This window comes from Pseudomonas mendocina (genome assembly GCF_900636545.1).
GTDB classification, from domain to species: Bacteria; Pseudomonadota; Gammaproteobacteria; order Pseudomonadales; family Pseudomonadaceae; genus Aquipseudomonas; species Aquipseudomonas mendocina.
The window spans coordinates 2,801,639-2,858,202 of record NZ_LR134290.1 but is presented as its reverse complement, the minus strand read 5'-3'; the positions used below and the strand labels follow the sequence as shown (position 1 = coordinate 2,858,202).

Genomic DNA, 56,564 nt, shown 5'->3' with positions numbered 1-56,564 from the left:
TCATCGGCCGATACCGCTGCGGTGAACAGCAGGGCAACGAGCAGGCAAAAGAACTTGGGCACGACGAACATCCTGTTGTTCCGGTCGAATCAGTATAGGGAGCGGCAATCCCGACGTATGCGTGGCAATCGTCATCCGCTCATTTCTGCAGCTCCGGCAAATCGCGATAGAGCTCCAGTGCCCGCGGGTTGGCCAGGGCGTCGGTGTTCTTCACTGGGCGACCGTGGACGACGTTGCGCACGGCCAGTTCGACGATCTTGCCGCTGATGGTGCGCGGGATGTCGGCGACTTGAATGATCCGCGCCGGCACATGACGCGGCGTGGTATTGGCGCGAATGATCCGGCAGATTTCCTCGCGCAAGGCATCATCCAGCGTCACGCCCTCGCGTAGACGCACGAACAGCACCACGCGTACGTCGCCTTGCCAGTCCTGACCGATGGCGATGGACTCCAGTACTTGCGGCACCTTTTCCACCTGGCGATAGATTTCTGCGGTGCCGATGCGCACGCCACCAGGGTTGAGCACGGCGTCGGAGCGACCGTGAATGACCAGACCGCCGTGCTCTGTTTGCTCGGCATAGTCGCCATGGGCCCAGACGCCGGGGAAGGTGGCGAAATAGGCGGCGCGGAATTTTTCGCCGTCAGCGTCCTTCCAGAATCCCACCGGCATCGAGGGGAAGTGCCGAGCACAGACCAGTTCGCCCTTGCCGCTGCTTAGCGAACGCCCGTCTTCGTCCCACACCTGCACATCCATGCCCAAGCCCTTGCACTGCAGCTCGCCCGGCCATACCGGCAGGATCGGGTTGCCGAGGGCGAAGCAGGACACGATATCGGTGCCCCCGGAGATCGATGACAGGCATAGATCGCGTTTCACGTCGCGGTAGATGTACTCGAAGCTTTCGTGGGCCAGTGGTGAGCCCGTGGAGAGGATGGCCTTAAGGCTATTCAACTTGTGGCTTTCGTGAGGTTTGACGCCGGCTTTCTCCAGCGCGGCGATAAACTTGGCGCTGGTGCCGAAGACGGAGATGTCCTCGGCGTCGATCAGGTCGATCAAGCGAGTGGGTTCGGGATGGAAGGGCGAGCCGTCGTAGAGCACCAGGGTAGCGCCCAGGGCCAGACCGGATGCCAGCCAGTTCCACATCATCCAGCCGCAGGTGGTGTAGTAGAACAGGGTGTCGGTGGCGCCCAGGTCGGTGTGCAGACCATGCTCCTTGGCATGCTGCAGCAGGGTGCCGCCAACACCATGGACGATGCACTTGGGCACGCCGGTGGTGCCGCTGGAGTAGAGGATATACAGCGGCTGGTCGAACGGTACCGGCGTGAACTGCGGGGCGCCGCCGGGTTGGTAGAAGTCCTGCCAGAGGGTGACGGCTGCGACGGATTGGCAATCCGTTGTGCGAGCGTCGAGGTTGGCATACGGCACCAGCACCAACTGTTGCAGAGAAGGCAGTTGCCTGAGGATTTCGTTCAGCTTGTCGGTTAGATCAATCTGCTTGCCCGCGTAGCGATAGCCGGCGGCGGCGATAAGCACCTTGGGCTCGATCTGGCCGAAACGGTCGATCACGCCTTGGGTGCCGAAGTCCGGCGAACAGCTCGACCAGGTGGCGCCGAGGCTGGCGCTGGCGAGCATGCCCACCACCGTTTGCCAGGTGTTGGGCATGAACGCGGCGACGCGGTCGCCGATGCCTACGCCAGCTTTAAGCAGGGCTCGTTGCAGACCTGCGACATGCGCGGCCAGCTGTGCGTAGCTGAGCTGCTCACGGCTGCCATCCTCGCCAATGGCTACCAGTGCCGGATGACCATCGCGCCGGCGCAGCAGGTGCTCGGCGAAATTCAGCGTGGCGCCGGGGAACCACTGCGCATCCGGCATGGCCGGGCCTTCGCGCAGCACGCATTCGGCGGGGCTATGGAAACGGATCTCGAAGAAATCGACGATGGTCTGCCAGAAAGCTTCACGCTGCTCGACGCTCCAGGCATGCAGGGCAGGGTAATCGGCCAGTTGCAGACCATGGCGCTGGTTGACGAAACGACGGAAAGCCTCCATTCGGCTGGCAGCGATACGTTCGGCGGAAGGTGTCCATAGCGGTAGCGGCATGGTCAGTCCTCGTCGTTCTTGTTCGTATGCTTCAGCTTAGTGGGCGCTGGGGGTCAGGCCTATAGCCCTGGCGACCTTTGTTGCTATCGCACCGACCTTTTCATGGTTCCGAATCTCTGGAAAAACGACAGGTCGGTACGTTGCAACTCCTTGGAGCGGCTTTAGCCGCGAGAATCGCGGATGAATCCGCTCCTACAGCCCGTAGTCCGATGCAATCCGGGGTGCGTAGGGTGGGTCACGCTTCAGCGATCCACCACAACGGTGGATGAAACCGGCGTCATCCACCCTACGGCGCCTTATTGACTCAGGCGGGCACGCGCCACCCGCGAGCCGTTGGCCTTGCCCAGCACCTCGCAGATGCGTTGGCCGGCAGCGATCAGCTTGTCCATGTCCACGCCGGTTTCGATGCCCAGGCCTTGCAGCAGGTAGAGCACGTCCTCGGTGGCGATATTGCCGGTAGCGCCCTTGGCGTAAGGGCAGCCGCCCAGGCCTGCGACCGAGCTGTCGAACACGCTGATGCCTTCGAGCAGACTGGCGTAGATGTTGGGCAGGGCCTGGCCATAGGTGTCGTGGAAATGCCCGGCCAGCCTGTCGCGCGGGATGTCGCGAGCGACGACCTCAAGCATCGCGCGGGTCTTGCCGGCGGTACCGGTGCCGATGGTGTCGCCTAGCGACACCTCATAGCAGCCCATGGCGAACAGTTCGCAGGCGACGCTGGCGACCTGGGCCGGCGCGATGTCGCCGTCATAGGGGCAGCCGAGCACGCAGGACACATAGCCACGCACGCGTACCTTCGCCGCCTTGGCCGCTTCCATCAGCGGCACGAAGCGCAGCAAGCTCTCGGCAATGGAGCAGTTGATGTTCTTTTGTGAGAAGGCCTCGCTGGCGGCGGCGAACACCGCCACTTCCTCGACCTTGGCTTCGAGAGCGGCCTCGAAGCCTTTCAGGTTGGGCGTCAGGGCGGCGTAGGTGACGCCTGGTTTACGCTCTATGCCGGCGAACACCTCGGCGGAGCCGGCCATCTGCGGTACCCATTTGGGCGAGACGAAACTGCCCACTTCCACATAGCTCAGGCCGGCGGCGGTGAGGTCGTCGACCAGGCGCACCTTGTTGGCGACGCTGATCGGTTGCTTCTCGTTCTGCAGGCCATCGCGCGGGCCGACCTCGACCAGGCGCACGGATTTGGGCAGGTTCATCGGTTGTCCTCGTATTCATCGCAAGGTGCGCCGTGCGCAGCGTCTGCAGCACGGCGTCGTAGGGCGGGTGCAACCCGCCAACACGATCTGGCGGGTTGCACCCGCCCTACGGTTCTAGCTCCACCAGCACCGTGCCTTCGCTGACCATTTCCCCTTCACGGCAATACAGCGCCTTGACCGTGCCGGCTTCGGGGGCGCGGATGCTGTGCTCCATCTTCATCGCTTCGAGCACCACCAGGGCGGCGCCAGCCTCGACCGCCTGGCCGGGCTCGACCAGTACACGGACGATGCTGCCGTTCATCGGTGCACTGAGGCCGCCTTGCTGGGTGTGGCTGGCTTCGGCGGCGGCGATGGGGTCGAAGCGGGTGATGGCGTGCAGTTCGCCGTGCCATTGCAGGTAGAGGGTTTCACCTTGGCGAATGGCGCGCAGGCGCTGGCGTGTACCGTCGATGTCCACAAGCAGTTCTTCGCCGTGCAAGCAGGCTGTGTTAGTCGCGCGCACCTTGCGGTTTTCACCTTGGCAGCTCAGATGCAATTCGATTTCTGCGGCACTGCCGGAGCGCCAGCCGCTGTGGGCGGCCCAGGGTGAATGCGGGTCGTCGTCGCGCTCTAGCGGCGTCTCGCTCTGCGCCCAGGCATCGGCCGCCAGTTGCCAGAAGGTTTCCGGCAACTCGCTGGGTGCAGGCAGCAACTGCTGCTGATGACGCGGGATAAAGCCCGTGTCCAGCTCGCAGGCGGCGAACGCCGGGTGGGCGAGGATGCGGCGCAGAAACGCCAGGTTGGTCTTCACGCCACCCACCAGGGTGTCGTCGAGCATCGCCAGCAGGCGCAGGCGCGCCTGCTCGCGGTTCTCGCCCCAGGCGATCAGCTTGCCCAGCATCGGGTCGTAGAAGGGCGAAACGCTGTCGCCCTCGGCCACGCCGCTGTCGATACGCCGGCCATTGTCGCTGGCGGCCTCGCGGTACAGCGCCAGGCTGCCGGTAGCTGGCAGGAAGTCGTGATCCGGGTCTTCGGCATACAGCCGTACCTCGATGGCGTGGCCGTTCAGAGGAACCTGTTGTTGGGTGATCGGCAGTGGCTCGCCCTGGGCGACGCGAATCTGCCAGGCGACCAGGTCGAGGCCGGTGATGGCTTCGGTGACCGGGTGCTCGACCTGCAGGCGGGTATTCATCTCCATAAAGAAGAAGTCGCCACGCTCATCGAGCAAGAACTCCACGGTGCCGGCGCCGACATAGCCGATGGCTTGCGCGGCCTTGACCGCCGCCTCGCCCATGGCGCGACGCAGCTCGGGGCTCAGCCCCGGAGCTGGCGCTTCTTCCACCACCTTCTGGTGGCGGCGCTGGATCGAGCAGTCGCGCTCGTTGAGGTACAGGCAGTTGCCGTGCTGGTCGGCGAACACCTGAATCTCCACGTGGCGAGGCTTGAGCACGTATTTTTCCACCAGCATGCGCGAGTCGCCGAAGGCCGACTGTGCTTCGCGCTGAGCGGATTCCAGGGTCTCGGCGAGCTGGGCTTCGGATTCGGCCACCTTCATGCCCTTGCCACCGCCACCCGCGGCGGCTTTGAGCAGCACCGGGTAGCCGATACGTGCAGCTGCCTCGCGGAAGGTTTCGTAATCCTGCGCTTCGCCATGGTAACCGGGTACCAGCGGCACGCCGGCAGCCTCCATTAACGCCTTGGCCGCCGACTTGCTGCCCATGGCATCGATGGACGAGGCGGGCGGGCCGAGAAAGATCAGCCCGGCCTGCTCGATGGCGCGGGCGAAACCGGCGTTCTCCGAGAGAAAACCGTAGCCCGGGTGGATGGCCTGCGCGCCGCTGGCCTTGGCGGCGGCGATGATCTTGTCGATCAGCAGGTAGCTTTCGCCAGGCTTGGCGCCGCCGAGGTTTACCGCCACGTCTGCTTCACGCACATGCCGTGCATGGGCGTCGATGGCGCTGTGCACGGCGACAGTGCGAATGCCCATGGCCTTGGCCGTACGCATCACGCGGCAAGCGATTTCGCCGCGGTTGGCGACCAGCAGGGTGTCGATCATGGTCATTGCTCCTGCCAGAACGGTTGGCGTTTTTCCAGGAATGCGCGCAGGCCTTCCTGGCCCTCGGCGCTGACGCGCAGGCGGGCGATGGCGTTCTCGGTGTAACGACGCAGGGCCGGGGTCAACTCGCCGCTGCCGACTTCGCGCAGCAGATCCTTGCTGGCGCGCATGGCTTGCGGGCTGTTGTGCAGCAGATTGGTGACCCAGGCGTCGACCTGCGCTTCCAGTTCAGCGGCCGGATAGCACTCGGCAAGCAGGCCCAGTTCGCGGGCGCGCTTGCCATCGAAGCGCTCGGCGGTGAGCGCGTAGCGCTTGGCGGCGCGCTCGCCGATGGCCTGCACGACGAAGGGGCTGATCACCGCCGGGGCCAGGCCGATACGCACTTCCGACAGCGAGAACAGCGCGTCTTCGCTGCCGATGGCCATATCGCAGCAACTGGCCAGGCCTACCGCGCCACCGAAGGCCGCGCCTTGGACGACGGCCAGGGTGGGGATCTTCAGACCGTGCAGGTTGTACATCAGCTCGGCCAGCTCGCGGGCGTCATTCAAATTGGCGTTGTAGTCGAGGGTGGCGGCGTGCTGCATCCAGGCCAGGTCGGCGCCGGCGGAAAAGTGCTTGCCACGGCCGCGCAGCAGGAGGAAACGCAGGCTCTTGTCTTCACCGACGGCGTCGAGGGCGAGGATCAGCTCGCGGATCATCTCGGCGTTGAAGGCGTTGTTCTTTTCCGGGCGGTTCAGCCACAGGGTGGCAAAGCCGCGCGGGTCTTTCTCAAGCTGTACGGTGGTGAAGTCGGTCATGGTCAATTCCGGAATCTGCTTTTTGCTCCCTCTCCCGCAAGCGGGAGAGGGGAGTTGTCATCACATGCGGAACACCCCGAAACGGGTCGGCTCGATGGGCGCGTTGAGGCTGGCCGACAACGCCAGGGCCAGCACCTCGCGGGTCTGCGCCGGGTCGATCACGCCGTCGTCCCACAACCGGGCGCTGGAGTAGAAGGCATGCGCCTGCTGTTCGTACTGTTCGACGATGGGTTGTTTGAGGCGCTGTTCGTCCTCGTCGGAGTACGGCTGGCCGGCACGCTGCGCCTGCTCGCGCTTGACCTGCACCAGCACGCCCGCAGCCTGCTGCGCGCCCATCACGCCGATGCGTGCGTTGGGCCACATCCACAAAAAACGTGGGTCGTAGGCGCGGCCGCACATCCCGTAGTTGCCGGCGCCGAAGCTGCCGCCAATGATCAGGGTGAATTTCGGTACCTGGGCGCAAGCCACGGCGGTGACCAGCTTGGCGCCATGTTTCGCAATTCCCCCGGCTTCATATTTCTGCCCGACCATAAAGCCGGTGATGTTCTGCAGGAACAGCAGCGGAATGCCGCGCTGGCAGGCCAGCTCGACGAAGTGCGCACCTTTCTGCGCGGCTTCGGCGAAGAGGATGCCGTTGTTGGCCAGGATCGCCACCGGGTAGCCGTTGATGCGGGCGAAGCCGCACACCAGGGTGGTGCCGAACAGCGCCTTGAATTCATCCAGTTGCGAGTCGTCGACGATACGGGCGATCACCTCGCGCACATCGAACGGCTGTTTGGCGTCTGCCGGGATCACCCCGTACAGCTCCTCGGCTGGATAACGCGGGGCGATGGGGACGCGGCTGTCGAGCTGGCCGAGCTTGCGCCAGTTCAAATTGCTGATGCAGCGGCGAGCCAGGGCCAGGGCGTGTTCGTCGTCCTCGGCATAGTGGTCGGCCACGCCGCTGGTCTTGCAGTGCACGTCGGCGCCGCCCAGTTCTTCGGCTGTCACCACTTCGCCGGTGGCGGCCTTCACCAGTGGCGGGCCGGCAAGGAAGATGGTGGCCTGCTCGCGCACCATGATGGTTTCGTCGCTCATGGCCGGCACGTAGGCGCCGCCGGCGGTGCAGGAGCCCATCACCACGGCGATCTGCGGAATGCCCATGGCGCTCATGTTGGCCTGGTTGAAGAAGATCCGGCCGAAGTGCTCGCGATCCGGGAACACCTCGTCCTGGCGCGGCAGGTTGGCGCCGCCGGAGTCCACCAGGTAGATGCACGGCAAGCGGTTCTCGCGAGCGATGACCTGGGCGCGTAGGTGCTTCTTCACCGTCAGCGGGTAGTAGGAGCCGCCTTTTACCGTGGCATCGTTGGCCACGATCATGCACTCGACGCCTTCGACACGGCCGATGCCGGCGATCACTCCAGCGGCGGGCACGTCCTCGCCGTAGACCTCATGTGCGGCGAGCTGGCCGATCTCGAGGAAGGGCGAGCCGGCATCCAGCAGGCGATTGATGCGTTCACGCGGTAGCAACTTGCCGCGTGAGGTGTGGCGCTCCTGCGCCTTGGCACCGCCACCTTCGTGGATTCGGGCGAGCAGGGCGCGCAGCTCGTCCACCTGGGCGAGCATGGCCGCCTGGTTGGCGGCGAACTCCGGCGAGCGGGTGTTGATCTGGGTATGCAGGATGGCCATCGGTGGCGCTCCGATTTTGATTTATCCCCCCTCTGCCCGCTTGCGGGAGAGGGGCCGGGGGAGAGGGCGGTGCAGACGACTCAGAGCCCCTCTCCCTAACCCTCTCCCACAAGTGGGAGAGGGGATAGACCGTGCTTCACTTGGTCTCGTTGAACAGCTCGCGACCGATCAGCATGCGGCGGATTTCGCTGGTGCCGGCGCCGATCTCGTAGAGCTTGGCGTCACGCAGCAGGCGCCCGGCCGGGTACTCGTTGGTGTAGCCGTTGCCGCCCAGTAGCTGGATGGTGTCCAGGGCCATCTTGGTGGCCATCTCGGCGGTGTAGAGGATCACTGCAGCGGCGTCCTTGCGCGATTCCTCGCCGCGGTCGCAGGCGCGGGCGACGTTGTACAGGTAGGACTTGGAGGCGTTCATGCCGGCGTACATATCGGCCAGCTTGCCCTGCACCAACTGGAATTCGCCGATGGACTGCTTGAACTGCTGGCGCTCGTGCACGTAGGGCAGCACTACATCCATGCAGGCGCTCATGATCCCGGTCGGGCCGCCTGAGAGCACGGTGCGCTCGTAGTCCAGGCCGCTCATCAGAACGCGTACGCCACCGCCCTCGACGCCGAGAATGTTCTCTTCCGGCACCTCACAATCCTCGAACACCAGCTCGCAGGTGTTGGAGCCGCGCATGCCCAGCTTGTCCAGCTTCTGGTGGCGGGAGAAGCCCTTGAAGTCGCGCTCGACGATGAAGGCAGTCATGCCACGCGAGCCGGCGTTGATATCGGTCTTGGCGTAGATCACGTAGGTGTGGGCGTCCGGGCCGTTGGTGATCCACATCTTGTTGCCGTTGAGCACGTAGTGGTCGCCGCGCTTCTCCGCGCGCAGCTTCATCGACACCACGTCGGAGCCGGCATTGGGCTCGCTCATGGCCAGGGCGCCGATGTGTTCGCCGGAGCACAGCTTGGGCAGGTACTTCTGCTTCTGTGCCTCGCTGCCGTTCTTGTGGATCTGGTTGACGCACAGGTTCGAATGCGCGCCGTAGGACAGACCCACCGAGGCCGAGGCACGGCTGATTTCTTCCATGGCCAGCACATGCGCCAGGTAGCCCATGTCGGTGCCACCGTACTCTTCCTTGACCGTCATGCCGAGCAGGCCCATGTCACCGAACTTGCGCCACATGTCCATGGGGAATTCGTTGTCGCGGTCGATCTGCGCGGCGCGCGGCGCCAGCTCGTTCTGGGCGAACTGGTGCACCGAGTCGCGCAGCATGTCGAGGGTTTCGCCGAGGCCGAAGTTGAGGGTGGGATAGCTCATGGGGTCACCTGCGATTGTTCTTGTAGTGGGGCGATTAGGCGGTGGTTTCGGCGAGGGCCGCGAGGCAGCGTTCCTCGGCGGTATCCAGTTCCAGTTGCATCTGCTGGATGTCCAGCAACTGTTGTTCAAGTTGCAGGCGGCGTTCGGCGATCTTGGCGAGGAAGGTATTGAGCTGCTTGTGATTGCCGCTGCTGGGGTCGTAGAGGTCGATCAGCTCCTTGCATTCGGCCAGGGAGAAACCGATGCGTTTGCCACGCAGGATGAGCTTCAGGGTCACCAGATCCTTGGGCTGATAGATGCGTTCCTGGCCGCGTCGCTCGGGGGCGAGCATGCCCTGTTCCTCGTAGAAGCGGATGGCGCGTGGGGTCACGTCCAGTTCGCGGGCCAGGTCGGAGATGCTGTAGGTGGTGGGCATGGCGATGTTCTTGTTGTTTACCTTTACGTAAACGTTAAGTTGGCTTTGACCGACTGTCAACGTCGCCGTCGCAGGTTCGCGCCACAGGCTGGACAGCCGCTACGGCAAAGCCTCTAGAATGCCGCTCTTGTCGGCAGCCACGAACAAGGAAACTCATGGCAGTTGCGTCCGTTGAAAAAGGCACGATTTCCGTCCGCCTGGTGCTCGAAGCACTGTGCGAGCTGCGCCTGCAAGGCGTCGACGAGACGGCGTTGCTGGCCGAGGCCGGGATCGACGGCGAGCTGCTGGCGCAGCCCGAAGGGCGGGTGTCGTCCGAGGCCTACGCCCAGTTCTGGTTGGCCATAGCCCGGCAGATGGACGATGAGTTCTTCGGCATGAACCGGCGCCGGATGAAGGTGGGTAGTTTCGCCTTCATGGCCCGTGCTGCGGCGAAGGAGCCGACCCTGGGCGCCGCCTTGCAAGGCGCGCTGCGCTTCCTGCACCTGGTCTTCGATGACTTCAGCCCGAGGCTGGAGGTGCGCGATGGCCTGGCCGCCATCGTCATCGACGAGGCGCCTGGGCAGGCCTGCCGCGCCTTCGGCTATTTCACCCTGTGGCTGATCATCCACGGCCTGAGCTGCTGGCTGGCCGGGCGGCGCATCGATGTGCTGGGCATCCAGCTGCGTTGCCCGCCGCCGGATTACATCGAGGACTACCAGGTGATGTTCACCCGCAACCTGCAGTTCGCGCGCGGGCAGAGCCGTCTGTTGTTCAATGCCGAAAGTCTGCAGGTGCCGATCCGACGCAGCCCGCATGACCTCAAGCGTTTTCTCTCCGGGGCGCCGGGCAATATCCTGGTGCGCTATCGCGACCCGCAAAGCCTGGGCGCACGGATCAAGGCCCATCTGCGCAGCCTGGCGCCCGAGCACTGGCCGGATGTGGAGGCGCTGGCCGGGTCTTTCCATATGGCGCCTTCGACCCTGCGCCGCAAGCTGTCGCTGCAAGGGCAGTCCTACCAGGGGCTCAAGGATCAGGTGCGGCGTGATCTGGCCATTGCCAGCCTGAACCATGAAGAGAGCAATTTCAGTGAGTTGGCCAGCGAACTGGGTTTCGCCGATACCAGCGCTTTCTACAAGGCTTTCAAGAAGTGGACGGGCTCGACGCCGGGGCAGTACCGCGCGTTGTTCCACTCCGAAAACGCCTGAACGACGACGCTTTGTCATTTCTGCTCAGGCAGGTTGAGACCTTTCGACATTGCCGGCCGGCCAGCCTGGGGTAACTATCGGCGCATCCAATAAGAACAATCCGGGAGATCACCCCGATGCGCGATTACTTCACCGCTGCCCGTGAGTTCGATTTCGAGACGACCGTTGCCGATACGCTGGCCGGCCGTCTCGATGCCCTCAACGCTTGTGTCGAATGCTGCGACCGCCATGTCGGTGCTGACCGCACGGCGCTGGTCTGGGAGGGACGCAATGGCGAGCGCGCCACCTGGACGTTCGAGCAGTTGCAGGCCGCTTCGGCGCGCTTCGCCAACCTGCTGGCCAGCCGAGGTATCGGCGCTGGCGATTGTGTGTCGGGCATCCTGCCGCGCACCCCGGAGCTGCTGATCACCATTCTTGGCACCTGGCGCGCCGGGGCCATCTACCAGCCACTGTTCACCGCCTTCGGCCCCAAGGCCATCGAGCATCGGGTGCATACGGCCGGCTCGAAGCTGGTGGTCACCGACGTGCTCAACCGGGTCAAGCTCGACGAGGTGGAGAAGGCGCCGCCGACACTGGTTGTTGGGGATGATTTTTGGGTCGAGCTGGAACGCCAGCCGGATCGCTTCGAGCCGGTGATGCGCCAGGCTGACGACCCCTTCCTGCTGATGTTCACCTCGGGCACCACCGGGCTGGCCAAGCCGCTGCAAGTGCCGCTCAAGGCCATCGTTGCCTTCGTCGGTTACATGCGTGAGGCCGTGGGACTGCGCCGGGAAGATCGCTTCTGGAACCTGGCCGACCCCGGTTGGGCCTATGGCTTGTATTACGCCGTGACCGGCCCGCTGGCGTTGGGGCATGCCACTACCTTCTACGAGGGTGCTTTCAGTGTGGAGAGCACCTGCCGGGTGATCCGCGAGTATGGCATCACCAATCTGGCAGGCTCACCCACGGCCTTCCGTCTGCTGCTGGCCGCGCGTGACGAGGTGGAGGCTGCTCTCAAGGGGCGCCTGCGCGCCGTGAGTAGCGCTGGCGAGCCGCTGACCCCAGAAGTGATCCGCTGGTTTGCCGAGGCCCTGGGTTGCACCATTCATGATCATTACGGGCAGACCGAACTGGGCATGGTGCTGTGCAACCACCACGATCTGGCACATCCAGTGCGCCTCGGCGCGGCCGGTTTCGCCATGCCCGGTCACCGTGTGGTGGTGCTGGACGAGCAGCATCGCGAGTTGCCTGCTGGGCAACCCGGTATCCTGGCGTTGGATCGGGTGCGTTCGCCGCTGTTCTGGTTTCCCGGCTATCGCGCAATGGCGACCAAATCCTTCGTCGGCGACTACTACCTGAGTGGCGATACGGTGGAGCTCAACGAGGACGGCAGCATCAGCTTCGTCGGCCGCGCCGATGATGTGATCACCACCTCCGGTTACCGCGTTGGCCCCTTCGATGTGGAGAGCGCGCTGATCGAGCACCCGGCGGTGATCGAGGCGGCGGTGATCGGCAAGCCTGACCCGGAGCGAACTGAGCGGGTCAAGGCCTTCATCGTGCTGCACGCCGGGCATGCAGCGGACGATGCCTTGGCCGAGGCGCTGCAGCAGTACGTGCGCAAGCGCCTGTCGGCCCATGCCTATCCGCGCGAGATCGAGTTCGTCAGCGAGCTGCCCAAGACCCCGAGTGGCAAGATCCAGCGCTTCCTCCTGCGCAATCAGGAAGTCGCCAAGGCCCAGGCGGCCGCCAGTCACTGATTCAAGGAACCCTCATCATGCAGATCGAACAGTCCGTATTTCTGATCAGCGGCGGCGCTTCCGGCCTGGGGCTGGCCACCGCTCGTAAGTTGGTCGGGCAGGGCGGCAAGGTGGTGCTGCTGGATATCAACGCCGAAGCTGGCCAGCAGGCCGTCGACGAGTTTGGCGACAATGCGCGTTTCGTACGCGCCGATATCACACGTGAAGAGGACGGCCAGGCTGCCGTGGCGCAGGCGCTGGAGGCATTCGGCGCCCTGCACGGGCTGGTCAACTGCGCCGGTGTCGCTCCGGCCGAGAAGGTGCTGGGGCGCAACGGCGCGCATGGTTTGGACAGCTTCCGGCGCACCGTCGAGATCAACCTGATCGGCAGCTTCAACCTGCTGCGCCTGGCCGCCGAGGCCATGGCACAGAACACGCCGAACGCAGAAGGTGAGCGCGGGGTCATCATCAATACCGCCTCGGTGGCGGCGTTCGACGGGCAGATGGGCCAGGCCGCCTATGCCGCCTCCAAGGGCGGTGTCGCGGCACTGACACTGCCGGCGGCGCGTGATCTGGCGCGCTCGGGTATCCGTGTGATGTGCATTGCGCCGGGCGTGTTCGAGACCCCGATGATGGCCGGCATGCCGCAGGAGGTGCGTGACTCGCTGGCAGCCAACGTGCCGTTCCCACCGCGCTTGGGCCGACCCGACGAATACGCCGTGCTGGTGCGGCATATCGTCGAGAACGCGATGCTCAACGGCGAGGTGATCCGCCTCGATGGCGCGCTGCGTATGGCGGCGAAATAGCGCGATTTAGCTTATGTAGGAGCGGCTTCAGCCGCGAATCGCCTCGTCATGATCGCGGCTGAAGCCGCTCCTACGCTCATATACACCGGTACACGCAGAGCAATCTTCCCGGATTGCATCCGGGCTACGAAATTGAAGGTGAAACTCATGAACCAGCAACTCGACCCCATCGTTATCGTCAGTGCCGCGCGCACGCCCATGGGCGGCTTTCTTGGCGACCTAGCCGGCCTTACGGCGGCTGAGCTGGGCGCCGCAGCGATCCGCTCGACGCTGGAGCGTGCTGGCCTCGCCGCCGAGGCGGTGGATACGGTGCTGATGGGCTGTGTGCTGCAGGCTGGCCAGGGGCAGGCGCCGGCGCGCCAGGCTGCGCTGGGCGCAGGCTTGAGCCAGGCGGTGCAGTGCTCCACGCTGAACAAGATGTGCGGCTCGGGTATGCAGGCGCTGATGCTCGGCCATGACCAGTTACTCGCCGGCAGCGCCGATGTGCTGGTGGCTGGCGGCATGGAGAGCATGTCCAACGCGCCGTACCTGCTGGCGCGTGCCCGCGGTGGTTATCGCATGGGCCATGGTCAGGTGTTCGACCATATGTTTCTCGACGGCCTGGAGGACGCCTACGAGCGTGGCCGGCTGATGGGAACTTTCGCCGAGGATTGCGCCGAGCAGTATCGCTTCAGCCGCGAGGAGCAGGACGCCTACGCGCTGGAGTCGCTGCGCCGCGCCCAGCAGGCTATCGAGCAAGGCCATTTCGCCAGTGAGATCGTCGCGGTAGAGGCGCCGCAGGGGCGTGAACGGCGCCTGGTCGATACCGACGAGCAGCCGCCCAAGGCGCGACCGGACAAGATTCCTGGCCTGAAGCCAGCGTTTCGCGAGGGCGGCACGGTCACGGCGGCCAATGCCAGTTCCATTTCCGATGGCGCCGCCGCGCTGCTGCTGATGCGCCTGTCTCAGGCTCAACAGCGCGGGCTGACACCGCTGGCGCGCATCGTTGGGCATGCCGGCCACGCGCAGGCGCCGAACCTGTTCATCACCGCGCCGGTGGCGGCGATCCAGCGTTTGCTGGCGCGCATCGAGTGGGCCCTGGAAACGGTCGATCTGTTCGAAATCAACGAGGCGTTCGCCGTGGTACCGATGGTGGCCATGCGCGAACTGGGCATCGCTCACGAGAAGCTCAACGTACACGGTGGTGCCTGCGCCCTGGGGCATCCCATCGGCGCGTCCGGTGCGCGCATTCTGGTGACCCTGCTGGCGGCACTTCAGCAGCGCGGGCTCAAGCGTGGGGTGGCCTCCGTGTGCATTGGCGGCGGCGAGGCTACTGCCGTGGCCATCGAGTTGTACTGACTATCTACGCACCTGTGGGAGGGGCTTGAGCCGCGATGGTCGCCGCTGAAGCGCCTCCCACGGTGATTAAACCGTTACCGGAGCCAGCCATGCTGCCTACTGAAGAAGACATCCTCATCCGCGACATGGCTCGCCAGTTCGCTCAGGAGCGGTTGAAACCCTTCGCCGCTGATTGGGATCGCGAGCATCGTTTCCCGGCCGAGGCCATCGCCGAGATGGGCTCGCTTGGTTTTATGGGCATGCTGGTACCGCAGCAGTGGGGCGGTGCCGAGACCAGTAACCTGGCCTATGCCATGGCCCTGGAGGAAATCGCCGCGGGCGATGGTGCCTGTTCTACCATCATGAGCGTGCACAACTCGGTGGGCTGCATGCCGATCCTCAAGTACGGCAGCGAAGAGCAGAAACAACGCTTTCTCCATCCATTGGCCGGTGGCGAGATGCTCGGTGCCTTCGCCCTGACCGAGCCGCAGGCCGGCTCCGACGCCAGCGACCTACGCACCCGTGCGCGGCGAGAAAGCGAGCATTACGTGCTCGATGGTGCCAAGCAGTTCATCACTTCCGGCAGCCACGCCGGTATGGTCATCGTCTTCGCCGTCACCGACCCGCAAGCTGGCAAGAAGGGCATCAGCGCCTTTATCGTGCCGACGGATACGCCGGGGTTCTCAGTGGTGCGGGTCGAGGACAAGCTCGGCCAGCACGCCTCCGACACCTGCCAGATCCAGTTCGACGCGGTGCGCATCCCGGACAGCCTGCGCCTGGGTGAGGAGGGCGAAGGCTATCGCATTGCCCTGGCTAACCTAGAAGGCGGGCGCATTGGTATCGCCGCGCAAGCGGTGGGCATGGCCCGCGCGGCGTTCGAGGCGGCGCGTGATTACGCCCATGAGCGGGTGACCTTCGGCAAACCGATCATCGAGCACCAAGCGGTGGCTTTCCGTCTGGCCGACATGGCCACGCAGATCGCTGTGGCGCGGCAGATGGTGCATCACGCCGCCAGCCTGCGCGAGGCCGGCCAGCCATGCCTGACCGAGGCGTCGATGGCCAAGCTGTTCGCCTCGGAAATGGCCGAGAAGGTTTGCTCCGCAGCGATCCAGACGTTGGGTGGCTACGGTTACCTCAAGGACTTCCCGGTCGAACGCATCTACCGTGACGTGCGTGTGTGCCAGATCTACGAAGGCACCAGCGATGTGCAGCGTATGGTGATCGCGCGCAGTCTGTAGAGCGGCGCATTTTTGTGGGAGCGGACTTGTCCGCGAGCTTTTCCTGGCAAGGCTTCGTGGACAAGTCCGCTCCCACAAGTCAGTACACCTTCGCTGCTCAATCGAACTGGTACTGCACGCCCGCGCCGACGTACCAGGTGCGTTCAGGGCCGGGTTCGTAATAGCGACCGTTGCCATCGCCCACGATCACCGAACCGATGTATTCACGATCCATCAGGTTGTCGATACGCAGCACCTGGTTGAAGGTCAGCGCGCCGACCTTCTGCTCGAAGCGCGCCTGCCAGTTGAACAGCGCATAGCTGGGCGCCGCCTTGGCTGTATTGCTGTCCTCGACGTAAAGTTGGCTCCGATACAGGCCTTCGACGACGGTGCTGAACCAGCCCAGCGGTTGCCAGGCCAGCTCGCCATACAGCGTACGCGCGGGAATGCCCGGCAGCTTGTTGCCCGATTCGATCAGTCGATTGTTGCTGGTGAAGTCCTTGCTGTAGACCGCATCGATCTGGGTGTAGGCGAGACTGGCTCGCAGGGTGTCGCTCAGGCGGCTTTCCAGCGCCAGTTCGACGCCGCGACGGCGGGTCTGGGCAGCGTTTCGAAAGCGTGAGCGGCCACCGCTCGCAGATTCGACCACCAGCTCGTCGTCGGTATCGATCTGGAAAAGCGCCAGTTGCAGACTGGTCGCATCAGCCAGGCGCGCCTTGAGGCCGACTTCGATCTGTTCGCTGCTGGCCGGTTTCAGGTCGAAGCCGAAACCGCCACCGTTGCCAGAGTAGGACAGCTCGTTCAGCGTCGGCGTCTCCACGCCCTTGCCCCAGCTGGCGTAGATATTCAGATCCGGCAGCAGGGCGTAGCTAGCGCCCAGGGTCGGCATCAGCTCGCGGTACGTGACCGAGCCGCTGTCGTCGCCGTTGCTCAGGAAGCGGTCGTCCACGTCGAATTCCACTTGGCTGTGGCGCAGACCGGCCTGCAGATCGAGCTTGCCCAGTTGCCAGGCTGCCTGGACATAGGGCGACAGGCTGGTGACCTCGTTGCGCTCGTCGCGGCGCAGGTTGCCTTTCACGCCCAAGGTGGTGCCAACGAAATTCTCGTAGCCTTGGCGATCATCGCGCGAATAGTCGTAATCCAACCCTGTCGTAACCGTCAGCAGGCTGCTGCCCAGATCGAACGATTGAATCCAGCGGTTGCCGATGCCGTGGAACTGACGCTCGAAGTCGATCACACCACCCGAGTGTGATGGATTGCTCTGCACCCCGACAGGAATCGACTGGTACTGAATCACCCGCCGTGTGCCGCTATACAGCGTGCTCTGCCAGGTGCCGGCGGCGAAGCTACGTTCGTAGTTGAGCGCGAGCTGACGATGGTCGACGGTCTTACGGGTGTTGAATTCCAGGGCGCTAGGGGCAGCAGCACGGCGGTCGCTCTGTACCTGTTGCCAGGTCAAACCCTGTGGGTCTTGTGTGTTGTTCTGATCCAGCTCGCTGAAGCTCAGGCTGAGCTTGCTGACATCGTCCGGGTACAGGGTCAGCTTGGCGAAGGTCTTGTCGAGGATGGCGCCGCTGTGGTCGCGATAACCGTCGGTCTCGAAGTGCGAACGGTTGATTATGAATCCGGCCTTGTCGTTACCACCTTCGGCAGCGACGCGGGTACGATTGGTGCCGTAGGCGGCCTTGGATGTGTCGACAGATACCTTGGGCGCGCCTTCACCATCACGTGAGAACAACTGGATGACCCCACCGGAGTTGCTGCCGTAAACGCTGGCGAATGGCCCGCGCAGCACTTCGATGCGATCCAGGGTGTCGAGATCGAAGGTCGCCGCCTGGCCCTGGCCATCGGGGTTGGACAACGGTACGCCATCGGCCAGCAGCTTGATGCCGCGAATGCCGAAGGCTGAACGGGCGCCGAAGCCGCGAGAGGAGATCTGCAGATCCTGCGCATAGTTCTGCCGGTTCTGCACCACCAGCCCCGGCACGCTACCAAGTGCTTCGGACAGGTTGACGCCCGGTTTGCCCAGCGTTGCCTGTTCGGCATCGATACGGTTGACGGAGAAGGGCAGTCGCCAGCCGCTGGCTTCGTATCGGCTGCCGGTGATCACCAGTTCGTCGATCTGATAAGGCGCCTGTTCGGCCAGTGTCAGGCCTGGCAGCAGGGCGATGCAGGTCAACTTGAAACGCATGGAATCAATCCTTTTCAGCTTCTTCTTGTTGGTTGCGGCCTCAAGAATGGCCGCTTGCTGGCGCGCGAACACTCGCCAGGCTCACTCATATCCATAGGTCGTGCCAGGTTTGCTTGAGATTTGCGGGGTAATAAGCGCAGTACCGAAAGTTGTGCGGTAAGTATTGCCAGACGGCCATGGTTATAAGGTTTCCTGCTCCTTCCACTTTGCTGCGGTTCTTGGGTCGCCGGCCTTAACCCGTACCCTCCTGAGGGTTTCGAGCCCTCTGTCTTGCGGCTCGCAGGTTAGCAGGCGAGCGCTGAGCGGCTATTGCGCAAACGGATGAATTTATTTGCAGACTGTTGCGCAAAGTGTGCGGTGTAGTTGTAGCGCCAGTGCAACATTTGTTTCGGAAAACGCTACAGGTGTTGCATTGCATCCATGCGTTGAACTAACCGGAGAATAACGGCAAGGCCCGTAAGTTCGGAGCTCTGGCTGTTCTTGTTATGGCTGGCACAGGCGTTGCTCCAGCAGTTGCAAGCCGCGATATCACGTTTGCGGTCACAACAAGAACTGGAGAAAAACCATGAGATCGATTGGCCTGAACATGCCTATCGCCCGCTCGACTCTCGACAGGCAACCCGCCTTGCGTCTTCCCCGTACTGCTCTGCTCGCAGCCTTGTTGCTGGTAGGTGCGGTGCAGGCCGCCGATGTCGACGGCAAACGCATCATCGCTGCCGACCAGGAACCTGGAAACTGGATGACCCACGGCCGCACCTACGACGAACAGCGCTACAGCCCGCTGGAACAGATCAACCAGCAGAACGTCGACAAACTCGGTCTGGCCTGGAGCTACAAGCTGGACATCGACCGCGGCGTGGAAGCCACGCCCATCGTCGTCGACGGCGTGATGTACACCACCGGGCCGTTCTCGGTGGTGTATGCGCTGGATGCGCGCAACGGCAAGCTGCTGTGGAAGTACGACCCGAAATCCGACCGCAATCGTGCCGGCGAGGCCTGCTGCGACGCGGTCAACCGAGGCGTGGCTGTGTGGAAGGGCAAGGTCTACGTCGGCGTGCTCGACGGCCGCCTCGAAGCCATTGACGCCAAGACCGGGCAGCGCGTGTGGTCGGTCGATACCCGCGCCGATCACAACCGCAGCTACACCATCACCGGCGCGCCGCGCGTGGTCAATGGCAAGGTCGTCATCGGCAACGGCGGCGCCGAGTTCGGCGTACGCGGCTATGTCACCGCCTACGATGCCGAGAGTGGCAAGCAGGCCTGGCGCTACTACACCGTGCCGGGCGACCCCAAGCTGCCGCCGGAAGACAAGGCCATGGAGATCGCCGCCAAGACCTGGCATGGCGATGCCTTCGCCGAGCAGGGTGGCGGTGGTACCGCGTGGGACTCCTTCGCCTTCGACCCGGAGCTGAACCTGCTCTACATCGGCGTCGGCAACGGCTCGCTGTGGGACCCGAAATGGCGCAGCGAGGCCAAGGGCGACAACCTGTTTCTGTCGTCCATCGTCGCCATCGATGCCGACACCGGCGAGTACGCCTGGCACTACCAGACCACGCCGGGCGATGCCTGGGACTTCACCGCCACCCAGCACATGATCCTTGCCGAGCTGGAAATCGGCGGCAAGGAGCGCAAGGTGCTGATGCAGGCACCGAAGAACGGCTTCTTCTACGTCATCGACCGCGCCACCGGCGAGCTGCTGTCGGCCGAGAACATCGTGCCGGTGAACTGGGCCAAGGGCATCGACATGAAGACCGGCCGGCCCATCGTCGACGACGAGGCCGCCGCCTACTGGAAGGATGGCAAGCGCAAGCTGGTCACCCCGGCGTTCTGGGGCGCGCATGACTGGCACCCGATGTCCTATAACCCCAAGACCGGCCTGGTCTACATCCCGGCGCACATCATGTCCGCCTATTACGAGCACATCCCCGAAGCGCCGACGCGCAACCCGTTCAAGAGCATGTACCAGCTAGGTCTGCGCACCGGCATGATGCCGGAAGGCCCGGACGGCTTGCTGGAAATGGCCAAGACCTGGTCCGGTAAGCTGATCGCCTGGGACCCGGTGAAGCAGAAGGCCGCCTGGGAAGTGCCTTACATCACCATCTTCAACGGCGGCACGCTGAGCACCGCCGGCAACCTGGTGTTCGAAGGCAGCGCCGACGGCAGGGTGATCGCGTACGCCGCCGAGGATGGCAAGAAACTCTGGGAGCAACCGGCCGCCAGCGGCGTGATGGCCGCGCCGATCACCTATTCGGTGGACGGCGAGCAATACGTGACCTTCATGGCCGGTTGGGGCGGGGCGTTCTCCACCTTCGCCGGCGCCCTGTCGCTGCGTGCCGGCGTGCAGCCTTACGCCCAGGTACTGACCTACAAACTCGGCGGTACCGCCAAGCTGCAGGAGCCGACACCGCCTGCCGATGCGCCGAAGCCGCCAGCGCTGACCGGTGATGCGGCCACCGTTGAGGCGGGCGGCAAGCTGTACGACAGCTACTGCTCGCAGTGCCATGGCATCCATGCCGTCAGCGGTGGCGTGCTGCCTGACCTGCGCAAGATGGCGCCGGAGAAGCACCAGATGTTCCTCGGCATCCTCTATGGCGGTCGCGTGCCGGACGGCATGCCGTCGTTCGCCGAGGCCTTCGATGCCAAGCAGGTCGATCAGATTCACCAGTACCTGATCAAGCGTGCCCACGACCTTCAGGAAGAAGGCGACGCCTGGAAGAAGTTCAGCGCCAACTGATCCCTGTGGGCGCACGCCAGGCGTGCGCCCGTCCGTCCACTCCGCATAGCGAGAGCGACCATGAGCGAAACCACTTACCAGAACTACATCGACAACGCCTTCGTCGGCAGTGACACGCTGATCGAAGTGCGCAACCCGGCTACCGCCGAACTGCTGGCACGCATCCCCGAGGCCAGCAACGAGCAGGTTGATCGCGCCATCGCCGCCGCGCGCAAGGCGCAGAAAGCCTGGGCAGCCAAACCGGCCATCGAGCGCGCCGGCTACCTGCGCCGTATCGCCGAGAAGGTGCGGGCCAACGCGCCGCGCCTGGCCCAGATCATCACCCGCGAAGGCGGCAAGGTACCGGCGCTGGCTGAGGTGGAAGTCAACTTCACCGCTGATTACCTCGACTACATGGCCGAGTGGGCGCGTCGCCTGGAAGGTGAAGTGCTGACCAGCGACCGCGCCGGCGAACACATCTTCCTGCTGCGCAAGCCGCTGGGCGTGGTGGCCGGCATCCTGCCGTGGAACTTCCCGTTCTTCCTCATCGCACGCAAGATGGCGCCGGCGCTGCTGACCGGCAACACCATCGTCATCAAGCCCAGCGAAGAAACCCCGATCAACTGTTTCGAGTTCGCCAAGCTGGTGGCTGAAGTCAATCTGCCGACTGGCGTTTTCAACGTTGTTGGCGGCACCGGTGCGGGTGCTGGCAGCGCGCTGACCAGCCATGCCGGCGTCGATCTGATCAGCTTCACCGGTAGCGTCGGTACCGGCTCGCGGATCATGGCCGCCGCCGCGCCGCACATCACCAAGCTCAACCTGGAGCTGGGCGGCAAGGCGCCAGCCATCGTCCTGGCCGATGCCGATCTGGATCTGGCGGTCAACGCCATCAAGGCTTCGCGGGTGATCAACACCGGACAGGTGTGCAACTGCGCGGAGCGCGTCTATGTCGAGCGCAAGGTGGCTGACCAGTTCATCGACAAGATCGCCTCGGCGATGGCAGCGACCCGGTATGGCGACCCGTCCGCTCAGACCGATCTGGACATGGGGCCGCTGATCAACCAGGCCGGCTTGGACAAGGTTGCACAGATGGTGCGCACGGCGGTCGGGCAGGGCGCTCAGGTGATCACTGGTGGCAATGTCGCCGACCTGGGCCAGGGCTTCCACTACCAGCCCACCGTGCTGGCCGGTTGCACCGCTGACATGGAGATCATGCGTAAGGAAATCTTCGGCCCGGTACTGCCGATCCAGATCGTCGATGACCTCGACGAAGCCATCTTGCGTGCCAACGACAGCGAGTACGGCCTGACCTCGTCGATCTACACCCGCAACCTCAGCGCCGCGCTCAAGGCCAGCCGCGAGCTGGACTTTGGCGAAACCTACATCAACCGCGAGAACTTCGAGGCGATGCAGGGCTTCCACGCCGGCACGCGCAAATCCGGCATCGGTGGTGCGGATGGCAAGCATGGGCTGTATGAGTACACCCATACCCATGTGATCTACGCGCAGGAGTAAGGAGTGACCTTTCGCGGACAAGTCCGCTCCCACAAGTGAAGCCCTGGTAGCTCGGTGTCCCCGTGGGAGCGGACTTGTCCGCGAAGCTGTTTGCTTGACCTTGGTGCACCGGTGACGGCAAGGCGCCAGGTTAATCCCAGCCCCGCGGCTGGACATCCGTGGGAGGCGCTTTAGCGGCGACAATCGCGGCTGAAGCCGCTCCTACGGTACTCCATGCAAGCTCGTGCACTTGTGCCGTACGTTTGCTCAGAACAGCTCGTTCGGCTGCACGATCCCGTATTTCTTCATTTTGCGGTACAGGGTCGAGCGCGCCACGCCGAAAGCATCGGCCACCGCGCTGATGTTCCAGCGATGCTCGCGCAGCGCTGCGTGCAGATGGCGGGCTTCGTCGTTTTCCACACGGTTGGCCAGTTGGTTGGCGGGCAGCGGCGCGGGCGCGACGTTGCGGCTGACCTGCTGCAGTTCGACCGGCAGGCAGTTCGCATCGATACAACCGTCCTCGGCCAGCGCCGCCGCATAGCGCAGGCAACTGGAGAGCTGACGGATATTGCCGGGCCAGGGGTGGGCGAGCAGACATTGACGTGCGGCCTCGCTAAGGCGAAACCGACCATGGTTGGCCAGCAGTTGATCGATCAACTCCATACGGTCGGTGCGCTCGCGTAGTGCCGGCAGCGCCAGCGGCATGCCATTCAGGCGATAGAACAGGTCCTCGCGAAACGCCTTGCTGGCGATCATCTGCGTCAGATCCTGGTGTGTGGCGGAGATCACCTGCACATCCAGCGGCACCGGCGTTTCGGCGCCCAACGGGAATATCTCGCGCTCGGCCAGAACACGCAGCAGGCGGGTCTGCAGATGCGCCGGCATGTCACCGATCTCGTCGAGAAACAGCGTGCCCCCATTGGCCAGTTCCAGCTTGCCCTTCATGCCCTTCTTGTTGGCGCCGGTGAAGCTGCCGCCGCGATAGCCGAACAGTTCGCTCTCGATCAGGCTTTCCGGAATCGCCGCACAATTCAACGCCACGAAGGGGCCGCGAGTGCGCGCGCTGGCGCGGTGGATGGCGCGGGCGAAGGCTTCCTTGCCGGTACCGGTTTCACCAGTGATGAGGATCGGAATGTCCTTGTCGAGCACCTTGCGCAGACGGCGCACGCCTTCGAGCAGGCGCGGGTCGCTGCCCCCGAGGCGCTGCAGGTCCGGGTGTTCGCTGTTGTTGGCAACTGCCGGGCGAGCGCGCTTCTGCGGTTGCGCGGCGGGCACACGCAGGCTGACGCCCACCGGCGCATCGCCCTGCAGGGTGCGCAGGTTGACGCCGCGTGCGCCGCCATTGCTCAGGCTGAGCAGCTCGTCGACGCTGGCCGGCAGCAGTTGGTCGATGCGGCTGCCGAGCAGCTCGGTCTGACACTCCTGCTGGTAGCTGACGAAGGCCGCATGGTTGGCACCGATGACGCGGCCCTGTTCGTCCAGCGCCAGCAGCTGCTCGTTGGCCAGATCGCTGATGTCGTCATGGGACTTCACCGATAGGGTCATGCGGTCACGGTAGCGCTGGCGGAAGCTGGCATTCTCGATCATCCGCGCATACATGATCACCAGTTGCAGGGTGAGATACTGCGCTTCCTTCGGCCCTGCGCTGTTCAGACAGGTGGCATTGAGGCAGCCACGCAGGATGTTCTGCGCGTCATAAATCGGTGCCACCGAGCAGCTGAGGCGGAAATTGGAAACCAGGAAGTGTTCCTGGTGGTGAATGGTCATCGCCTGGCGCGAGGCCAGCGAAGTGCCGATGCCGTTGGTGCCGACCGTGGACTCATCCCAGCAGGCGCCGACGATCAGGCCGGCCTGGGTGTATACGTCGTATTGCAGAGGCAGGCGGGTATCGAGAGTGACACCATGCTCGTCGCTGAGCAGCACGGCGAAGCCCGCTGGTACCACGCGCTTGGCCAGCCCGGTGACGCCTTGGCTGGCGATGCTCAGGTAATCCTGATGCAGACGCTGATGTTCGCGCAGTTCCTCCGCCGTCAGCACATGCTTTTCGCCGATCCCGTGCGGGTCGAGGCGGTGTTGCATCACGCTGCGGTACCAGGATCGGGCGATCTGTTCGTCCGGATGGACGCTGCGCTCCGGAAAATGATCCGCCACGAAGGCAGTGAGGTCGCTGGGGCAGGCCCCCGGCATGTGAATGCTCATGAGCACTCCTTGCAATGGTGCGTTGGCTCGCAGCCTTTTGTTGTTCTGCCGTTCCCCGTGCACCAGGCAATCGGGCGAATCCGGACAACCGTCACTCTAGCGGCAATCAGGCGGGATGGGAACCGACAGGTCTGATCGCGACTCAGGCGCCTGCGCGCCACTGCAGTCCCGGCAAGGGTAGGGCAGGCAAGGTGCTGAAAATGCGCCAAAGCGAATGGTGAAAAGGAGGCTTGTCGAACGATTTGGATAGCGCTAACATTCTGCTCAAACAATGAGCGGCCCACTCGATGGTGCCCATGGAGTTCCCATGCAACAGCAGCCTTCCGCATTGCCTGCCCGTACCACGCTCGTGGTCATGGGAGTCAGTGGTTCCGGCAAAAGCGAGATCAGCCAGGCGGTCGCCGCTGCACTGGGCTGGCGCCATATCGAAGCCGATCATTTCCATCCTGCCGAAAACGTCGAACGTATGCGTGCCGGCATTGCACTCAGTGACGAAGACCGTCGTCACTGGCTGGATGCGCTATGCGAGCAGATGCTCAGTGCACAGGCCGCCGGCGAGTGCTTCGTGCTGGCCTGCTCGGCGCTCAAACGTGCCTACCGTGAGCGCCTGCGTCAGGCCATTCCCGGCCTGCAGTTCGTTCACCTGAATATCGATCACGCCACTGCGGTGCAGCGTGTCGGGGCTCGGCCCGAGCATTTCATGCCGATTTCCCTGGTCGACAGCCAGTTCGCCACTCTCGAAAGCCCGACGGGCGAGCCTTATGTACGTGTCGTCGATGCACAGCAGCCAGTGCAAAGCCTGGTGATTGATATCCAGGCCTGGGTTCGCCGCGATGCCGCGGAGGTGCTTTCCAGCGACGCTCAGAATACTCTCGGTAGCGAAATTGATAGCGCTAACCAAGCGGCCCAGTTGGGCGCCGAACCGATTTATGACGGGCGCATTGCGCGTCTGTTCGATCGGCTGACCGACGGCCTGATGGCTGTTTTGATGGCGTTCATGGTGGTCGCCGTGTTCACCAACGTGGTGCTGCGCTATGCGTTCGGCACCGGCTGGCCGGGCGCCGAGGAGTTATCGCGCCTGGCCTTCGTCTGGCTGGTGTTCGTCGGCGTGGCCTCCAGCATGCGCCGTGGCGAGCTGATGACCTTCCGCATGATTCGGGACCGCTTCCCGCTGCTGGCGCAACGGCTGGTGGATTCGCTGAGCTGGATGCTGGTTGCCGGAGCCAGCCTGCTCTCGGCCTGGGGCGCCTGGAATCAGGTGCAGTTCGGCTGGGGCAATGTCAGCACGGTGGTCGGTTACCCCGTGGTGCTGGCGATGCTGCCTGTATTGGCGAGCATGCTGGTGCTGGCAATTCTCGCAGTGGTGCAACTGGTCAATCTCTGGCGGCACACGCCGCAGCGGGCCTTGGCCCAGGCGCACGTCGAATGATGCCGACTCCATTCCAACAAGACGGGCACTGCCCACCGAGGACCTGTCGATGACTGTCGCGGTATTTCTTTCCTCCCTGCTGGGGTTCATGGCATTCGGCATGCCCATTGCGTTTGCCCTGATCCTCACGGCGGCCGTGCTCATGTGGTACCTGGATTTCTGGGACGTGCAGCTGTTGGCGCAGAACCTGCTCGCCGGTGCCGACAGTTTCCCGCTACTGGCGGTGCCTTTCTTCATCCTGGCTGGTGAGCTGATGAACGCCGGCGGCATCTCCCGGCGCATCATCGCCATGGCCCAGGCGTACTTCGGCCACCTGCGTGGCGGCCTGGGCTATGTTGCCATCGCTGCCGCCGTGCTGCTGGCCAGCATGTCCGGCTCGGCCCTGGCCGATACCGCGGCGCTCGCCACCTTATTGTTGCCGATGATGCGTCAGCGTGGCTATCCGGTGCATTCCTCGGCGGGGCTGGTGGCCGCTGGCGGCATCATCGCGCCGATCATCCCGCCGTCGATGCCCTTCGTGATCTACGGCGTGGTTACCAACACCTCCATCAGCCAGCTGTTCATGGCCGGTCTGGTGCCGGGACTGATCATGGGCGTAGGCCTGATCATCGCCTGGACCCTGATCGCTCGCGGCTTCACCGAGCCGACGCCGGCCAAGGCCAGCGCAGCCGAGCGGCGTCGGGTGCTGATCGATGGTGCGGCGGCGCTGATGCTGCCGGTGATCATCGTCGGCGGCCTGCGTTTCGGCATTTTTACCCCCACCGAGGCGGCTGTGGTCGCAGCGGTCTATGCCCTGGCCGTTTCCACCTTGCTCTATCGCGAGCTGAGCTGGAACGACCTGATGGAAACCCTGACCCGCGCCAGTCGCACCACGGCGTCGGTGATGTTTCTCTGTGCGGCCGCTACCGTATCGGCCTACATGATCACCCTGGCGCAGTTGCCGGACGAGATCGGCGCCATGCTCGGGCCGCTGGCCGAGCACCCAAGATTGCTGGTACTGGCGATCATGTTGCTGATGATCGCGGTAGGCATGGTGCTCGACCTGACCCCGACCATCCTGATTCTGGCACCGGTACTGGCGCCCATCACGATCAAGGCCGGCGTCGATCCGGTGTACTTCGGCGTGATGTTCGTACTGATCGGCTCCATCGGCCTGATCACCCCGCCAGTCGGCACGGTACTCAACGTCGTCGGCGGCATCGGCAAGTTGCGCATGGAGGTGCTGGTGCGCGGTGTCATGCCGTTCTTCCTGATCTATATGGCCATCGTCGTGCTGCTGGTGGCGTTCCCGGCCATCGTCACCGTGCCGCTGGCCTGGTTGCGCTGAGTTGACCCACCGGCGCCTGCGCGCCGGCAACATTCACAACAATAAGAGGTAGACCCAATGAAACGTCCGCTGCTCGCCATCCTCACCGCTGCCATGCTGTGCAGCCCGCTCGCAAGCTTCACTGCCCATGCCGATGAGGTGCGTTCGCGTATGATCCGCTTCGGTTACGGCCTCAACGAAAACAGCAACCAGGGTCGCGCGGCCAAACTGTTCGCCGAGGAAGTGGCCAAGGCCTCCGACGGCAAGCTCAAGGTGCGCACCTTCGGCGCCGCCAGCCTGGGCTCCGATGACCAGATGCAGAGCGCGCTGATCGGTGGCGCGCAGGAAATGATGGTCGGCTCCACCGCGACGCTGGTGGGCATCACCAAGGAAATGGCGGTATGGGACACACCGTTCCTGTTCAGCAGCGCCGAGCAGGCCGATGCCGTGCTGGACGGCCCGGTGGGGCGCCAGGTCATGGACAAACTGGAGGAGAAGGGCCTGGTCGGGTTGGTGTACTGGGAGAACGGCTTCCGTAACCTGACCAACAACAGCCGACCGATCAACAAGCTGGAGGACTTCTCCGGGGTCAAGTTGCGCGTGATGCCCAACCCGGTGTTTCTCGAGACCTTCAAGTTGATGGGGGCCAACGCGGTGCCGCTGCCGTTCTCCGAGCTGTTCACCGCGCTGGAGACCAAGGCCGTCGACGGTCAGGAAAATCCGTTCAACACCATCCTCTCCTCGAAGTTCTACGAAGTGCAGAAGTACCTGACCGTGACCAATCACGTGTACAGCCCGTGGATCGTCACCGTGTCCAAGCGCTGGTGGGATGGCCTGTCGCAAACCGAGCAGAACATCCTGCTGGAGGCGGCCAAGAAGGCGCGCGATTTCGAGCGCAAGGATACCCGCGAGGAAGCAGCTCGCGCCCTGGCTGAACTGAAGGACAAGGGCATGCAGATCAACGAAGTGGAGCCGGCCGAAGTGCAGCGCATGCGCGAGCAGGCCGCGCCGGCGATCCAGAAGGTCGTCGATACGGTCGGCCAGCAACTGTTCGATCAGGTCCAGGCTGAAGCCGAGAAGGCCGCTTTGTAAGAGCTTGCCCAGGCTCAGGCTGAGTAGCGTACAGCCGAACCTGGGCAGGTTCGCAGTTTCGCGGGGCACGCAGGTGGTAACGCTCCTTGCATGGTGGCGTTACCCCGGGCGGCGTGTCCCGCGCTTTATTCGCTGGCGGGGCTGGTAGAATCGCCCGCTGGTAAACAATGGAGGCGCTATGACTCAACGCCGTCGCCGGTCCGCTGAACGCGTCACCCTATCCGATGTGGCCAAGGCTGCGGGTTGCTCGCTGATGTCTGCTTCGCGCGCGTTGTCGCAGCCGGGGCGGGTGTCCGATGCGCTGCGTGAACAGGTGATGCGGGCTGCGCAGGCGCTGGGCTACGTGCCCAATCCGGCTGCGCGGGCGCTGGCCAGTTCGCGCTCGAACCTGGTGGCGGTGGTGATCCCGTCGCTGTCGAACTCGGTGTTCGTCGATACCGTCGAGGCGATCCAGCGCGTGCTGATGCCAGCCGGTTTCGAGATGATGATCGGCGTCAGCCACTACCGGGTCGAGGAGGACGAGCGCCTGCTGCGCTCCTACCTGGCGCATCAACCCGCCGGCCTGCTGGTGACCGGTTTCGAACGCAGCGATGCTGCGCGCGAAATACTCGGTGCCAGCAGCTGCCCGCTGGTGACGCTGATGGAACTGAGCGAAGAGCCTGAAGACTATTGCGTCGGCTTCTCACAGATCGAGGCCGGTGCTGCCATGACCCGCGCCCTGGTGCAGCGCGGCTACCGCCACATCGCCTTCGCCGCGGCGCAGCTCGACCCGCGTACCTTGCAACGCGCCGAGGGTTATCGCCAGGTGATGCACTACCTCAATCGCCATGATCCGGCGCTGGAACTGCTGACGCCGCAGCTGTCGTCCATAGGCCTGGGGGCCGAGTTGCTCGATCGTCTGTTGGCTCAGCAGCCGCAGATCGATGCGGTGTTCTTCAACAACGACGACTTGGCCATGGGGGCGTTGTTTCGCGCGCGGCAACTGGGGCTGGAGGTGCCGGGGCGACTGGCCATTGCCGGCTTCAACGACCTGCCTGCGGCGGCCTGGATGCATCCTGCTCTAAGTACGGTGCGCACCACGCGTGGTCGTATCGGCGAGCTGGCGGCGAACATGCTGCTGGCGCTGATGCGTGGTGAAACACCGGAGCAGCATTGCATTGATGTCGGTTTCGAACTGGTGATGCGCGACAGCGCCTGACGCTACGGCTTCTTGCTTGCCGCCAACTGTTCGGCGGCATCCAGGCGCAGGCGTTCACGCTCATCGAAACGTTCGGCAGCCAGCGCCTCGATTGCTGCACGCTTGTCCCCACTACTGAGGCCTTCGCTGGCCTCGATTCGCGCTTTCGCGGCGATATAGTCACCCAGTCGCTTCTGCCAGTTCTCGCGCTGGCTATCCAGCGCCTCCAGGCGTGTGGTGGCTTCTGCACCGACCAGTTGCTGGCGCATCTGGCGTATTTGCACCGCGCTGGCGCCCTCGGCCTGCAGACGCGCTGTGTTCTGTCGCAATTCCTGTTGCAGTTGCGGCAGTACGGCGTCCTGCAAGTCCTCAGGCAAGGAGGCTCGCAGACGGTCGACTGCAAGGCCTTTTTCCTCTGCACTCATTCTGCCGTCGTGCTGGATAGCCAGGCGCTCCAGGGTGAAGCGGTTGTAGCCTTCCTCTCGGGCGAAGAAGGCCTGGTGCGTTTCGCTGTCGAACAGGCGCGCGCGCAAAGCCTGTACGGCACTTTCACGCTGGCGCATGGCATCCAGACTGGCCATTTGCGGCAGGTCGCGCTCCAGCAGTACCAGCTCACGCTTGTAGCTCAGGTATTGTTCCAGCAGCGCCTGTGCGCGGGCTCGCGCCGGCTCCTGGAGCTGGCTGTCGATGTAGTTGCGCAGGCGTGAAACACTGGCATCCAGGCTTTCTTCACCGATGCTGGCGAGAAAGTAATCGAAGATGCGCCGGATATCTTCGCTGATGATCAGGTTGCCGGTGGCATCGACTCGAAAGCTGCCGTCGACTTCGGTGCCGACGAAAGAGCTGGGCAGGGCGAGCTTGGCAGTCTTCTTCGGCCTGCCTTCGCTGGTCGGCGGTGCGGTCTCTGCGGTTCGCTGCGCTGCGGATGGCGTCGCCGTAACCGCGGCGGGAGAGGGAAGTTGAGCGGGCTGGTGCCCGGGTTGCAGGTAAAGCATCAATGCCAGGCTGGCGGCGATCAGTAACGGCAGGGCGAACAAAACTTTCTTCACGGCAGGTTCCAGTGAGACATCGGCTCGCGAGCCGAACTATTACTCAACACTAGTAGCTCGTAGGGTGCGCCGTGACGTTCCCGGTATCCGGTGCGCGGCGCACCCTACGTGGCGTGGCGGTTAGAGCCCGGCGTTCTTCAGGCGGTTGGCGTGTTGGCGGTAGACCGTCACCGGGTCGGTCTCGAACAGGCTGGTCAGGCCCAGCGTCTGGTTGACCTCGTCGAGGTGGTTCATCCGGTAGTTGTCACGAATCACCTGGCCCATGCGCGAGCTGCAGCGACCGACCAGACCGTCGTTGGCCTCGTTGCCGAAGGTCAGCGAGGAGGCACCCATCAGCAGGTCGCTCGGGTCGAGCAGGTTGGTCAATGGGCTGGTGCCGCTCCAGGAGTAGTAACGCACGCCATTGACGCTGTACGCGCCTTCGCCGCAGGCACTGGTGGGCAGGCCCTGCGGGAATTTGGCGTTGAATCGCGCTGCACCTTCGCTGTTGAGCGACTCCAGCGAACCCAGCGCGTTCTGCGGCGTGGTGCTGGAACTGCCGGAGAGGAAGTTGATCAGCGTGCCCAGGCCATTGACGATCCCCACCAGCAATGGTGTGGCGACCGGGCCGGCCGGGCCCTCGCTGACGCCCTTGAGGAAGTCGGCAGCCGCCGAGCCCTTGTGCGGTGCACCGACGCTGGTGACCGAGGCGACCAGGTCCGGGCGCACGGCGGCGACGTAGCGCGTGGTGGGGCCGCCATGGCTATGACCGATCAGGTTGACCTTGCCCTTGCCGCTGATGGCGACGATGTCCTCGACCTGCTGCAGCAACTGCTCGCCGCGAGCCTCGGAGGTATCCAGCTGGCTGACTTCGGTGACATAGACACTGGCGCCATCGCGGCGCAGGGCTGCAGGGATGCCATACCAGTAGTCGACCCCGAGGATGCTGTCGAAGCCGAGCATGCCGTGGCCAAGGACGATGGGATATTTGGTCTGGGTATAGCCTGAGGAGCCGAACCAGGCAGCCTGGGTCTGGCCGCTGGCGAGCAAGCCGGCACCAAGGCAGAGGGCGAGCAGGGTTTTATTGTTCTTCATGGGCGCTCTCGATGGGTTTTTAGAACGCTTCCTGCGAGAAAATCGCGCCCATCCAGTGGCACGTACCGCGCAAGGACGATGGCAGGAAACATGCCATTGCTGCTCATCCGCGAGCGAGCCCTCTATCACGGCACTTTTGCCAATATTGGTGCGATCTGGCGCCGATATCGCCAACTATGCTCTGTTACGTGTCGACACGTCACGTCCTGCGCGGGGCCGCAGACTGGTCTGCACGAAACGCCTCTTCATGGCCTATAAAGGCGAACGCAGGGTCAGGGGGGGCGCAGTTCATGCGCCAGCCAATCGAAGGTTGGGGTGGCGCTTTGGCGTGCCTTGACAGTGTGCCCTAGGCTTCTCTAGGATGCGCGCTGCGCCGATTTAAACAGCTACTTGCGGGGCGCCACAGGGTGTTGTCATCAGCGCCTGAAATTCCGCTAAAGCGCTGGTTCGGTGTCGCCTCTCACCGCTGCCCAGCGGGATTCTCGAGGCGGAGACGCGACCATGATCTGTCCCCAACCCCTTATTCGCCTGGCGCCCATTACCTCGGGCCTGCTGCTGCGCAATCCGCGCGTGCTGCTGGGCGGTAGCCATCAACCCACCTTGCTGCGTTATCTCGAAGGGTGGCCCAAGCGCTGGGCCGGCTCGCGGGCCTTTCGCATCCAGTTCGTGCAGAACGGCGAGTCGCTGAGCCGTTTCGCGCGGGATAGTTTCGATCTGGCCGTGATCCAGGCACCTGGCGCCGATGAGCTTGAGCAAACGGTTATCGACCTGGTGCGCGTGGCGCGCCAGGGCCTGATCACTCGCTGTTGAGCAGTCGATGCAAGAGACGGACTTTCCTCCGGGCACCTGCTTCTATATCAAGGAGTTCGATGTGCCTCTGGCTCAGGTGCCGGGGCAAGGCTGGTGGAACTGGTACGGCGGGCGGGCGCGCCGTTATGATCCTGCCGGTCTAAAGCCGGGCAACCATTGGCTGGCAGAGTCCTTCGCCGAGTGGCTGGCCTTGGTCGAGGCATCGCTCAATCAGGGATAACCGATCTCGACGATGTAGCAGGTCTTCTCGCCACTGGGGCTGTGCACGCGAACCTCTGCGTCCAGTTCCTTGCCGACCAGGGCGCGTGCCAGTGGCGAGTCGATGCTGATCAGGCCCTGCTTCAAATCCAGCTCGTCGGGACCAACGATGCGGTAGCGCGACTGCTCGCCATCCTCATCCTCGATAGTGACCCAGGCACCGAAATACACCTTGTTCGGATCGGATGGTTTTTCGCTGACCACCTTGAGCTTTTCCAGGCGCTTGGTGAGAAAGCGCACGCGGCTGTCGATTTCGCGCAGCATCTTCTTGCCGTAGGTGTACTCGGCGTTTTCCGAGCGGTCGCCCTGGGCTGCCGCTTCGCTCACCGACTGTGTCACCTGGGGCCGGCGCACATGCCACAGCTCGTGCAGCTCGGCGCGCAAGCGCGCTTCGCCTTCAGGCGTGATCAGGGGAGTACCGGCGGGACGAGGGGGACGATAGCGGCTCATGGTGTCTCAGAAAGATGAAAGGGGCGCCAGTCTAGCAAACCCCTTCCTTCAAGCTCAGCCTTCGCGCAACACGCTTAACGGGCTGGCATTTAGTGCACGGCGGGTGCCGAGAACGCCGGCCAGGCCGATCAGCAGCGCGCCAATCAGCGGCAGCAGCAGGAGCCAGGGATGAGGCTGCCAGCTCATGTCGAAGGCATAGCGATAGAGCAGAAAACTCACCAGCTCACAGCCCAATGCAGCGAGCAGGCCGGCGGCCGCGCCGAGCAGGCCGAACTCGGCACGGCGAGCGCTGATCAGCAGCTTGCGCTCGGCACCCAAGGCGCGCAGCAGCGCACCCTGGCGAATGCGCTCGTCCAGCGTGGCCTGCAACCCGGCCAGCAGCACGGTGATGCCGGCGGCGAGCACGAACAGCAGCACGTACTCGATGGCCAGGGTGACCTGGGCGAGGATACTGCGCAGCTGTGCCAGCAGCGCGTCGACCTGCAGCAGGGTGACGCTGGGGAACGCTCGGCTGAGCTTGATCAGCTCGGCATCCTGGCCGGGCGGCAGGTAGAAGCTGGTCAGATAGGTAGCGGGTAGATCCTGCAGGGTCTGCGGTTCGAAGATCATGTAGAAGTTGGGCTGGAAGCTGTCCCAGTCAACCTGGCGCAAACTGGTGACCTGTGCTTCGCGTTCGATGCCGCCGACGTTGAAGCGAAGGCGATCACCGAGCTTCAGTTGCAGGCTTTCGGCCAGTTCAGCCTCGACGGAAACGCCGGGCAGATCGCTGGCGTGCTCGGCTCCCCACCAACTGCCGGCGGTGATCAGGTTGTCCGATGGCAATTGCTCGGCCCAGGTCAGGCTCAGATCGCGTTGGATAGCGCGTTCGCCACGACTTTCCTTGGTCACCAATTGGCGTACCGGCTCGTCGTTGATCATGATTAGCCGGCCAGGCACCACCGGATACAGCGGCGCGGGATGCGGCGACAACTCTGCCAGGCGCGCGGCGAAGGCATCGCGCTCGGCTGGCAGCACATTGAGCGCGAAGTGGTTGGGCGCATCCTCCGGCAACTGGTCTTGCCAGGTGTCGAGCAGCTCGCCACGCAGCAGGGCGATCAGCGCCATGGCCAGCAGGATCAGACCGAACGCCAGCGATTGTCCGGCGGCCGCCAGCGGGTGGCGCAGCAGTTGCCCGAGCCCAAGGCGCCAGGGCAGGGCGGCGCGTTGCAGCATACGGCGCAGGCTTTGCAGGCCGAGCAGCAGCAGGCCGCCGAGCAGTAACGCCGCGAGTAGCCCGCCCCCCAGCAGCGCCAGCGTCAGTTTCAAATCCAGGCTCAGGCGCCACATGATCAGGCCCAGTGCAACCAGCGCAGCGCCATACACAAGCCAGGAGCTGGCCGGTACCGGCAGCATGTCGCGGCGCAGCACGCGCAGCGGCGGCACTCGGCCGAGAGCAGCTAATGGTGGCAGGGCGAAACCGGCCAGCGCCACCAGGCCGGTGGCCATGCCGGCCAATGCAGGCCACAGATCGGCAGGTGGTAGGTCATCGGGGATCAAGCCGCGCAGCAGATAGAACAGCACGTGCTGGCCGGCCCAGCCGAGCAGCGCGCCGAGCATGCTGGCGATCAACCCGAGCAGTGCCAGTTGCAGGCCGAACAGTGCCAGTGCCTCATGGCGTGAAAGCCCGAGGCAACGCAGCAGGGCACTTGCGTCGAAGCGGCGTGCAGCGAAGCGTGCCGCTGAAAGTGCCACCGCAACGCCAGCGAGCAGCACCGCCGCCAGGCTGGCCAGGTTCAGGTAACGCTCGGCACGGCCAAGTGCGCCACCGACCTGGCGATTACCGTCGCGGGCATCCTCCAGCCGCTGATTGGGTTCCAGGTCGGCTTCGACGGCTTGGCGGTAAGCAGCCAGTGTCTCGGTATCGCCACGCCAGAGTTCGCGAAAGCGCACACGGCTGCCGGGTTGCACGACCTCGGTGGCGGCAAGGTCGTCCAGATGCATTAGCACCCTGGGCGTCAGGCTGTAGAAGTCGCCAGCGGTGTCCGGGTCATAGGTCAGTACGCGGCTCAGACGCAACGTCTTGGCGCCGATCTCCAGCTCGTCGCCGATCTTCAGGTTCAGCGCGACCATCAGGCGTGCTTCGGCCCAGACCTCACCGGGACGCGGGCCAGAGCCCACTTCTTCTGCTGCGTAAGGTTCGGCCGCGCTTCTCAGTTCGCCGCGCAGCGGATATAGGCTGTTGGCGGCCTTGACGCTGGCCAGCTGAATACCATCAGCTGCGGCTACGACGCTGGAGAACTCCACTGCCTGGGCGTGATCCAGACCCAGCTTGAGCCCCGCATCGATCTGCTCCTGGCTGGCCTGCGAGCTGCCACTCAGGCGCAGGTCGGCGGCGAGAAATTCGCTGGCGCGCAGCAGCATGGCGTCGTTGAGGCGCGCGCTGAAGTAGCCGATGGCGCTGCTGGCCGCGACTGCCACCAGCAAGGCGAAGAACAGCACCCGCAACTCTCCGGCGCGGGCATCACGCAACAGTTGGCGGGCGGCGAGCGAAAACAGGCGAGCGAAGGGCACGCGTTTCATCAGGGCTCCACGCGGTCGATCAGGTGCCCGGCTTCCAGGCGGATCAGACGCTGACAGCGGTGCGCCAGGCGCTCGTCATGGGTGACCAGCACCAAGGTGGTGCCACGCTCCTGGTTGAGCTGAAACAGCAGGTCACTGATGCGCTCGCCGGTATGGCTGTCGAGGTTGCCGGTGGGTTCGTCGGCGAACAGCACGTCCGGCTCGGCGGCGAAGGCGCGGGCGATGGCCACGCGCTGTTGCTCGCCGCCGGAGAGTTGGCGTGGGTAGTGCGTCAGGCGCTGGCCGAGGCCGACGCGTTCGAGCAATGCGCGCGCACGCTGACGGGCATCGGCATGACCTTCCAGCTCCAGCGGCAACATCACGTTCTCCAGCGCATTGAGGCTGTCGAGCAACTGGAACGACTGGAAGACGAAGCCGACATGTTCTGCACGCAGACGCGCACGCTGGTCTTCATCGAGTTCGCTGAGGTTGTTGCCGGCCAGCAGCACGGCACCGGCGCTGGGCAGGTCGAGGCCGGCGAGCAAACCGAGCAGGGTGGATTTGCCGGAGCCGGAGCTGCCGACGATGGCCAGACTGTCACCCTTGGTCAGTTCGAGGTCGAGATCATGGAGGATAGTCAGCTCGCCTTCCGCGCTGCTGACCACTTTGCTAAGGTTCCGCGCAGCGAGAATGCTCGAAGTCATGGAGATTCCAAATGCGTGCATGGTGGCTCAGTGGTGCCTTGACCCTGATGTTCTGGGCTCAGGGAGCGGTTGCAGGCACCCTGCTTGTGGTCGGCGATAGTATCAGCGCCGCTTTTGGCCTGGATAGCCGCCAGGGATGGGTCGCGTTGCTGGAAAATCGCCTCAAGGAAGAGGGTTTCGAGCACTCGGTGGTCAATGCCTCGATCAGCGGCGATACCAGCGCAGGCGGCGCCGCGCGGCTGTCTGCGCTACTTGCCGAGCACAAACCGGAGCTGGTCATCATCGAGCTGGGCGGCAATGATGGCCTGCGTGGCCAACCCCCTGCACAATTGCAACAGAATCTTGCGTCGATGATCGACGCATCGCAGGCGTCCGGTGCCGAGGTACTGCTCCTGGGGATGCGCTTGCCGCCCAACTATGGCGCGCGTTACACCTCCGCTTTCGCCCAGGTGTTCGCCGACCTGGCCGAGCGGAAGCAGGTTCCACTGGTGCCGTTCTTCCTCGAGGGTGTCGGGGGCGTGCCGGGGATGATGCAGGCCGACGGCATTCATCCGACTCAGGACGCACAGGCTGTGCTGCTTGATAACGTCTGGCCGACGCTCGAACCCATGCTGTGAACACCGCTGCGCTGCGGGAAAACTGAACTGGGAGAGGCTTTTCCGCCTCAAGCCTTTCGGCTAATGTGGCCGACCTGTCACGGAGTCCCAGATGCCGCGTCTCGCCTGGTCCCTTTATGCCTATCAACTGATCGAGCCGGATGAGCAGCTGGACCTGTTCGCCTGTCGCGAGGTGCGCGTGCACCTGGTCGCTCGCCAGTTGCGCCTGGGAGGGCACGCTGATCGCACATTGTGTGGCGGCTTGTTACCGGCGCAGCCGCGTTGGCGGGCGCTGGAAAAGGTCTGGCTGCGCGACCGCCGGCTCTGTCCTGCGTGTCTGGCCACCTTCGAGGCGCAGCGCCAAGGTTTGTGCTCGAACTGGGCGGATGGCTGACGCCTGCCAGGCTTTCCAACGGCGGTGTACAATCGCCGCAATATCACTCAACTCTTCAAGGGACTCCCGGATGTTGTCGCGCTTTTCTGCGGTCAACCGCTGCCTGACGCTGCTCGCGCTGTGCTCCAGTGCTGCGGTGCAGGCTCTCGAACTTCCACTGCCGCCGCCAGGCGAAGATGTGGTGGGCCAGGTACAAGTGATCAAGGCCAAGTACGAGGACACTTTCGCCGATCTGGGAACGGCCAACGATCTCGGTTATCTGGAAATGGTCGCCGCCAACCCAGGCGTCGACCCCTGGCTGCCTGGCGAGGGCACCGAAGTCATCCTGCCGACACGGTACGTGCTGCCACCGGGCCCGCGTGAAGGCATCGTGATCAACCTGGCCGAGTATCGTCTGTACTACTTCCCGAAAGGGCAGAACGTCGTGCATACCTTCCCACTGGGCATCGGTCGTGAAGGCTGGGGTTCGCCGCTGGGTGTCGGTCGGGTAACGGTGAAGACGCCGAATCCGGCCTGGTATCCGCCCAAGTCGATCCGCGAAGAACATGCCGCTGACGGCGATATCCTGCCCACTGTAGTGCCGCCTGGCCCTGATAACCCGCTGGGCCCGTACAAGATGACGCTGTCGTTTCCGGGTTACCTGATCCATGGTTCTAACAAGAAGTTCGGTATTGGCATGCGCGTCAGTCACGGTTGCTTCCGTATGCTCAACCACAACGTGCTGGAACTGGCGGACATGGTGCCGGTCGGCACTCCGGTACGCATTCTGAACGAGCCGTACAAATTCGGCGTCAGTGGTGGCAAGGTCTATCTGGAAGCGCATGCGCCGCTGGATGATGAGGGCGATCCATCCGTCGTCGACAAGCACACGGCGGTGATCAACGCACTGCTCAAGCGTGACGAACTGAGCGGCCTGCGCCTCGACTGGGAAATGGTGCGCGAGGTGGTTGCAGCCGAAGACGGCATGCCGATGCCCATTGCCGCACAAACCGAGAGCGTGGTCGCCAACAGCGACAACCCGTTCTGATCTTTGAGTCACTGAAAAGCCCGCCCGCAATCATGTCGGCGGGCTTTTTTATTGCCTGATTGCTGGAACTGTTCGGTGTCCGTCGCAGGCAATAAAAAAGCCGCACCAGTTGCCTGGGGCGGCTTTCGAAAAAACGAGTCGCAAATTACTTGCGGCTGGCTTTTTCCAGCATGCGCAGAGCACGCTCGTTGGCTTCGTCAGCGGTCTGCTGAGCTTTCTGAGCAGCAGCCAGAGCTTCATCAGCCTTGCGGTAGGCTTCGTCGGCACGGGCTTGAGCGCGAGCAGCTGCATCTTCGGTAGCAGTCAGACGGGCTTCGGTTTCTTTGGACATGCTGCTGCAACCGGTAGCCAGAACTGCGGCCAGAGCCAGAGCAGAGAATTTCAGAACGTTGTTCATCGTGTTCCCCTTGAGGTGGAGTTTTCCATAAAAAGCAATTCCCCAACTGCGGGAAATTAGCCGGCGTACATACTACCTATTACTTTTAGTAAGTAAACGGAGCCAAGGCAAGAGTTGCAGTTTTTTTTTCTTCGGGCAGGAGGCTGCAGGGTGCGGGTTATGGGGGCTGGCTAAAAAACAGTCAGTTACGCAATCCATACAGTGTAGCGGTTGTACGAGCTGTTATAACTGTCCCGACTTTGGAGCTAAAACAATAAAAGAGGGGAAAGCCGATGCTTGGGAATTTGGGGCTCTTGGTGGGCCTGGCGCTACTTATCTTCATGGCGCTGCGCGGCGTGAACATTTTCATCGCGGCATTGCTATGTTCGATACTGGTGGCACTCACCAATGGTGTCGCCGTACCTCGTGCGCTACTTGAACACTTTCCATTCGGCCCTCTGGGCGCATTCACCTTCGCCGGCAAGTTCTTCGTACTGTTTCTCTGTGGGGCGGTCTTCGGCAAGGTCATGGCCGCCAGCCAGGCCGCCGGCAGTATCGCCCAGGCCATTACCCGAGGCTTGGGTACGCAGCGCACGCTGTGGGTGGCGATGCTCGTCTGCGCGGTGCTGACTTACGGTGGGGTGGTGGTGTTCGTGGTGATCTTCACCATGTATCCGCTAGGCATCACGCTTATGCGCGAGGCCAACCTGCCCAAGCGCCTGTTCTGCGCCGCTACGGCGCTCGGCGCCGGTACCTTCACCATGACGGCGTTGCCCGGTTCGCCATCGATTCATAACGTGATTGCTGCCAGCGCGTTGGGTACTGACCTGTTCGCCGGTACCTGGATCGGGCTGTTCGCCTCGCTGGTGATGATCGTCCTCGGTATGGCCTATCTGCAGCGCGAGTGGCGCCTGGCGCGTGAGCGCGGCGAGGGTTTCGAGGCCAATGCGCAGGACGAGCGCATGCAACAGCTGGCCGGCGCGCCGGGTAGCGGACCGCACTGGGGGCTGGCGCTGGTGCCGATCGTCGTGGTGCTGGGGATCATTCTGTTGCCGCGACTGCTTGCCCTGTCCGGTGCGGTCATACCGGGTGAAGGATCGCTGGGTGGGCTTTTGGCTTTCAGCCAGGCGCAGCCGATCCTCTGGCCCAGTCTCGCCCTGGTGATCGCCACTGGCGTCGCTGTGCTGATGTTTCCAGCCTTGCGCCGCAATACCGTGGGGTTGCTGGGGCAGGGGGCGGACGACTCGATCATGCCGCTGTTGAACACGGCGGCAGTAATCGGCTTTGGTGGGGTCGTTACTCAGACGGCTGGTTTCGCCCAGTTCGCGCAGTGGATACTGGCCGTTGACCTGCCTCCGCTGCTGTCGGTGTTCGCCTCGGTCAGCGTGGTATCGGGGATCGTTGGCTCATCTTCTGGTGGCCTGCAGATATTCATGCAGACCCTGGCGCCGCGCTATCTGGAAATGGGGATAGAGCCGGAGGTGCTGCACCGTATCGCCAACATCACTGCTGGCGGCCTGGATTCACTGCCGCATTGTGGCGCGGTGATCGCCATGCTGATGATCATGGGGCTGACGCATAAGCAGGCATACAAGGATATTTTCGTCATCACCGTACTGATCCCGGTCATCGCGGCGCTGCTCTGCATTGCGTTGTTGAGCGTCTGATTGCCCGTGGCTGGGCGCTTCGGCGCCTGATAAGCTTGACTGATCGCTGTGCCGAGGCAGTATCCGAGTTTGCGCTTTTGCCAAAGCAACGGTATGAAGTAAAAGTAGATGCGCCGCTAACGGTTGCGGCTAGAGGAGAGAAGATGAGCGAGGGGTTGTCCATCCACCATGACCAGGCGAGTCACCAGTTCGTGACCACCGTCGATGGTGATCGTGCCTATCTGGCCTACATGGATCTGGGTAAGCAGACGCTGGACATCTACCGCACCTTCGTACCCAACGCGCTGCGTGGCCGTGGTATCGCTGCGGCGCTCACCGAGCATGCCCTGCAGTATGCCGAGGGCAAGGGGTATACCGTGATTCCGTCGTGCTCCTATGTAGAACGCTACATGGAGCGACGTGCGCGTCACCAGTAGGTGTCGGTTCGGGGCGGTGGGCTGAAGCCCTCCCTACGTGTGAATGCGGATACGAAAACGCCGGGCATTGCCCGGCGTTTTCTTTTATGTCCACCCTCAGCCGCGAGGGCGCTTGGGCAGTACATCCTTGAGCTTGGCATGCATGCTGCGCAGGCTCTTTTCGGTGGTGTCCCAGTCGATGCAGGCATCGGTGATGGATACGCCGTACTTGAGGTCGCACAGGTTCTTCGGAATCGACTGGTTGCCCCAGCCAAGGTGGCTTTCGACCATCAGGCCGACGATGGAGTTATTGCCTTCGAGGATCTGGTTGGCGACATTCTCCAGCACCAGCGGCTGCAGGGCCGGGTCCTTGTTGGAGTTGGCGTGACTGCAGTCGACCATGATGTTCGGGCGGATGCCTGCTTTGGTCAGTTCCTGCTCACAAATCGCCACACTGACCGAATCGTAGTTGGGTTTACCGTTGCCGCCGCGCAGTACCACATGACCGTAGGCATTGCCCTTGGTGGTGACGATGGACACGCCGCCTTGCTGGTTGATGCCGAGGAAGCGGTGCGGGCTGGAGACTGACTGCAGCGCGTTGATCGCCACGGTCAGGCCGCCGTCAGTACCATTCTTGAAGCCGACTGCCGAGGACAGGCCAGAGGCCATTTCGCGGTGGGTCTGGGATTCGGTGGTGCGGGCGCCGATGGCCGACCAACTGATCAGGTCCTGCAGGTACTGCGGGGAAATCGGATCGAGCGCTTCAGTTGCGGTGGGCAGGCCCATTTCCGCCAGGTCGCGCAGCAGCTGACGGCCGATGTGCAGGCCATCCTGAATCTTGAACGAGTCATCCAGATACGGGTCGTTGATCAGGCCTTTCCAGCCCACCGTGGTGCGCGGCTTCTCGAAGTACACGCGCATCACCAGGAACAGGCTGTCGGACAGCTCGGCGGCCAGTACCTTGAGGCGCTCGGCATACTCGTGAGCGGCCTTGATGTCGTGGATGGAGCAGGGGCCGACGACCACGAACAGGCGATGATCCTTGCCGTCGAGGATGTCGCGTACCACCTGACGACCATGGGCGACGGTCTTCAGTGCGGCATCGGTCAGGGGGATTTCGCGTTTCAGCTGATCGGGGGTGATCAGGGTTTCGTTGGAAGCGACGTTGAGGTCGTCGATCGGTAAATCTGCCATCGTGCTATTCATCGGGTCAGGTCGTCAGGTCACGGGTGCCGGCCGCCAGCGATCCCCTATGGCGGTGCACAGCTAGTTGGTGCAGGGGGAGCCGAACCTTAGCGCGTACGGGGCTGCGCGACAATGGGCGTTAAGTTCAATGGGCCTCATAGATTGGCAGTATGAGGTGGCTGATTGCCTTGCGGATGAACGCGGCGCCTCAATCAGGCCAAATAGGGAAACTCGGCAGCATGCTTGGCTATCCAGTCCTGAGCGCATTGTTCGATGGCCAGGGTCTGGCCCGATTCCTGTTCCAGCTGCTGGCGGTAATGCTGGATCTGGCAGACCTGTTCGACCATGCGTGCGCGAAACAGGGTGTCCTCATCGATGAAGGCAATGCCCACCAGGTAATCGTTTTCCTGGCGTCGGCACCAGGCTACTACCCCTGGATAACGCGCCTGATCGCCGAGCAGTGGAATGCGCAGCTCGACAGACGTACCGCGGCGAAAGCCGCGTAACGAGTTGCATGCGACCCCGCCCAGGCTGATATTGTTCAGCCGTTGCCGGGGAATGCAGGCCTGTCTGCGCAACACCAGTTCCACCGGCATGTCGCTTGGATGACGCAGAAACTTACGCATGAACACCAACCTCGAATACAGGCAAACTGATATCAGTTGCTTCAGTATAGCGACACAGCTGGAATTGACCGATCTGGATGCTGATCGGCGTCTGCTCGATCTTCCCGGCATCTCGCTACTGGTGTTCACAAGCACGGGCTGTGCCAGCTGTCGTTGGGCACGCCAGACGCTGCCTGGCATGCCGCTTCCGGTCGAGCACCTGTGCTGGATCGACGCCGGGCATAATGCCGGTTTGGTGGCGCGCTATGAGGTCTTTCATCTGCCTTCATTGTTTCTGGTCAAGGACGGTCATTTCTTTGGCGCGTTGCATGCGCGTCTTGCCCATTCCGATCTGCTAACCGCCATTGGTGAGGCTCTGCTTCGCCCGGCTGAGGAGCTTCCCTGATGTCCCAAACCTCCGCGCCGCGTATCGGCATCATCGGCACCGGTGCCATCGGCGGCTTCTACGGCATGCTCCTGGCACGTGCCGGCCATGACGTGCACTTTCTGCTGCGCAGCGAATACGCCGCCGTCGTCGAGCGTGGCCTGCAACTGAACAGCAGCGTGCACGGCGCCCTGCGCCTGGCGCCGGTGCAGGCCTACCAGGATATCGAGGACATGCCGCAATGTGACTGGCTGCTGGTGGGCGCCAAGACCACGGCCAATGTCGAGCTTGCGCCTTTGATTGCCAAGGCTGCGGCGCCTGGTGCCAAGGTGGTGTTGTTACAGAACGGCCTGGCGGTGGAGGATGAGCTGCGTCCGTTGCTGGGTGACGATCTGCATCTGCTGGGTGGGCTTTGCTACATCTGCGTTCATCGCAGTGCGCCGGGTGTGGTTGAGCATCAGGCCTTGGGGGCGATCAATCTGGCTTACCACTCGGGGCCGGCGGATGACGACGAGGCGCGCCTGGCGCTGGCCGAGGAAGGCGCGAGCCTGCTGCGCAGCACCGGCCTTGACTCTGCAGCGATGCGCGACCTGGCGCAGACGCGCTGGCAGAAACTGGTGTGGAACATCCCGTACAACGGCCTGTCTGTGCTGCTCGATGCCGACACGCGGCGCCTGATGGGCAACGCTGATAGCCGCGCACTGATCGGCGACATGATGCAGGAAGTGGTACAGACCGCCCAGGCGCAGGGTTACACGATGCCGGAGAATTATGCGGACAAACTGCTGGCGGCGACGCAGCGTATGCCCGATTACCTGCCGAGCATGTACCACGACTTCGCTCAGGGACGGCCGGCCGAACTGCACGCCATCTATGAAGCGCCGCTGGCGGCCGCGGACGCAGCAGGTTTCGACATGCCCAAGGTGCGCGCGCTGTATCAGGCGCTACGTTTCATTCAGGCTCGCCGGGAGGCCTAAGCATGGGCAAGGGGCTGGGGGACAGGCTGGTGCTGGCGATTTCCTCGCGGGCGCTGTTCGATCTGAGCGAAAGCCACCAGATCTACGAAAGTGAAGGGGTGGAGGCTTATCGCCGTTATCAGATAGAGCATGAGGATGAGGTGCTGATGCCGGGGGACGCCTTCCCCCTGGTGGAAAAGCTGCTCGGGTTGAACACGCGGCTCAGCGAACAGCGCGTCGAGGTGATCCTGGTGTCGCGCAACAGCGCGGATACCGGCCTGCGTGCGTTCAATTCGATCCAGCACTACGGCCTCGGCATTTCCCGCGCGGCTTTTGTGGGGGGGCGCAGCCCTGATCCCTATCTGGCGGCCTTCGGCTGCCATCTGTTCCTGTCTACCCATGCCGACGATGTGCGCAATGCGCTGAAAGCCGGTTTCGGTGCGGCCACGCTGCTTTCCGGCGGCACCCGGCGGGCCAACAGCAATGAGTTGCGAATTGCCTTCGATGGTGACGCCGTGCTGTTTTCCGATGACTCCGAGCGCGTCTATCAAAGCGGCGGCCTCAATGCCTTTCAGGATCATGAGCGCGAGTCCGCTCGGCAGGCTCTGCCAGGTGGGCCGTTCAAGCCATTTCTCGCCGCATTGCACGCGTTGCAGCAGGAATTTCCCGAGGCCGAATGTCCGATTCGCACGGCGCTGGTCACTGCCCGCTCGGCGCCAGCGCATGAGCGGGTGATCCGCACGCTGCGCGAATGGAATATCCGCCTGGATGAATCCTTCTTCCTGGGCGGTCTGGACAAATCGGCAGTGCTGGAAGCCTTCGCCGCCGACGTGTTCTTCGACGACCAGACCGGCCACTGCGAAAGGGCCCGCCAGGTGGTGGCGACTGGTCATGTTCCTCATGGGGTGAGCAACGAGTTGCTGCCTTGATCCTAGCGGCGTGCAGGCGCCTAGCCGCCTGCATATAGCCATTCGTCCTAAATAACGCTGTCGATCTTGCTTTGTCTGATGCGCTGCTAAGCTCAATCAAAGGCCTGCGCCAGCAGTCGAGGAGGCCGCGTGATCCGATCGATACTCTATGCCACCGATCTGGGGCTTTATGCCTCCTACGTGCTGCAGCACGCCCTCGCTATGAGCCGCAGTTTCAAGGCCGATCTGTATGTGGTGCACGCGGTGGAACCCATGGGCCTGTTCGCCGAATCCGTGCTGCAGACCTACCTGGATGAAGAGACCCTCGTGGAGCTTCGTCGTAATGGGCTGAACACGGTTATGGCGAGTATCGAGCAGCGGGTGCTGGAGGGCTTTCGTGACGAGTTGGGCGACGGTCAGCAGGATCTTCAATTGATACGGGCGGTGCGAGTGCTGCAGGGGGATCCGCCTGCAGTAATTCTCGAGGAGGCGCAGAAACTTGGGGTTGATCTGCTGGTCGTAGGCAGTCACAGCCATGGTACGGGCCTGACCATACCGCTGGGGCGTACGGCAGCGCGAATCGTGCAATTGTCGGAGGTGCCGGTGTATCTGGTGCCCATGTTGCAGCACCGTGGGCACGGGGATCTGTAAGAGGGGGATTTCTAAAAAGTTCTAGGCTGTTCGATTAAACCAATAATATGGTTATATACGGCATTGGCAGGCTGTTGGCCTTCCTCACCAGGCCGTTGAAAAACGTAGGCGAGGCAGCCAGTGCAAGGCGAAAACAGGCGAGGACGCGGAGTTTACGAGTTGTAAATGAGCATTCCGAGCCTGTTTTCAACGCAGCAATGGCAACGCAGGTAGTTTTCAACGACTTGTTACTGCTCTGAGGGAAATATATGAAGCTTCAGCAATTGCGCTACATCTGGGAAGTTGCGCACCACGACCTCAACGTATCGGCTACCGCTCAGAGCCTTTACACCTCGCAACCAGGGATCAGCAAGCAGATTCGCTTGCTCGAGGATGAGCTGGGCGTGGAAGTTTTCGCCCGCAGCGGCAAGCACCTGACCCGCGTGACCCCAGCCGGGGAGCGCATCATCACCACGGCTGGCGAGATTCTGCGCAAGGTCGAAAGCATCAAGCAGATCGCCCAGGAATTCTCCAACGAGAAGAAGGGCACGCTGTCCATCGCTACCACCCACACCCAGGCGCGCTATGCACTGCCGCCGGTAATCAGCGCTTTCATCAAGCAGTACCCGGACGTGTCGCTGCACATGCATCAGGGCACGCCGACGCAGATCGCCGAGATGGCCGCCGATGGCAGCGTCGACTTCGCCATCGCTACCGAGGGCCTGGAGCTATTCAACGACCTGATCATGATGCCGTGCTACCGCTGGAACCGGTGCGTGGTGGTGCCGCAGGGGCATCCGTTGACCAAGCTGCCGAAGCTGACCCTCGAAGCCTTGGCCGAGCACCCCATCGTCACCTATGTATTCGGTTTCACCGGGCGCTCGAAGCTGGATGAAGCCTTTAGCCATCGCGGCCTGACGCCCAAGGTGGTATTCACCGCAGCCGACGCCGACGTGATCAAGACCTACGTGCGCCTGAATCTAGGTGTCGGCATCGTGGCCAAGATGGCCGTCGACCCCAAACTGGACCCGGATCTGGTGGTGCTCGACGCCGACGACCTGTTCGAGCCCAGCGTGACCAAGATTGGCTTCCGTCGCGGCACCTTCCTGCGCGGCTTCATGTGCGACTTCATCGAGCGTTTCGCCCCGCACCTGACTCGCGACATGCTGGCCAAGGCGGTGCAGTGCCACAACAAGTCCGAACTCGAAGACCTGTTTGCGGATGTCGAGTTGCCGATGCACTGAAACAGACGCTGGAACGAAACATGGCGCCCAAGGGCGCCATGTTTCGTTCCAACCAGTGCCAATCAGTGGCTGAGGTGCAGGCCGCACTCGCGATTGTCTTCACCCTTGGTCGGGTCGTAGTAATCGAATTCGTTCGGCAAGTCGTGAGCGACCAGGTACTGGTAAAGGTCCTTGGAGGACCAGTGCAGCAGCGGGGCGACCTTGATCAGGCCGTCCGGGTTGATGCTGATCGGCTCCATCTGCGCACGCACGGCGGTGTCGGTGGCGCGCAGGGCGGTGAACCAGACGCTCGGTGCGGTCTCGCGCAGCGCGCGGGCGAACGGCTCGAGCTTCACTTCTTCGGTGAAGGCCGCGTGGCGCGGATCGTCCAGGCCGGGAACCGGACCGTCGATGGCCTCGCGATGGGCGCGCGAGCGCTTGGGCAGGTAGGTGATCAGGTTGAGGCCCAGCTTGCGCGTCACCTCGTCGGCGAAGCGATAGGTGGCTTCGGTGTTGTAGCCGCTGTCCATCCAGACCACCGGGATATCCGGTTTGACCTGGCTGACCATGTGCAGGATTACCGCTTCGAATGGGCGAAAGTTGGTGGTGCAAATGGCGGGTTTGCCCAGTCCGATGGCCCACTGCACCAGCTTTTCAGGCTGGTTGCCGAATTCGGCGTTGAGCGCGTCCAGGTCGAGTTCCATGTTGAGGACTCCAGATCGTGTGCGTGATGGCGCGATGGTAACAAAGCCCGGTTATGCGGCTAAATAACTAAGGCGCTTGATGTCCTTCATTCGAGTTATAAGCAGGTCGCGTTGCGCCAGCCAAGCCCAGCGGCTAGAGTGCCGGCTCCTTTTTGGCTCAACCGAGGAGTGGCCTGTGGAAATCGCGTGTCTCGACCTGGAAGGCGTACTGGTCCCGGAAATCTGGATCGCCTTCGCGGAAAAAACCGGCATCGAGTCGCTCAAGGCGACCACCCGCGACATCCCCGATTACGACGTGCTGATGCAGCAGCGTCTGCGTATTCTCGACGAGCACGGCCTGAAGCTGAAGGACATTCAGGACGTGATCGCCACGCTCAAGCCGCTCGAGGGCGCGGTCGAGTTCGTCGACTGGCTGCGCGAGCGCTTCCAGGTGGTGATCCTCTCCGACACGTTCTACGAGTTCTCCCAGCCGCTGATGCGCCAGCTCGGTTTCCCGACCCTGTTGTGCCATCGTCTGATCACCGACGAGAGCGATCGCGTGGTCAGTTACCAGCTGCGCCAGAAGGACCCCAAGCGCCAGTCGGTGATCGCCTTCAAGAGCCTGTACTACCGTGTGATCGCAGCGGGTGATTCGTACAATGACACCACCATGCTCAGCGAAGCCCATGCCGGCATTCTGTTCCATGCGCCGGACAACGTGATCCGCGAGTTCCCGCAGTTTCCGGCGGTGCACACCTATGAGGATCTGAAGCAGGAGTTCCTCAAGGCATCGAACCGTAAGCTGAGCCTATAAGAACGATGAAATAAAAAACGCCGCGGTTTCGCGGCGTTTCGTTAAGCCTGTCTGTCCGGCAGGCGCTCCAGCGTCTCCAGCAGCACTTTGACCTTGGTGATCGACTCCTGATACTCGGCCTGCCAGTTAGAGTCGGCGACGATGCCGCCACCGCCCCAGCAACTGACCTTGCCATCCTTGACCAGCAGGCTGCGGATGGCGATGGAGCTGTCCATCTCGCCGCGCACGTCGAGATACAGCAAGGAGCCGCAGTAGAGTCCGCGCCGGGTCGGCTCCAGCTCGTCGATGATCTGCATGGCGCGGATCTTCGGTGCGCCGGTAATTGAACCACCCGGGAAACTGCCGGCGATCAGGTCGAGCGCATCCTTGTCGGGTGCCAACTCTGCGGTCACGCAACTGACCAGATGATGCACGTTGGGATAGCTTTCCAGGGCGAACAGCTCCGGCACCTTGACCGAGCCGGTACGGCAGCTGCGACCGAGATCGTTGCGCAGCAGATCGACGATCATCAGGTTCTCGGCGCGATCCTTACGGCTCGCCAGCAGCTCCTGGGCCTGGGCCTGGTCATCCTCAGCATCATCGCCACGGCGGCGGGTACCCTTGATCGGGCGTGTTTCTACCTGGCCCGCGCTGACCTTGAGAAAACGTTCCGGCGACAGACTGAGAATGGCATTGCCATCGCCCAGGCTCTGGAAACCCGAGAAGGGAGTGGGGCAGGCCTGGCGCAGCGCCAGGTAAGCCGTCCACGGATCGCCTGAACAGGGAGCCTGAAAGCGCTGGGCGAAGTTCACCTGATAACAGTCGCCCGCGAGGATGTAGCTCTGGATGCGTTCGATCGCCTGGCGATAGCGCTGCTGGTCGATATCGGCCTGGAATGGTTGGCTCAATTGGAAGGGGGCAAGGTCCTCGCTGTGCGGTGCTTCGAAAAGCGCCTGTAGGCGCTGGCGTTCCGCATGCGGCAGGCTCGGGTGAAACAGCAGGGTACTGCTGCCAAGCTGGTGATCGCTGATCAGCGCCCATGCGTAGAGACCGAACCGCGCATCTTCGAGGCCAAGGTCATCCATGCTCTGCTCGGGCAGCGCTTCCAGGCGGCGACCGAAGTCGTAGGACAGGTAACCGATCAGGCCGCCGACGAATGGCAGCGGCTGCTGTACCGGCGCTTCTGCATGGCCAAGGCTCTGCAGCGCGTCGCGCAGGCGTTGCAGAAAATCGTTGGCCGATTCGTCGGCTGTCGGCGCCAGCTCTGCCAATGGCCAGGCGCTCATAAGGTCATAGCGTCCACGCTCGGCATTCGGGCGCCCAGCATCCAGCAGTACGGCACCGGGGGCATGGCGAATGCGCCGGAAGTAGTCACTGGGGTCCGTTCGGTAAGGAAGAGGGTACAGGAAGCAGCTGGGCATGCGTGGCAGTCGGAAGAGATGAAAGGGCGATTGTAGTCCGCCGCTAACATTCATCCTAGAGCCCGCGCCGGGTTTACTCGGCCGCGTTCGGCTGATTAGTATGGCGCTGTGCCAGGATGTTGAATGTAGGGCCCTTTTTCGTGTGAAACGGGTAAGGGCCCCGAGTACCCAAACAATAATTTATAAGGGATCCAGGCCATGGATGTAGTGATAGGTCCAGCCGCTGGAAGCCTGCTGCGTTCGAAATTGTCGCCGCCCCAGGCATCTGCGGACTATTTGGCAAGACCCCAGGTCGAAGCCGCGCTTTCAGCCCATCCCCATGCCCGCCTGGTGCTGTTTTGTGCGCCGGCCGGCTTCGGCAAGACCACCGCTCTGGCCATGCTGGCCGAGCAGCGTCGCCAGTCTGGCAGCGCGGTTGCCTGGCTATCGCTGGGCTCCGATGACGATGAGCCGATCCGTTTCTTCCAGCAACTGATCGAAGCACTGGCACGGGCACTACCGGGTCTGGGTGACGATGCGCTGGCTTACCTGCGCAATACCATGCGTGTGCCGGTCGAAGCGGTAATGGAAAGCCTGCTGGTGGATCTGTCGCAGCGTACCGAACCTCTGCTGCTGATACTCGATGATCTGCACCTGATCCAGGATGGCGAACTGCTCGCGGCGCTCAGTCGTCTGGTCAAGCTGGCGCCACCCAATTTCACCCTGGCGATCGGTAGTCGCTCGCAGCCGGCCCTGGGCCTGGCCACGTTGCGAGCCAAGGGGCTGCTACTGGAGCTTGGCAGCGATGAGCTCAGGCTCAATCAGGATGAGGCACGCAGCTATCTGGAGCGCAGCGGCCTGCAGCTCAATCCCGAAACATTCGGTGCTCTCTACAGCCATACCGAGGGCTGGATGGTCGGCGTACACCTGGCCAGCCTGTGGCTGCGCAATCACCCTCAACCGACGCAGCGCATGGCCGAACTGGGTGCCGACAAGCATGCAGTCGGTGATTACCTGCTGCGCTCGGTCTTCGAGCAGTTGCCAGTCGAGCGTCAGGAGCAGTTGCTGGCATTGGGCGTGGCGCAGCAGCTCAGTGGTGATCTGGCCAATGCCCTGACCGCGCGCCAGGATGGCCAGCAACTGCTAGAGGAACTGGAGGCTATGCAGCTGTTTCTCCTGCCCATGGACCGCGAGCGCCAGTGGTATCGCTTCCACAACCTGTTTGCCGAGTTCCTTCGTGGCCGCCTCAAGGAGCGTGACCCGGAGCGCTTCAAACAACTGCATTTCAATGCCAGCCTGTGGTTCACCAATCACCACATGCAGAACCTGGCCATCGAGCACGCCTGCCTCGCCGAAGATGCCGAGATGCTCGCGGCGCTGCTCGATGGCTGCGGGCTGGAGCTGATCAACCGCGGCCAGCTCAATCTCATCTACAAGTGGCGCCAGCACGTGCCGGACGAAATCGCCGCGCGCTTTCCTGTACTGGTGCTGGCCGATGTCTGGACCCGGGCGACCGAAATGGGACTGAGCGAAGCCAATCGAATGCTCGACGAGCTGCTGGCACGCTGGGGAGAGTCGCGTAGCAGCGGGCCGCTGAGTGACAAAGTCCTGGCTACTCTGGCGATCAAGGCGGTGATTGCGCTGCAAAAGGACGATCTGGACACCTGCGTCAACCTGGCCCGGCGCATAGAAGCGCAGTTGGGCCAGCACACCGCGTTTCTCGAGGTGGCGATCCTTACCGTCGGTGCCCTGGCCAATGTCATGCTTGGTCAGGCCGAGCAAGCGCGTAAGCTGCTGGCGTTGGCGCAACAGCGCAACCATTTCCTCGAAGGCCGTTACCTAGACATGCAACTGGCCAACGTCGAAGTTCTACTGTGTCTGGAGCAGGGCCGGGTAAAGCAGGCGCAACTGCTGTTCGAGCAACTGCGTGCGCGCATGATGCCCTGGTTTGGCGAGAAGTCTCGGGCTCTGGTCTTGCCGGCCATCACCGAGTCGCTGATCGCCTACCACCAGGGGCGTCTCGACGGTCTGCAGGATCGTCTGCGCTGGGCCCTGGCCACGATCGATGTAATCAACCCGATCGATCTCTATGCCCAGGCGATGCTCTATCTGGCCCGCGTTCAGCGCCTGCAAGACACCCCGAAAGACGCGATTGCGACCTTGGTGCTGATGCAGAACCTGGCGGCGCGCAACCATTCCTGGCGCTTCTACGTGCAGGCGGTAGGTGAGGAGATCGCGCTGATTCTCCAGGAACCGGTGGCCGACCGCAGCAAGCGCGCGGAGCAGCGTCTGAAGTCGGTGGACTGGGCCAAGCTGGCTGGCCACTACAAGCAGCGCAGCTTCAATCCTGTGTCATGGGTGCTTGGCCTGACCCGCATTCGCCTGCAGCAGGCACGTGGGCATTACAGCGAAGCGCTGCACGAGATCACCCAGCTGCGCGGTCAACTGCAGAGCGGCTGGCAGGGGTTGCACCGCCTGCGCCTGGATCTGCTCGCGGCGCTGAGCTACCAGCGCCTGGGTTATCAGGAGCGCGCGCAAAGCCTGCTGGTGCAGTGCCTGATCGGTGCGGAACGAGAGGAGACCCGCAGCCTGTTCATCGAGGAGGGCGAGGCCATCCGCCAGCTGCTTCAGCAACTGGAGTCCGCCGAGCGTCAGCCGGCTTTGCAGGCATTCATCCGCAGCCTGCTGAGCGCTTGGCCAGGCCAGGAGGCGAGGCAGGCCCTCGATGTGCTGGAGGAGGGGTTGACCGAGCGCGAGCGCGAAGTGGTCTGCCTGGCTGCCAAAGGCATGTCCAACGAGGAAATTGGCCAGCAGTTGTCGCTGGCACTGGGGACTGTCAAATGGCACCTGCACAACATCTACGAAAAGCTCAAGGTGCGTAATCGCACCCAAGCCATCCGTCGTGCCCGCGAGCTGAGCCTACTCGAATCATGAACAGTCATAATCCGTCCTGCCCGGCAGCAGCACCGCTGTTGCGCACCAAACTGTATCCCGCCCACGCCGAGGGAGCTCCGCTGCTGGAGCGCTCGGCATTGCTCGAACGCTTGCTGGAGGCTCGCGAGCAGCGCCTGATAATCCTCAGCGCACCCGCAGGCTTTGGCAAAAGTACGGTCCTTAGTCAGTTGCGCACTCGCTTGCAGGAGCAGGGCGCGCGTGTCGCCTGGTTGTCTTGTGATGAGAGCGACGGCGAGCCAGCGCGGCTTCTGCAGTACCTGGTCGCTGCAATCGGCGCCGTCTGCCCCGGGTTCGGCAGCAGCGCCACGGCCCTGCTGCAGGGCGAAGTCAGCTGGCCGGTGGAGGCTGTCATCGATGCGTTTCTCGACGACCTCAAGGGCCTATCGGAAGACCTCTATCTGATGCTCGATGACTTTCACCGTATTCGTCATCCGTCTCTCGGCCAGAGCTCGCGCTATCTGGTCGAACGCCTGCCCAGCCAGGTGAGACTGGTAGTCAGTACTCGTTATCAGCCGCGCTTTCTCGACGAACTGCCAACACTCGGTGCCTGGGCCTTCTGGCTGAAGGCCGAAGACCTGCGCCTGACGCGCGCGGAGACTGCGGCATATTTTCGTGACATCAAGTGCATCGCGCTCGAAGAAAGCGAGCTCAACCAGTTGTATGGGCGCACGGAAGGTTGGATCACTGCCCTGCATCTTGCGGCGTTGGCCTTGCCGCGTCAGCAGAACCGCGCCGCCTTTCTTGCCGGTTTGTCTGGCGCCGAGCGCAATATCGCCGATTACCTGGCCGAAGACGTAGTGGCCAGCCTGCCCGAGGCCGTGCAGCTGTTTCTCGACCAGACCTCGGTACTCGATGAATTCAATGCCGAACTATGTAACGCATTGACCGGGCGCCAGGACGGGCACGAAATGCTGCGTCGGCTGAAGGGCGAACAGTTGTTCGTGATTCCGCTGGACGAGCAGGGCGAGTGGTTCCGCTATCACCATCTGTTTGCCGAATTTCTCCAGGGGCGGCTCACCAAGCGTGGCGATCCTGCCCATCTGCTGCACGCCGCCGCGCGTTGGTGTGAAAGCCATGATCTGGCCGACAAGTCGATCAAGTACGCGTTGCGCGCGCGTGATTATGCGTTCGCTGCTGAGTTGCTGGAGCGCCAGGGGGCCAGGCTGATCGCCGGCAACCGGGTCTACGGCATTCTCGCGATTCTCAAGGACATCCCGCCGGTGGTGATCACCGAGCAGCCGGTGTTCCAGATCTTTTATGCCTGGCAGTTGGCCTTCGAGCAGAAATTCGCCGAGTCCGAAGCCTTGATCGAGGAAGTCAGCACTCGACTCATGCAAGGACGCGGCAAGGGCATGCATTTTGGCCTGATCGAACTGTTGGCTGCCGCTCAGGTACTCAAGGCGCTGGTTCTGCTCTATCAGGACAAGCTCGAAGCCTGTCTCAAGGTCGCCGGCCACTGGCTGGGCCTGGTGCCGCAGAATCAGCCGGTGTTCCGTGCCAGCCTGGCCTGCGTGCAGGCAGCAGCGTTCGCCTTGCTCGGCGAGTTCGGCGAGGCGGCCAAGGCGATCGCCGTGGCGCGAGAGAACCTGCGCCAATGCGAGAGCGAATACCTGCACGTCATGGCCAGCCTGATCGAGGCCTTGATCTGCAAGGAATATGGCGAACTGGAGCGCGGCCGCGCCTTGGCCGAGACAGCGCGGGCGCGGGTCGAGCAGGTGTTTGGACGGCGTAGTCGGGTCGGCGGCCCGCTCGGCCTGGCCTACGCCGACTTGCTGTACGAGCAGGATCGACATGGCGCAATCCTCGCCGAGTTGCCGCTGGCCACCACCTGGCGCGACGTTGCCACGCCGGTGGAGTTGATCAGCCGCGGCAGGCTGGTCATGGCGCGTGCACGTTTCTTCGCCGGTGCCGCGGAGCAGGGGTTGGAGGAGCTGGATGAATGGCTGGCCGGCTTGCAGGGGCCGGGCTACGAACGGGTGTTCGCCATCGCCATGGGCTGCAAGGTGCAGTTCCTGCTGTGGCTGCGCCGGCCTAATGAAGCGCAGCGCATCTACTTGCAGTTGGAGCGCCACCTTGCAGCGCTGCCGATCGAACGTTATGGCGATGCCCATACTGCGTTGGCGCTGAGTGAGGCGCGCCTGGCGCTGAGCGAGCGTAGGGTGGAAAAAGCCCAGGCCAGCCTGGAGGCGTGTCTGGCCAAGCAGGGCGCCGAGCACCAGCGTGACCGGCGTCTGCGTCTGAGCCTGTTACTTTCTGTGGCGTACTGGCGCAAAGGTAACAGCGAAAAAGCCTTCGCGCTGTTGCGTACAACGCTGGAGGAAGCTTGGCAATGCGGCTATCGCCGGCTGTTTCAGGACGATGCTCTGTGGCTGCTGCCGCTCTGGGATGCTTGGAAAAGTGCCGAGCCCAAACGAGCATCCGCCTGGCAAGGTGTCGCTGAAACGCTTCGCGAACAGTGCCGGAGATTGTCTATCGACCCTGAAAGTTTCGATGAAAATCAGGATGTTAGCCATCGAGAACGAGAAATCCTGCGGCTCGTGGCGGCCGGGCTGTCGAATCGCGATATCGCCCAGGCGGTGCATTTGTCCGAGGCCACCATCAAGTGGCACCTGCATAACCTGTTTTCCAAGTTGGGCGTACGCAGCCGTACTCAAGCCGTGCTCAAAGGCAAAAGTCTGGGGCTGCTGAGCGAGGCCTGAAGCGTTGCAGGGGGAAGCAATAGCCATGCGCCATCCCTTGGATGGGCTGGCAGTTGAATGGCGGGTCAGTAGCTTGTAGCCATCTCGAAGCGCAATGCGTTTCGCGAATCCAAACCTGGCGTACCTAAGGAAGCCGCGGCAGGTCTGGTGATCGGCATGGGCCGATCAGGCTGCTCGTGAATAGGACGTCACCGGCAGAGCCCGGGGAACCCCCATTTGAACTGTGGAGATAACAACAATGATGACCCTGAAGAAAATCGCTCTTGCCGCCGCCGTCATGGCTGTCCCGTTCATGGCCCAGGCCGACCTCAAAGCGCTGGATGACACCGATCTGGCCGGCGTCACCGGTCAGGCTGGTATCAGCATCGCCGGTAACTTCGATGCCACCATCGGCTCGATCGTCTACACCGATACCGAGACCGGTGTCAGCGATGGCAGCAACAGCCTGAGCCTGAATACCGTCAGCCTGTCGGGTTTCAACATCGACGAGTCCAACCCGCTGACCATCGACGTCAAGGACAACAAGCTGGAAATCGGCCTGCCGGGCATCAACGGTGGTGTTTCGGTCAGCTCGGTGAAAATCGGCAACAACAGCATTGGTGGTGTGGCCATCAATGGCCTGGACATGGCCGGCTCCACCGTCAAGATCTGGGGTCATTGATCCTCGCCTGATCCGATCCACAGGAGCTCCGTCGCTGCTCGCGACTGGGCTCCTGCCTCGTTTTACGCAGTCGCGGATTGACCAATGATCGAAATTCTCGTGGGCAGCCTGATCGGTTTGTACGGTTTTACCGAGGCTGTCGACATCAAACCGCAGCCTACCGGCACGGTGAACATTACCCAGCCGCTGGTGCCCAACGGCCCCTTGCGTGAGTCGGTGGTGCTCGAGCCGATGAGTCAGTTGCAATTTCGCAACGTGATCCGCCAGGCCTATGACTACAGCTGCGGTTCTGCAGCATTGACCACGCTGCTGGACTACTTCCTCGGGCGCAATCTGGAAGAGCGCCAGGTGATGGAAGGGCTGCTGCATTTCGGTGAGGCCGAGAAGATCGTCGAGCGTCGTGGTTTCTCCCTGCTCGACATGAAGCGCTTCGTCACCGCCCTGGGCTACAAGAGCGGTGGCTTTCGCGCCGGTTTCGATGATCTGGCGCAGCTGGAACATCCAGCCATCGTGCCCATCGAGTACGCCGGCTTCAAACATTTCGTGGTGGTGCGTGACGTCTACAACGAACACGTGTTCGTCGCCGACCCGGCACTGGGCAACATCAGTTTCACCCGCGTGCGCTTCGAGGAAATCTGGGACCAGAACGTATTGTTCGTGATCTTTCCCAGCGGCAACGAGCCGCCCAATGCCATGGAGTTGACCGATCGCGACCTGCGCATCATCGACGACCGCACCATCAGCATGCTGGCTTTCCGCGAGTTTCCGCAGATGGCCAAGTTCACCACGAATCAGGC

Annotated in this window: 48 protein-coding genes (2 of these 48 running past the window's edge); 28 read left to right on the top strand and 20 right to left on the bottom strand. The window is 63.0% G+C overall.

Annotated features, from left to right (window positions below):
* The 8 genes from EL191_RS13190 to EL191_RS13155 form a co-directional block, all read right to left on the bottom strand.
* On the bottom strand, positions 1-71 hold the start of the coding sequence (locus EL191_RS13190) for a substrate-binding periplasmic protein (RefSeq protein WP_041978889.1). It extends 679 nt beyond the left edge of the window; the window shows 71 of its 750 coding nt (coding positions 1-71); its start codon is at positions 69-71; its stop codon lies beyond the left edge, outside the window.
* 68 nt (positions 72-139) lie between these two features.
* Positions 140-2,095 (bottom strand): acetoacetate--CoA ligase, encoded by a 1,956-nt coding sequence (locus EL191_RS13185; protein WP_041978891.1) that lies wholly within the window; start codon positions 2,093-2,095, stop codon positions 140-142.
* Between the two features lie 296 nt (positions 2,096-2,391).
* Positions 2,392-3,291, bottom strand: coding sequence for a hydroxymethylglutaryl-CoA lyase (locus tag EL191_RS13180; RefSeq protein ID WP_041978893.1), 900 nt, complete (start codon positions 3,289-3,291; stop codon positions 2,392-2,394).
* A 106-nt stretch (positions 3,292-3,397) separates the two neighbouring features.
* Complete coding sequence (locus EL191_RS13175) at positions 3,398-5,326, bottom strand: acetyl/propionyl/methylcrotonyl-CoA carboxylase subunit alpha (protein ID WP_041978895.1); 1,929 nt, start codon at positions 5,324-5,326, stop codon at positions 3,398-3,400.
* 2 nt (positions 5,327-5,328) lie between these two features.
* Positions 5,329-6,123 (bottom strand): gamma-carboxygeranoyl-CoA hydratase, encoded by a 795-nt coding sequence (locus EL191_RS13170; RefSeq protein WP_017362979.1) that lies wholly within the window; start codon positions 6,121-6,123, stop codon positions 5,329-5,331.
* Positions 6,124-6,183: 60 nt separating this feature from the next.
* Positions 6,184-7,791 (bottom strand): carboxyl transferase domain-containing protein, encoded by a 1,608-nt coding sequence (locus EL191_RS13165; protein ID WP_041978897.1) that lies wholly within the window; start codon positions 7,789-7,791, stop codon positions 6,184-6,186.
* Between the two features lie 136 nt (positions 7,792-7,927).
* On the bottom strand, positions 7,928-9,091 hold the full coding sequence (locus tag EL191_RS13160) for an isovaleryl-CoA dehydrogenase (RefSeq protein ID WP_041978899.1): 1,164 nt from the start codon (positions 9,089-9,091) through the stop codon (positions 7,928-7,930).
* Positions 9,092-9,125: 34 nt separating this feature from the next.
* Positions 9,126-9,506 (bottom strand): MerR family transcriptional regulator, encoded by a 381-nt coding sequence (locus tag EL191_RS13155; RefSeq protein WP_017361035.1) that lies wholly within the window; start codon positions 9,504-9,506, stop codon positions 9,126-9,128.
* A gap of 155 nt (positions 9,507-9,661) precedes the next feature.
* Here EL191_RS13155 and EL191_RS13150 point away from each other — a divergent pair, with 155 nt between their 5' ends.
* The 5 genes from EL191_RS13150 (at position 9,662) to EL191_RS13130 (ending at position 15,766) form a co-directional block, all read left to right on the top strand.
* Positions 9,662-10,690 (top strand): AraC family transcriptional regulator, encoded by a 1,029-nt coding sequence (locus EL191_RS13150; RefSeq protein ID WP_041978901.1) that lies wholly within the window; start codon positions 9,662-9,664, stop codon positions 10,688-10,690.
* A gap of 116 nt (positions 10,691-10,806) precedes the next feature.
* Positions 10,807-12,426: an AMP-binding protein gene (locus EL191_RS13145; protein ID WP_041978903.1), complete on the top strand. Its 1,620-nt coding sequence runs from the start codon at positions 10,807-10,809 to the stop codon at positions 12,424-12,426.
* Between the two features lie 17 nt (positions 12,427-12,443).
* Positions 12,444-13,211: a 3-hydroxyacyl-CoA dehydrogenase gene (locus EL191_RS13140; RefSeq protein WP_041978905.1), complete on the top strand. Its 768-nt coding sequence runs from the start codon at positions 12,444-12,446 to the stop codon at positions 13,209-13,211.
* A 147-nt stretch (positions 13,212-13,358) separates the two neighbouring features.
* Positions 13,359-14,549 (top strand): acetyl-CoA C-acyltransferase, encoded by a 1,191-nt coding sequence (locus EL191_RS13135; protein WP_041978908.1) that lies wholly within the window; start codon positions 13,359-13,361, stop codon positions 14,547-14,549.
* An 89-nt stretch (positions 14,550-14,638) separates the two neighbouring features.
* On the top strand, positions 14,639-15,766 hold the full coding sequence (locus EL191_RS13130) for an acyl-CoA dehydrogenase family protein (RefSeq protein WP_041978909.1): 1,128 nt from the start codon (positions 14,639-14,641) through the stop codon (positions 15,764-15,766).
* A gap of 97 nt (positions 15,767-15,863) precedes the next feature.
* On the opposite strand, the gene EL191_RS13125 is transcribed toward EL191_RS13130, so the two are convergent.
* Complete coding sequence (locus tag EL191_RS13125; RefSeq protein WP_041979545.1) at positions 15,864-17,936, bottom strand: TonB-dependent receptor family protein; 2,073 nt, start codon at positions 17,934-17,936, stop codon at positions 15,864-15,866.
* A 565-nt stretch (positions 17,937-18,501) separates the two neighbouring features.
* On the opposite strand from EL191_RS13125, the gene EL191_RS13120 reads away from it, so the two are divergent.
* A complete protein-coding gene (locus tag EL191_RS13120; RefSeq protein WP_041978912.1) occupies positions 18,502-20,670 on the top strand; it encodes a PQQ-dependent dehydrogenase, methanol/ethanol family in 2,169 nt (722 codons plus the stop codon).
* A gap of 60 nt (positions 20,671-20,730) precedes the next feature.
* A complete protein-coding gene (gene aldA / locus EL191_RS13115) occupies positions 20,731-22,164 on the top strand; it encodes an aldehyde dehydrogenase (protein ID WP_013715782.1) in 1,434 nt (477 codons plus the stop codon).
* A 246-nt stretch (positions 22,165-22,410) separates the two neighbouring features.
* Here aldA and EL191_RS13110 read toward each other — a convergent pair whose 3' ends face one another.
* A complete protein-coding gene (locus EL191_RS13110; protein WP_041978914.1) occupies positions 22,411-24,342 on the bottom strand; it encodes a sigma-54-dependent Fis family transcriptional regulator in 1,932 nt (643 codons plus the stop codon).
* 307 nt (positions 24,343-24,649) lie between these two features.
* Here EL191_RS13110 and EL191_RS13105 point away from each other — a divergent pair, with 307 nt between their 5' ends.
* From EL191_RS13105 to gntR, 4 genes are all read left to right on the top strand, one after another.
* Positions 24,650-25,771, top strand: a complete 1,122-nt coding sequence (locus EL191_RS13105) for a gluconokinase, GntK/IdnK-type (RefSeq protein ID WP_041978917.1) — start codon at positions 24,650-24,652, stop codon at positions 25,769-25,771.
* A 49-nt stretch (positions 25,772-25,820) separates the two neighbouring features.
* The gene (locus EL191_RS13100) at positions 25,821-27,098 is read left to right on the top strand and encodes a TRAP transporter large permease (RefSeq protein ID WP_041978919.1); all 1,278 of its coding nucleotides are present in this window, start codon (positions 25,821-25,823) and stop codon (positions 27,096-27,098) included.
* A gap of 57 nt (positions 27,099-27,155) precedes the next feature.
* On the top strand, positions 27,156-28,169 hold the full coding sequence (locus EL191_RS13095) for a TRAP transporter substrate-binding protein (RefSeq protein WP_041978921.1): 1,014 nt from the start codon (positions 27,156-27,158) through the stop codon (positions 28,167-28,169).
* Positions 28,170-28,347: 178 nt separating this feature from the next.
* On the top strand, positions 28,348-29,367 hold the full coding sequence (gene gntR, locus EL191_RS13090) for an HTH-type transcriptional regulator GntR (protein ID WP_013715777.1): 1,020 nt from the start codon (positions 28,348-28,350) through the stop codon (positions 29,365-29,367).
* A gap of 2 nt (positions 29,368-29,369) precedes the next feature.
* Here gntR and EL191_RS13085 read toward each other — a convergent pair whose 3' ends face one another.
* Together EL191_RS13085 and EL191_RS13080 are read right to left on the bottom strand one after the other, a co-directional pair.
* A complete protein-coding gene (locus tag EL191_RS13085; RefSeq protein ID WP_041978923.1) occupies positions 29,370-30,395 on the bottom strand; it encodes a lipase secretion chaperone in 1,026 nt (341 codons plus the stop codon).
* Positions 30,396-30,515: 120 nt separating this feature from the next.
* The gene (locus EL191_RS13080; RefSeq protein WP_041978925.1) at positions 30,516-31,469 is read right to left on the bottom strand and encodes a triacylglycerol lipase; all 954 of its coding nucleotides are present in this window, start codon (positions 31,467-31,469) and stop codon (positions 30,516-30,518) included.
* A gap of 501 nt (positions 31,470-31,970) precedes the next feature.
* Here EL191_RS13080 and EL191_RS13075 point away from each other — a divergent pair.
* Positions 31,971-32,279: a hypothetical protein gene (locus tag EL191_RS13075; protein WP_013715774.1), complete on the top strand. Its 309-nt coding sequence runs from the start codon at positions 31,971-31,973 to the stop codon at positions 32,277-32,279.
* A 7-nt stretch (positions 32,280-32,286) separates the two neighbouring features.
* Positions 32,287-32,499, top strand: a complete 213-nt coding sequence (locus tag EL191_RS13070; RefSeq protein ID WP_041769465.1) for a hypothetical protein — start codon at positions 32,287-32,289, stop codon at positions 32,497-32,499.
* Here the strand turns inward: EL191_RS13070 and greB are convergent.
* From greB to EL191_RS13055, 3 genes are read right to left on the bottom strand one after another with little or no spacing between them, the layout of a single operon-like run.
* On the bottom strand, positions 32,490-32,987 hold the full coding sequence (gene greB / locus EL191_RS13065) for a transcription elongation factor GreB (RefSeq protein WP_013715773.1): 498 nt from the start codon (positions 32,985-32,987) through the stop codon (positions 32,490-32,492). The genes EL191_RS13070 and greB overlap by 10 nt on opposite strands.
* 54 nt (positions 32,988-33,041) lie before the next feature.
* The gene (locus EL191_RS13060; RefSeq protein ID WP_041978929.1) at positions 33,042-35,546 is read right to left on the bottom strand and encodes an ABC transporter permease; all 2,505 of its coding nucleotides are present in this window, start codon (positions 35,544-35,546) and stop codon (positions 33,042-33,044) included.
* The gene (locus tag EL191_RS13055) at positions 35,546-36,229 is read right to left on the bottom strand and encodes an ABC transporter ATP-binding protein (RefSeq protein ID WP_017361020.1); all 684 of its coding nucleotides are present in this window, start codon (positions 36,227-36,229) and stop codon (positions 35,546-35,548) included. Before EL191_RS13055 ends, EL191_RS13060 begins: the two co-directional genes overlap by 1 nt.
* Before the next feature lie 11 nt (positions 36,230-36,240).
* Between EL191_RS13055 and EL191_RS13050 the strand changes: the two genes are divergently transcribed.
* From EL191_RS13050 to EL191_RS13040, 3 genes are all read left to right on the top strand, one after another.
* Positions 36,241-36,846, top strand: a complete 606-nt coding sequence (locus EL191_RS13050) for an arylesterase (protein WP_041978931.1) — start codon at positions 36,241-36,243, stop codon at positions 36,844-36,846.
* A 91-nt stretch (positions 36,847-36,937) separates the two neighbouring features.
* Positions 36,938-37,219: a hypothetical protein gene (locus EL191_RS13045; RefSeq protein WP_013715769.1), complete on the top strand. Its 282-nt coding sequence runs from the start codon at positions 36,938-36,940 to the stop codon at positions 37,217-37,219.
* Between the two features lie 70 nt (positions 37,220-37,289).
* Complete coding sequence (locus EL191_RS13040; RefSeq protein WP_041978933.1) at positions 37,290-38,246, top strand: L,D-transpeptidase family protein; 957 nt, start codon at positions 37,290-37,292, stop codon at positions 38,244-38,246.
* Between the two features lie 145 nt (positions 38,247-38,391).
* Here EL191_RS13040 and oprI read toward each other — a convergent pair whose 3' ends face one another.
* Entirely contained in the window at positions 38,392-38,643 is a 252-nt protein-coding gene (oprI, locus tag EL191_RS13035) for an outer membrane lipoprotei OprI (protein WP_003239826.1), read from the bottom strand.
* A 272-nt stretch (positions 38,644-38,915) separates the two neighbouring features.
* Between oprI and EL191_RS13030 the strand changes: the two genes are divergently transcribed.
* Together EL191_RS13030 and EL191_RS13025 are read left to right on the top strand one after the other, a co-directional pair.
* Positions 38,916-40,289, top strand: coding sequence for a GntP family permease (locus EL191_RS13030; RefSeq protein ID WP_041978937.1), 1,374 nt, complete (start codon positions 38,916-38,918; stop codon positions 40,287-40,289).
* A 143-nt stretch (positions 40,290-40,432) separates the two neighbouring features.
* Complete coding sequence (locus EL191_RS13025; protein WP_013715766.1) at positions 40,433-40,705, top strand: GNAT family N-acetyltransferase; 273 nt, start codon at positions 40,433-40,435, stop codon at positions 40,703-40,705.
* A 96-nt stretch (positions 40,706-40,801) separates the two neighbouring features.
* On the opposite strand, the gene EL191_RS13020 is transcribed toward EL191_RS13025, so the two are convergent.
* Both EL191_RS13020 and EL191_RS13015 read right to left on the bottom strand, forming a co-directional pair.
* The gene (locus EL191_RS13020; protein ID WP_041978939.1) at positions 40,802-41,878 is read right to left on the bottom strand and encodes a 3-deoxy-7-phosphoheptulonate synthase; all 1,077 of its coding nucleotides are present in this window, start codon (positions 41,876-41,878) and stop codon (positions 40,802-40,804) included.
* 203 nt (positions 41,879-42,081) lie between these two features.
* Positions 42,082-42,495: a PilZ domain-containing protein gene (locus EL191_RS13015; protein ID WP_013715764.1), complete on the bottom strand. Its 414-nt coding sequence runs from the start codon at positions 42,493-42,495 to the stop codon at positions 42,082-42,084.
* Here EL191_RS13015 and EL191_RS13010 point away from each other — a divergent pair.
* From EL191_RS13010 to cysB, 5 genes are all read left to right on the top strand, one after another.
* Complete coding sequence (locus EL191_RS13010) at positions 42,494-42,880, top strand: YbbN family protein (RefSeq protein WP_041978942.1); 387 nt, start codon at positions 42,494-42,496, stop codon at positions 42,878-42,880. The genes EL191_RS13015 and EL191_RS13010 overlap by 2 nt on opposite strands.
* Complete coding sequence (locus tag EL191_RS13005) at positions 42,880-43,836, top strand: putative 2-dehydropantoate 2-reductase (RefSeq protein WP_041978944.1); 957 nt, start codon at positions 42,880-42,882, stop codon at positions 43,834-43,836. The genes EL191_RS13010 and EL191_RS13005 overlap by 1 nt, the downstream gene beginning before the upstream one ends.
* Positions 43,837-43,838: 2 nt before the next feature.
* Positions 43,839-44,744 (top strand): 5'-nucleotidase, encoded by a 906-nt coding sequence (locus tag EL191_RS13000; protein ID WP_013715761.1) that lies wholly within the window; start codon positions 43,839-43,841, stop codon positions 44,742-44,744.
* A 129-nt stretch (positions 44,745-44,873) separates the two neighbouring features.
* Positions 44,874-45,374, top strand: a complete 501-nt coding sequence (locus tag EL191_RS12995; protein ID WP_013715760.1) for a universal stress protein — start codon at positions 44,874-44,876, stop codon at positions 45,372-45,374.
* Positions 45,375-45,622: 248 nt separating this feature from the next.
* Entirely contained in the window at positions 45,623-46,597 is a 975-nt protein-coding gene (gene cysB, locus EL191_RS12990) for an HTH-type transcriptional regulator CysB (RefSeq protein WP_013715759.1), read from the top strand.
* Between the two features lie 62 nt (positions 46,598-46,659).
* Here cysB and EL191_RS12985 read toward each other — a convergent pair whose 3' ends face one another.
* Complete coding sequence (locus tag EL191_RS12985; protein WP_013715758.1) at positions 46,660-47,280, bottom strand: phosphoadenosine phosphosulfate reductase domain-containing protein; 621 nt, start codon at positions 47,278-47,280, stop codon at positions 46,660-46,662.
* Between the two features lie 175 nt (positions 47,281-47,455).
* Between EL191_RS12985 and thrH the strand changes: the two genes are divergently transcribed.
* Complete coding sequence (thrH, locus tag EL191_RS12980) at positions 47,456-48,073, top strand: bifunctional phosphoserine phosphatase/homoserine phosphotransferase ThrH (protein ID WP_013715757.1); 618 nt, start codon at positions 47,456-47,458, stop codon at positions 48,071-48,073.
* Positions 48,074-48,114: 41 nt separating this feature from the next.
* On the opposite strand, the gene pabB is transcribed toward thrH, so the two are convergent.
* Positions 48,115-49,473, bottom strand: a complete 1,359-nt coding sequence (gene pabB, locus EL191_RS12975) for an aminodeoxychorismate synthase component I (protein WP_041978946.1) — start codon at positions 49,471-49,473, stop codon at positions 48,115-48,117.
* A 198-nt stretch (positions 49,474-49,671) separates the two neighbouring features.
* Here pabB and EL191_RS12970 point away from each other — a divergent pair, with 198 nt between their 5' ends.
* The 4 genes from EL191_RS12970 to EL191_RS12955 form a co-directional block, all read left to right on the top strand.
* Complete coding sequence (locus EL191_RS12970; RefSeq protein WP_080764274.1) at positions 49,672-52,386, top strand: LuxR C-terminal-related transcriptional regulator; 2,715 nt, start codon at positions 49,672-49,674, stop codon at positions 52,384-52,386.
* Complete coding sequence (locus EL191_RS12965) at positions 52,383-55,106, top strand: helix-turn-helix transcriptional regulator (protein ID WP_041978950.1); 2,724 nt, start codon at positions 52,383-52,385, stop codon at positions 55,104-55,106. Before EL191_RS12970 ends, EL191_RS12965 begins: the two co-directional genes overlap by 4 nt.
* A gap of 238 nt (positions 55,107-55,344) precedes the next feature.
* Positions 55,345-55,767 (top strand): DUF6160 family protein, encoded by a 423-nt coding sequence (locus EL191_RS12960; protein WP_013715753.1) that lies wholly within the window; start codon positions 55,345-55,347, stop codon positions 55,765-55,767.
* Between the two features lie 84 nt (positions 55,768-55,851).
* On the top strand, positions 55,852-56,564 hold the 5' portion of the coding sequence (locus EL191_RS12955) for a C39 family peptidase (RefSeq protein ID WP_013715752.1). 49 nt of this gene lie beyond the right edge of the window; the window shows 713 of its 762 coding nt (coding positions 1-713); its start codon is at positions 55,852-55,854; its stop codon lies off the right edge, out of view.

What these genes read in the sequence shown, in the direction of transcription:
- EL191_RS13185 (WP_041978891.1), bottom strand. Translation starts at nt 2,095, where the DNA reads ATGCCGCTACCGCTATGGACACCTTCCGCCGAACGTATCGCTGCCAGC.
- EL191_RS13180 (WP_041978893.1), bottom strand. Translation starts at nt 3,291, where the DNA reads ATGAACCTGCCCAAATCCGTGCGCCTGGTCGAGGTCGGCCCGCGCGAT.
- EL191_RS13175 (WP_041978895.1), bottom strand. Translation starts at nt 5,326, where the DNA reads ATGATCGACACCCTGCTGGTCGCCAACCGCGGCGAAATCGCTTGCCGC.
- EL191_RS13170 (WP_017362979.1), bottom strand. Translation starts at nt 6,123, where the DNA reads ATGACCGACTTCACCACCGTACAGCTTGAGAAAGACCCGCGCGGCTTT.
- EL191_RS13165 (WP_041978897.1), bottom strand. Translation starts at nt 7,791, where the DNA reads ATGGCCATCCTGCATACCCAGATCAACACCCGCTCGCCGGAGTTCGCC.
- EL191_RS13160 (WP_041978899.1), bottom strand. Translation starts at nt 9,091, where the DNA reads ATGAGCTATCCCACCCTCAACTTCGGCCTCGGCGAAACCCTCGACATG.
- EL191_RS13155 (WP_017361035.1), bottom strand. Translation starts at nt 9,506, where the DNA reads ATGCCCACCACCTACAGCATCTCCGACCTGGCCCGCGAACTGGACGTG.
- EL191_RS13150 (WP_041978901.1), top strand. Translation starts at nt 9,662, where the DNA reads ATGGCAGTTGCGTCCGTTGAAAAAGGCACGATTTCCGTCCGCCTGGTG.
- EL191_RS13145 (WP_041978903.1), top strand. Translation starts at nt 10,807, where the DNA reads ATGCGCGATTACTTCACCGCTGCCCGTGAGTTCGATTTCGAGACGACC.
- EL191_RS13140 (WP_041978905.1), top strand. Translation starts at nt 12,444, where the DNA reads ATGCAGATCGAACAGTCCGTATTTCTGATCAGCGGCGGCGCTTCCGGC.
- EL191_RS13135 (WP_041978908.1), top strand. Translation starts at nt 13,359, where the DNA reads ATGAACCAGCAACTCGACCCCATCGTTATCGTCAGTGCCGCGCGCACG.
- EL191_RS13130 (WP_041978909.1), top strand. Translation starts at nt 14,639, where the DNA reads ATGCTGCCTACTGAAGAAGACATCCTCATCCGCGACATGGCTCGCCAG.
- EL191_RS13125 (WP_041979545.1), bottom strand. Translation starts at nt 17,936, where the DNA reads ATGCGTTTCAAGTTGACCTGCATCGCCCTGCTGCCAGGCCTGACACTG.
- EL191_RS13120 (WP_041978912.1), top strand. Translation starts at nt 18,502, where the DNA reads ATGAGATCGATTGGCCTGAACATGCCTATCGCCCGCTCGACTCTCGAC.
- aldA (WP_013715782.1), top strand. Translation starts at nt 20,731, where the DNA reads ATGAGCGAAACCACTTACCAGAACTACATCGACAACGCCTTCGTCGGC.
- EL191_RS13110 (WP_041978914.1), bottom strand. Translation starts at nt 24,342, where the DNA reads ATGAGCATTCACATGCCGGGGGCCTGCCCCAGCGACCTCACTGCCTTC.
- EL191_RS13105 (WP_041978917.1), top strand. Translation starts at nt 24,650, where the DNA reads ATGCAACAGCAGCCTTCCGCATTGCCTGCCCGTACCACGCTCGTGGTC.
- EL191_RS13100 (WP_041978919.1), top strand. Translation starts at nt 25,821, where the DNA reads ATGACTGTCGCGGTATTTCTTTCCTCCCTGCTGGGGTTCATGGCATTC.
- EL191_RS13095 (WP_041978921.1), top strand. Translation starts at nt 27,156, where the DNA reads ATGAAACGTCCGCTGCTCGCCATCCTCACCGCTGCCATGCTGTGCAGC.
- gntR (WP_013715777.1), top strand. Translation starts at nt 28,348, where the DNA reads ATGACTCAACGCCGTCGCCGGTCCGCTGAACGCGTCACCCTATCCGAT.
- EL191_RS13080 (WP_041978925.1), bottom strand. Translation starts at nt 31,469, where the DNA reads ATGAAGAACAATAAAACCCTGCTCGCCCTCTGCCTTGGTGCCGGCTTG.
- EL191_RS13075 (WP_013715774.1), top strand. Translation starts at nt 31,971, where the DNA reads ATGATCTGTCCCCAACCCCTTATTCGCCTGGCGCCCATTACCTCGGGC.
- EL191_RS13070 (WP_041769465.1), top strand. Translation starts at nt 32,287, where the DNA reads ATGCAAGAGACGGACTTTCCTCCGGGCACCTGCTTCTATATCAAGGAG.
- greB (WP_013715773.1), bottom strand. Translation starts at nt 32,987, where the DNA reads ATGAGCCGCTATCGTCCCCCTCGTCCCGCCGGTACTCCCCTGATCACG.
- EL191_RS13060 (WP_041978929.1), bottom strand. Translation starts at nt 35,546, where the DNA reads ATGAAACGCGTGCCCTTCGCTCGCCTGTTTTCGCTCGCCGCCCGCCAA.
- EL191_RS13055 (WP_017361020.1), bottom strand. Translation starts at nt 36,229, where the DNA reads ATGACTTCGAGCATTCTCGCTGCGCGGAACCTTAGCAAAGTGGTCAGC.
- EL191_RS13050 (WP_041978931.1), top strand. Translation starts at nt 36,241, where the DNA reads ATGCGTGCATGGTGGCTCAGTGGTGCCTTGACCCTGATGTTCTGGGCT.
- EL191_RS13045 (WP_013715769.1), top strand. Translation starts at nt 36,938, where the DNA reads ATGCCGCGTCTCGCCTGGTCCCTTTATGCCTATCAACTGATCGAGCCG.
- EL191_RS13040 (WP_041978933.1), top strand. Translation starts at nt 37,290, where the DNA reads ATGTTGTCGCGCTTTTCTGCGGTCAACCGCTGCCTGACGCTGCTCGCG.
- oprI (WP_003239826.1), bottom strand. Translation starts at nt 38,643, where the DNA reads ATGAACAACGTTCTGAAATTCTCTGCTCTGGCTCTGGCCGCAGTTCTG.
- EL191_RS13030 (WP_041978937.1), top strand. Translation starts at nt 38,916, where the DNA reads ATGCTTGGGAATTTGGGGCTCTTGGTGGGCCTGGCGCTACTTATCTTC.
- EL191_RS13025 (WP_013715766.1), top strand. Translation starts at nt 40,433, where the DNA reads ATGAGCGAGGGGTTGTCCATCCACCATGACCAGGCGAGTCACCAGTTC.
- EL191_RS13020 (WP_041978939.1), bottom strand. Translation starts at nt 41,878, where the DNA reads ATGGCAGATTTACCGATCGACGACCTCAACGTCGCTTCCAACGAAACC.
- EL191_RS13010 (WP_041978942.1), top strand. Translation starts at nt 42,494, where the DNA reads ATGAACACCAACCTCGAATACAGGCAAACTGATATCAGTTGCTTCAGT.
- EL191_RS13015 (WP_013715764.1), bottom strand. Translation starts at nt 42,495, where the DNA reads ATGCGTAAGTTTCTGCGTCATCCAAGCGACATGCCGGTGGAACTGGTG.
- EL191_RS13005 (WP_041978944.1), top strand. Translation starts at nt 42,880, where the DNA reads ATGTCCCAAACCTCCGCGCCGCGTATCGGCATCATCGGCACCGGTGCC.
- EL191_RS13000 (WP_013715761.1), top strand. Translation starts at nt 43,839, where the DNA reads ATGGGCAAGGGGCTGGGGGACAGGCTGGTGCTGGCGATTTCCTCGCGG.
- cysB (WP_013715759.1), top strand. Translation starts at nt 45,623, where the DNA reads ATGAAGCTTCAGCAATTGCGCTACATCTGGGAAGTTGCGCACCACGAC.
- EL191_RS12985 (WP_013715758.1), bottom strand. Translation starts at nt 47,280, where the DNA reads ATGGAACTCGACCTGGACGCGCTCAACGCCGAATTCGGCAACCAGCCT.
- pabB (WP_041978946.1), bottom strand. Translation starts at nt 49,473, where the DNA reads ATGCCCAGCTGCTTCCTGTACCCTCTTCCTTACCGAACGGACCCCAGT.
- EL191_RS12970 (WP_080764274.1), top strand. Translation starts at nt 49,672, where the DNA reads ATGGATGTAGTGATAGGTCCAGCCGCTGGAAGCCTGCTGCGTTCGAAA.
- EL191_RS12965 (WP_041978950.1), top strand. Translation starts at nt 52,383, where the DNA reads ATGAACAGTCATAATCCGTCCTGCCCGGCAGCAGCACCGCTGTTGCGC.
- EL191_RS12960 (WP_013715753.1), top strand. Translation starts at nt 55,345, where the DNA reads ATGATGACCCTGAAGAAAATCGCTCTTGCCGCCGCCGTCATGGCTGTC.